Genomic DNA, 56,618 nt, shown 5'->3' on the forward strand with positions numbered 1-56,618 from the left:
AACTTGCACAACAAAATAATGTAAGCATCGATTATCAGGTTGGTGAATTGTCTGCTTTGGGCTATCAGGAACAACAATTTGATGTAATTGCGTTGATATATGCTCATTTTCCGGCGGACATCAAATCTTCAATTCATAAAATGCTGGATCAATACCTCCATAAAGGAGGGTTCATCATTTTTGAAGCTTTCAGTAAAAATCATCTTGAATATGTTACAAAAAATGAAAAAGTAGGCGGGCCTCGTGATATAGAATCTCTATTTTCTATTGAGGAAATCAAAACTGATTTTCCCGGTTACGACATTATAGAACTTAAAGAAACAGAGGTTGAACTTAAGGAAGGTTTATTCCATAACGGAACCGGCTCTGTTATTCGTTTTGTAGGACAAAAACAGTAATCCGAATGGAATAACATCTATAGTAAGGTCAGAGATATTAAACACTTCCGACCTTTTCAAATTCCTTTTTACTCAGTTTTTGTGTTTTTACGGAATAATATTTGGACTTTTATCTGAAACTATAGATTATGCCTGAAGGACCCTCCATCATTTTAATGAAAGAAAGCCTGCAGCTATTTGTTGGAAAACAAGTTACAGGAGCTTCAGGTAATGCCAAATTTGAAAAAGAGCCATTTATCGGGCAAACTCTGCTTGAAATCCGGACTTTCGGAAAGCAAACCTATCTAGTTTTTGATCAAGCTGCCATTCGTATTCATTTACTGATGTTTGGTTCATATAGTATTGACGAGCAAACCAAACCGGATCAAAGTCTGCGGCTATCACTTTTGTTTGCCAAAGGTGGGATGTATTTTTATACCTGCTCTGTAAAAGCCGTTGAAACCGAACACCTTTCCACGATCGACTGGGAAGCAGACATTATGAGCGATCAGTGGAATCCTAAAAAGGCTGAAAAGAAACTAAAAAAGAATGCTGAAATGATGGTTTGTGACGCTTTACTGGATCAGGATATTTTTTCCGGAGTTGGCAATATTATTAAAAATGAAGTTCTTTTCAGAATCGGAGTTCAGCCTGAAAGTCTGATCGGAAATCTTCCGAATAAAAAACTCAAAGAACTCATTACCCAAGCCAGAAATTACAGCTTTGATTTTCTGAAATGGAAAAGAGAATTTACCCTGAAAAAGCATTGGCTTGTTCATACAAAATCTGTATGCCCTCTTTGTGAGCAAAAACTAATTAAAAAACAAACAGGAAAGGGAAAAAGGAGAAGCTTTTATTGCAAAAAAGACCAAAGGCTTTATTGATAGAGAATGTTTTCCCGGAAATTCTTAGCAGATATGTTGCATAAAACAAGACAGATGTTTAGTAAAATTATCCATTACTACAGCTAATCATTATTCAAAAAGCCTCCTGCGTATTTAGTAAAAAACTCAGATTTATATACCTCTCCCAAAGGAATTTCGGCATCTTCAATGTATATATTGTGATTATCAAATGAATCAATAAAATTGACATTCACCAGGTATGATTTGCTGACCCGGATAAATATTTCCTCAGAGATTTTCTGATGGATGGTTTTCAGATTCATAGCAGTGATCAGCTTCTGTTGCCTTGTATGGATAACCACATAATCTTTTAATCCTTCAATAAACTTAATATCTGCAAAAGGAATTTTATAAAAACGGCGATCTGCTTTGATGAATAAAAAATCTGCAGTATTTGATTCAACGGTATTTTTCACGGTATCTTTAGACAAAAGTTCCGTATACAAAACGGCTTTATCAAGGGCCTTGCGCAACCGATGAGGATCAATAGGTTTCAACAAGTAATCAACAGCTTCCAGTTCATAGCTTTTTAAAGCATATTGAGAATATGCTGTGGTAAAGATAATCAGGGATTTTTTGGGAAGCATTTCCGCAAATTCCAGTCCTGTTACCATGGGCATTTCAATATCAAGGAAAATAAGATCTACAGCATTATCTTTAAGAAATTCCAGAGCAGAAGGAGCATTGGAAAATTCGCCAAGAATATCAATCTTTGAAATTTCATTGATCAGAGATCGCATCTCTCCTCTTGCTAAAGGTTCATCATCAACTATTATACAATTCATCAGACAGAAATTTTTAAAATAACGGTATATTCTTTACGTTCAGAAATCGTGTTCAGCTCAAACGCATCATTATAAAGGAGCTCAAGTCTTCTTTTAATATTGGCCAGCCCCAGTCCGCTGCTATTTTTATCGGCAACAGAGTAATCAGGATTCCTGGAATTAATGCAGATAAAACTTAAATGCCCTGCATTCACTTTTATTTCAACTTTCACATAAGATTCTTCACCATTCATATCCACACTATGTTTCACTGCATTTTCTACAAAAGTGGTAAACAGATTCGGGGGTATGAAAGTACTGCTTATTGTCCTTTTATCAGCTTCCGTCTTAATTTCAAAAGAAAAATTTTCCCGCCTTATTTTTTCAAGATTTAAAAAATTAGACAGAAAATCAATTTCTGAAGTCAGTAAAGTTTTTTCTTCACTGTTTTCGTAAAGCTGATATCTCAGAAATTCGGAAAGCTTTATAATAACCACAGAAGCTTTGTCCGGATCTGTTCGGATCAACGCTTTTACATTGTTCAGCATATTAAACAAAAAGTGAGGGTTGATCTGGTTTCTGAGCTCATTCAGTTCCATTTGCAATGTCAGATTATTCAGTTCATTGATTCTTTTACTATCATTGATCCATTTCTGCAAAAGCTTTACTGTTGTTGTGGTAAGAATAATAGGAATGCACATCAGAATACCTTCATATATACTCCCTCTTTCACCTTCTTTTCGGAGGTGTTCAATCCTGAAATCAGCAAAAAGAGATCTAAAACCACAACCTATGATATTAAGCCCTATCACTCCCATTAACACAAGTAATATGAGATAGGCTACATACTGTGTTTTGAAGAAAAGCCGGGGCACCAGAACATAAATATTAATATACACCATTGCTATCAGCACAGTATAGACGAATAACAAGACGTAATATCCGTAGTCTCCCGAATACCAATGCCAGAACCTTGCACTATATAACATGAAAAAAAAGAAAACGAGAAACAACAGATGTCTGTACAATTTGTACCGGCTCTCTATCAGAAAGTCCATTACAAAAGTATCTTTAAATTTCCAGGGGTTGTGTTTCATACTTTTCCTAATCATATATAATTAACAAAAATAGGCAATACCACAGGTAATATCTAAAATTTTATACCAAACCCAGATTTTATTATACGAATATTTCTCACCCGGTTTTGTATAAAATAGCGGTGTTTTTGTATAAAAAAAAATCCATGTCATCATATTCTGTTTTCCTTTGTCCTGTTTAATTAATGTATACGGAATATGGAACTAGCAATATTTAACGAATTAACCCAGGAAATAACTTCAGAATGTTTTTTTATGACAGCATCCCAGCAGGAAGAAAAAGTAATACAGCTCATTGACCTTCATCATTTTGTAGAATGTTATGATTCAACCCTGGAGATTCTCAATTATATTCAACATCCTGTTAATATTGTAAAATGTGGAGATCACAAGAAAGGAATTTTATTCTGGGACCTGAAGTCTTCCTCATTTCCGGATTGTAACGCTTCAGAAGAATTCAGAAAAGAACATGGGCTTACAGAATTATGGTTTGTATTTGTTGAAGAAGATGTTGTTGCTCATACAAGAACCCACACTGATTTCATCCTCGAAAATGGTCTGGATATATTCTTTGATAAAATTTTTATGTTCAATTTTTTCCAATCTGTCATTCATACCTTAAAATAATACTATGAAAACATTGAAAAGTGCTTTGATACCGTTGGCTATGATTCCTTTTAAAAATAGTGCCTATGCTCAAAAGAAAGACAGTATTCCACTGAAAGTGCGTGCTTTTTTTACAGATAAATTTCCACAGGCACGGAATTTTAATATTGACTATACCACAGCCACACCCTACTCATCTTCTTCATTCCTTGGAGACAACGCATTACCCAATAATAAAGTTAAAAATTTTCAGCAGATGAAGACCAGTGCCAATATCTACCTTGTTAAAAATAGAAAATGGCTTTTGAGTACCGCTCTACATTATCGGTATACTTCATTACAAACGGAAAATCCTGAAGTAGGAAATACCAAGGGGGATTTTCATTATCATTCTGAATCGATTCATCTTAGTTATTTTTCAAAACTGTTCAAAAAGACAGCAGTATATTCAGCCACTTTTTCTACTGATGGCAGTGATCAACACTTTGAACGTGTAAGAGGTATGGTTACGGCCTCTCTCATTTTAAAAGCAAATCCAAAAACAAAAATAATGCTGGGACTGGCGGCTGTGATTGACCCCAGTGCCCAAATTCCTGTATTACCCATTTTTACGTATGAAAATAAGTTTAATAATGGTTGGGTTATGGATATTCTGCTTCCTAAAAAAGTATTGATAAGAAAAGATATTTTTACTGACGGAAGAATCTCCTTAGGAACCGAACTGGATAATACATCATTTTATATCTATCGAAATAATGCCACTTATGAATTTCGCCAGACTGATCTTTACTCAGGAGCAACCTATGAGCATAATTTTGGTGGTAATTTTATCGGAACTTTTAAAACAGGTATCAGAACTACCCTTAACGCCAGGGTTTTCAATAAACAGGATTCTTTTAAAAATTATATCTGGAAATCTAATTACCAGCCTTCATTTTATTTCAACGCAGGTATTTCTTATAACTTCCGGAAATAAAAGACTATAAAATTTCCATAACAAGTCTATTTCCCTTCTTTACCTTAAAAAGAACCTAATAAAATTTTAACGATTAATCACTTTATGTTAATTTTTATTAACAATTTTCTAATGTTATTTTAATCTCTTTAATGATATTCTAATTTCATTCACAAAGACTTCTAATCTGGTCATTCTAGTTTTGTGCTATTGAAAAATTAAGACACAAAGAAAAAACTTTCTACTTAAAATAGTGTATCTCTAGTAAAATAGTAATCAAAATAAACAACTTACCATATATAGACTGTCATTACTCTTTCCATGAAAATCTATCAAAACATGAATCGTCCTTGAAAAAATTCAGGGATTCATTAATGATTGATATGATTAAAAACAATAGGATATGGCAATACCCAAACAAATATTTCAGACTTTTAAAACAAAGAAACTTCCTCTGCTGACAAGACTTCATATCTGGAATATGAAAAGGAAAAATCCGGAATACCTCTATTTCTTCTATGATGATGATGACATTGAGCAGTTCTTATCTGAAGAATTTCCACCACAATATATCAATTGCTATCATAGATTAACGATTGGTGCTGCAAAAGCTGACTTTTTCAGATATGCTATTCTGTATAAAAAAGGCGGAATATATCTGGATGTAGACAGTGCAATTACTAAACCCCTGAGAAAGCTGATACAGGAAAAAGACGAGGCCATAATCAGCGTTGAAAGGCATGAAAATCTATACGTTCAATGGGCACTTATTTTCAGTAAAAACCACCCTTTTTTAAAAAAAACATTAGAATTGATGCTTGATAATATAGAAAATCATAGCCATCCCAACGATGTGCACGCCACAACAGGGCCTACCGTTTTCACCAGGGGCATCAATCAGTCTTTAAAAGAACGACCCGACATCCCTTATACCTTATTTAATGGAATTGAATTTCGTGGTTATTTAAAATTCAAATACAAATTGGGAAAATTTTTTCTGTATAAAAGTAAATCACAACACTGGAAGCGACTTCAAACGAAACAAGACATTATTATTTAATGAGTTCCCATTTTTGAAAATACATTGATAATGATCACACCAAGCACAATCAATATAATTCCAATAATGGCAGGCAAATCCGGGACTTGCTTAAAAGCAATAACCCCTATCATGGTTATAAAAACAATTCCTACTCCCGACCAGATGGCATAGGTAATTCCTACAGGAATCTGACGCAAGGTGAGACTAAGACAGTAAAATGCACAGGCAGACCCTATTACTGTAACAATGGATGGCCAAAGCTTCGAGAACTCCTCTGACTTCTTTAAAAAAGTGGTGGCTATGATTTCAAATATAATTGCCAAAGCGAGAAAAATATAACTGCGTCCCATCATTTATTCTTTATACAAAAGTACTAAAATCTGATTGAGGGCGCCTAAAAGATAATAGTCATGCGATATAAATGGGTATAAAAACAAAATATTTTTTATTCATCACCACAACCAACTCAAATAAAGTATTTTAACTTTTAAAAGTATAATGATTTATTTTTTACAAAAGCATAATGCGTTCAAATAATCTGTTTTAACCTTATGCCCCTATTTTTTATATACCGTGACTAAAAAAGGCATATTTACATGTCATTAAAACTGACATCTGACAAAAACTCCGACTCAAAAATCATGGTAAAGAATAAATTTTATTAACATTAAAATCTATTTTACCTTAAAATGTTACACCTTTTAGCTTCTCTTTACACCAATATTATGCAGAGCATTGCTTATTATTTGTTTTATCAACTCCAATATATAAGCCACAAAACGATTAACACATTCATAAATTTTTATAAATAAAACAAATAATACATTAATAAACTTTAAATAATACATTAATTTTATTTAAACAAAAATTCACCAATTCATGAACAACTATACACGTAATACACTGATATACATCATGGTGATTTGTTTTGGCACGTGATTTGAAAGCTGTAATATTGCAATTGAAAGATTAATAAAAAAAAGTCAAATAATTAAAAATAATACAAAATGATAACTTATATCGGAATCGCAACGTGTGTAGTAGTATTCGCATCATATTTCATGACAGCAAGAAGAGAAAGAAACTAATTCTAAAACAAAATAGCCTATAGAATATCTATACTCATTATATTGTTTTATGTTTTTAGTCTGAGAAATCAGAATTGCTCTTTTACTCATTGGGGTAAAAGGGCCCAAAAACATAGCCAGAAGATCTTAGTTTCATAACAAGTTTTAATATCCAAATGAGTTAAGCCGGACTTTCGTCCGGCTTAACTTTTTATACCCAAAGGGCAACAATATTCTCAGGTATAGTCAATTTCTGGCCTACTCTTTTATTCTCATTCTGGATCTCATACTTAAGGTAAGAAAACTTTATCTTTGTCAGAGATTATTTAATTGTCATCATGAATCTTTACAACCTTATTATTCAAGATAAAGAACAGGTAAATCTCAACGAAGTATTTCTCAATAAGAGCAATCGGGATCAGCTTATACAACTGATTAAAGAGCATACTTATAGTAAGGAACTACAGGAATATGGCCTTCCCGTTAACAATAAAATTTTGCTGGAAGGAAGCTCAGGATGTGGAAAAACGATGACAGCAAAAGCAATTGCTAATGCTTTAGGCAAAAATATTATTATCCTGAATTTGAGTAATATTGTTTCATCCCGTATCGGTGAGACTTCCCAAAATATTAAGATGATCTTCGATAAGGCGGCAAGAGAAAGATCAGTGCTCTTCCTTGACGAGCTGGACCAAATCGGAAAAGCAAGAGGAAGTGATGATAAAGATGTGGGTGAAATGAGAAGACTGGTAAATACCCTTATTCAGCTTATTGATTATTATCCTGAAAATGCATTATTACTTTGTGCAACCAATCATTCGGAAATTATAGACACTGCTTTATTAAGACGTTTTCAGCTAAAAATAAAGTACGACATGCCTTCAGCTGAATTCTTGGATACCTTTTATGATCAACTCCTTGATCAATTCCCGGAAGATCTGAAGAATATTGAAAGAAAATATGCTATTTCTTTTGCAGAAGCAAAAGACCATGCTCTTACGTCTGTAAAAGCAGGTTTGATCAAAAAACTGGAAGCTAAAGAAAGAATTCAATCATGAACGAAGACATTCTCCACAACCTCGAACTTATCCGCAACAGGATTAAATATGCCTGCCAAGAATCAGGAAGAAATCCCAATGAAGTAAAATTATTACTTGCCACTAAAACTGTTAATACGGAACGTATCAAAATTGCTTTGGAAAACGGACAAACCCTAATTGCAGAGAATAAAGTTCAGGAATTGAAGGAGAAATATGATGCTTTAAAAGATATTTATCATGAAAATCATTTTATTGGTCATTTACAGACCAATAAAATAAAAGAGATTCTGAAATATGATGTTACCTGTATCCAATCTCTTGACCGGCTGGATCTGGCAGAAAAACTACATCAGAGACTTTTAACTGAACATAAAACCCTTGAGGTTCTCATTCAGGTAAATACTTCAAATGAAGAAAGCAAATTTGGGATTGAACCTGATGCCACCATTGATCTTATTAAAAAAATTTCCAAATTTTCTACCCTACAAATAAAAGGACTAATGACCATTGGTTTATTCAGTGCTGAAAAAGAACAGGTAAGATCATGCTTTAAAATTTTGAAAAATCTGCAACAGGAGATCATTCGTGAAAATATTTCCAATGTTGAAATGAAAGAACTTTCAATGGGGATGAGTGGAGATCTGGAAACCGCGATTGAAGAAGGAGCAACTATTGTAAGAGTTGGAACAGGTGTATTTGGAGCAAGAACGTATCCGGACAGCCATTATTGGAACGAAAAAACAACAGATAATAGAGACTAAAATTCTATTTTATCATTTAAAAGATAAATAACAACCTGGAAATCATTAAAAGATGCACCTGTTGCCATCACAATTATTACATTTTCTTGCTAGCTACCAGATTATAGAGCAGGCAGTTTCTGGTTTATTTTTTAGCCGCATGACCATTATCAGCCATTTTGAGCACCTGACACTTATTAATAAGATCTCTAAAGCTTTAAACACAGGCTAAAATACAAGCTTTTAACACAAACCAATATTAGTCTACAAAATCGGTATACTTTTTGATCACAAAACTATTAATAACCAAATAAATTCATTTATGATTAAAAAATTACTATCGAGCTGTCTACTATTGACAGTATTATTCTTTTTTTCATGTGAAAAAGAAAACACACAGATGAAAAGTGGAATTTCAATTGAAACCATTTCAATTATAACTGTCCTCTCAATGGGTGTAGCCATCTTAATTGCCTACACTTATAAAAGAAGATAATTACAAGTAAATTACATACACCTCTCAAAATTGAGAGGTGTATTTTTATATGAAATACGACACTATCCTGATACCGTATAGCTGAAATGTATTATAACTTCAAAAACACACCTACTTAAAATTAATCTGATAAAACAATTTCATGAAATTATTATTGATCTTTTTTAAAATGTAAATAAAACAATAATCATTTTAGAAATAAAATAACTCTAATTTCAAAAGTCAAAATTCCGGTATATTTTTTGATCATAAACAATTATAAACCAAATAAATACACAAATGATTGGAAAAATAACACAAGGATATTTACTCCTTATAACCTCATGTCTTCTTTCATGCTCTCCGTCCCATAACCCAGCAAACAAAAGCGGAATCTCCATGGAGACCATATCAGTGATCACATTTGCAATTGTGGGCATTGCTATTTTGGCGGTTTATTATACAACCAAGAAAAAATAGCCTAATCAATATATCTTATAAAAAACACCTCTACAAAATAGGGCGTGCCGTTATCTGATTGAGACAGGCTTATTTCTTTACTGTTTTGAGCGGTATTTTTCCTCAGAAGCTTATCTAATGGTGTATGAAAAATATAAAAATCCTTCTTGATATTGGCAGGAATTTGTTATATTCAACATTATAAAATGTTTTCTGATTGATGAAAAACAATATTATTTTTGAAAAATGCCTTCCTAATTTTGGGAAAGAACTGATCGCAGACATTGAAAAATCAGGAATCATCAAAACATTTTCAGACCATGAGTTTATTGTAAAGCAAGGGCAGCTGATCCACTATTTACCTATTGTTTTAGAAGGTCATGTAAAAGCGTATAGCGAAGAAGATGGAGTGCAGTTTTTGTTGTATTATATTCAACAGGGAGCTTCCTGCATTTTCAGTTTTGTTCATTTATTTAATCCAAATCCTATTGATTTTTCAGCGATTTCCGAAGGAAAATCTACCCTACTCCTTATTCCTGTTAATAAAGCGAAAGAATGGCTTATCCGGTTTCCATCCTTTAACAATCTTATCATCGTAGAATTCCAGAAGCATTATAGTGATCTGCTGCACACTACCAAACAGATTATCTGCTACAAACTTGAAGACAGGCTCTGGGATTATTTAAAAACAAAAGCAAAGATTTCCGGTACCTATGAACTCGCCATATCACATCAAAGCATTGCTGATGATCTTGGTACTACAAGAGAAGTAATTTCAAGACTTATGAAGAAGATTGAACTGGATAAAAAAATAATACAAAATAATAGAAAAATAAAGGTACTGATCAGTGACTTTTGATACTGATATTGAAAATAATGACTTCTATATTTGTGCCATAAAATAAAACAAAACATCAAAATTAAAAAACAATACAATGAGTGAACAAGTTGAATTAGTCCCAAACAATTCTTTATTAACTAAAACCCCCGAGGAAGGTCGGCAATTGGCCGTAAAAATGGCCAGATTAATAATTAAAGTGACACAGCCTGACGCTGCGGTTCGTGAAAAATTACGCCCCGTGTATGCAGATGACGCATCTATGTTAATTGCTATCGGACAGACTGTAGCTACCGAATTTGCAACTATTGCTGCTGCCAATCATTATTGGAGAGAAGCCCAAGAATAAGTAAAGAAATAATGCCTATTGAGCTTCGCCGAGTTTGCAATAATAAAAAAAATCCCTCTCATTACTGAAAGGGATTTATTATATCAAAAACTGAGATTACATATAAGCTTCAATCGGCTCACAAGTACATACTAAGTTTCTATCTCCGTAAGCTTCATCTACTCTTGATACGGAAGCAAAGAATTTGTGGTCTCTTACCCACTCTAATGGATAGGCTGCCTTCTCTCTGCTGTACGGTTTATCCCATGAATCAGAGATTACCAACTGTTCTGTATGAGGAGCATTTTTCAATACGTTGTTCGCTGCATCAGCTTCTCCGTTTGCAATTTCATCAATTTCTTTTTTAATAGAGATCAATGCTTCTGCAAAACGGTCGATTTCAGATTTGCTTTCTGATTCTGTAGGCTCAATCATCAATGTCCCTGCAACAGGGAAAGAAACGGTAGGAGCATGGAAACCATAATCCATCAATCTCTTCGCTACATCAGCCACCTCAATTCCTAAAGACTTGAACTGACGGAAATCCACGATACATTCGTGAGCTACTCTTCCGTTCTCATTTGAATACAAGATTGGGAAGTGTTCTGCTAAAATCTCTTTCAGGTAATTAGCATTCATGATTGCATGTCCTGTAGCCTTTTTCAGTCCATCTGTTCCTAACATTTTGATGTAAGCATAAGAAATATTAAGAATTAAACCTGAACCGTAAGGTGCAGCAGAAATACCATCAATAGCTTCTTTAGCTCCAACTTTGATATTTGCGTTGGAAGGAAGGAATGGTACCAGGTGTTTAGCAACACAGATTGGACCTACTCCAGGGCCTCCCCCTCCGTGAGGAATGGCAAAAGTTTTGTGAAGGTTTAAGTGGCAAACGTCTGCTCCGATATTTCCGGGACTTGTAAATCCAACCTGAGCGTTCATGTTTGCACCATCCATATATACCTGTCCTCCATGTTCATGGATAAGGTTTGTAATTTCTTTAATATTAGCATCAAAGAATCCGTAAGTAGACGGATAAGTAATCATCACAGCAGATAGATTCTCTGAATGCTGCTCTGTTTTTGCTTTAAGATCTTCGAAATCGATTTCTCCATTTTCAAGGTTTTTAACAACGACGATCTTCATTCCTGCCATTGCTGCAGAAGCTGGATTTGTCCCATGTGCAGATTGAGGGATCAATACTACATTTCTGTGGTGATCTCCTCTGGAAATATGATATTCTCTGATCACCATTAATCCTGCATATTCTCCCTGGGCTCCAGAATTGGGTTGTAATGATGTTCCTGCAAAACCAGTAATGGTTGCAAGATCTTTTTCAAGCTCAGCAATCATCTGCTGGTAACCCCCTGCCTGATCTACCGGCACAAATGGGTGAACACTTCCCCAATCCGCCCATGAAAGAGGTAACATCTGAGTAGCAGCGTTCAGTTTCATTGTACAAGATCCTAAAGAGATCATTGAGTGCGTCAATGATAAATCTTTTCTTTCAAGACGTTTGATGTAACGCATCAATTCTGTCTCCGTATGGTATTTGTTGAATACCGATTCTGTAAGAATTTCGTCTTTTCTTAAATTCTCGTCAGGGATGCTGTATCCTTCTTTAATTTCTAATTTGAAAGTCTGCTTGTCTTTAAACTGTGCGAAAGAAGCCATCAGATAGTTTAACTTTTCTAATGTTGTACTTTCATTGATCGCAATACTTACCACACCTTCTGTAAAGTAATTAAGGTTAAGCTTATGATCCTGCATCATTCTCATTAATCTTCCTTTCTCTTCTTCGGACATAATGATTTTCACGGTGTCGAAGATAGGTTCTTCTGCAGTTTCATATCCTAATGCCATAAGACCGTTCTTCAAAGCGTTTGCTTTAAAGTGAATCTGATCAGCGATATAGTTTAATCCTTTTGGACCATGGTATACAGCATACATTCCGGCCATCACCGCCAAAAGAACCTGAGCTGTACAGATGTTTGAAGTAGCTCTTTCTCTTTTGATGTGTTGCTCTCTTGTTTGTAAAGCCATTCTCAACGCACGTTTTCCGTACATATCCTGAGAAACCCCGATAATTCTACCCGGAATATCTCTTTTATAATCTTCTTTACAAGCAAAGAATGCTGCGTGAGGACCTCCATACCCTAATGGGATACCAAACCTCTGGGAAGTTCCTATGGCACAGTCAGCTCCCATTTCTGCAGGAGACTTAAGTTTCACCAATGCCATTGGATCACAAGCTACTGCTACCTGAAGATCTAATTTTTTATATTCTGCAATATTTTCAGTGTAATCCAAAACAATCCCATTTTTTCCAGGATATTGTAATAAAACACCATAGTAAGAACCATCAAACTGGTGAGTTTTGTGATCTCCGATCACCACTTCAATTCCTAATCCTTCTGCTTTTGTTTTCAATACAGAAACGGTTTGAGGCAATACAAGATCTGAAATGAAGAATTTGTTAGCGTCAGCTTTCTTCTGATCTTTTGTCCTGTTGTTGAAGAACATATGCATTGCTTCTGCTGCTGCAGTAGATTCATCCAACAGAGAAGCATTAGCTAATGCAAAACCTGTAAGGTCACATACAACAGTCTGGAAATTAAGAAGAGCTTCCAGTCTTCCCTGTGCAATTTCCGCCTGGTAAGGAGTATACGCCGTGTACCAGCTCGGGTTTTCAAAGATATTTCTCTGAATGGCTGAAGGTAACAATGTATTGTGGTATCCAAACCCGATATAACTCGTGTAATCAACATTCTTTGATGCCAATTCTTTTGAGTGGTTCAGCATTTCATATTCTGAAAGGGGCTCCGAGATCTCAAGATCTTTTTCTAAGCGGATAGAAGAAGGAATGGTCTGAGAAATTAACTCTTCAATACTAGAAACGCCAAGTTTTTCCAACATCGCCTGTTTATCGGCTTCATTAAGGGAAATGTGACGGCTCACAAACTGTTCTGTATTCATTTTTATTTATTAGATTTTGTTTGTAAAAAGATGGGTAAAATTACAATTTTTTGCACGATTGTACAACAGCTTACAATTGCTGGTTATTGAAAGAAAAATCGATAATAGCCTTTTAATAACAAGTGTTAAAATTCAATTCATTCTATTCAATAATTAAATTGATTTTATAAACTATAACAATTTATATTAAATATTTATTACTAATAAAACATTGAATATTTAGTTTAAAATATCATTTTTCATTCATTTAAATTAAAAATATTATAAAAAACGCATATAAAATAATTTTGTAGTTTCACTTCACCATTAAGAGAATAAAATAATTTACAATAAGAGACAATACATTATACTGTTTCACTTAAACCCCTTTTAATGCTATTGATAATCATCAATACTTAACTAAAAACTAATACGTAAAAAACCAATATATATGAGAAAATAAAATAAATAAGCTTGACAGAAGATCCACTCAACACATGAAGAAAAAAGCACATGGCAGTCTCATTGCCTTACTACTATCCGCCTTACTTCCTTACTCAAAAGTTTCCGCCCAAATAACTCTTACCACCATCAAATCAGAAGACCAAAACGAATGGGACCTATATGTACAGGGATTTATTCAGACTGACGTTATGTTCAATTTCCAGGAGATAAAGGTAAAGGATGGCTTCATTGCCCACTCTATAGAAATTCCCCAGCATAATGCGATAAGCAGTCATTTCAGTATAAAACAATCTCAGATTGGGATAGGAATACAACAAAAAAACACGAAAAATGGCCAACCTCTTTCTGCGTATGTTGAAATAGATTTCTATGGACCCAACGGGACTACCGCCCCGCGATTCAGACAAGGATATGTACAGTGGAATAAATGGCTCCTTGGACAAACATGGAGTAATTTCTCTGATCTTGATATCTTTCCGAATATTTTTGATTTTGTTCCTCCAAACGCTTTAATTTTTACCCGAAGAATACAACTTCGTTACACAACCCCCGTATCACAAAAAGGGAGTCTGTCTTTATCCCTGGAAGATCCCAATATCCCAAGCATCACCTTGCCGGCAGATTCATTGAACTGGAAAAAGAGAGCCATCATTCCTACTATAACAGCCCTATATCGATATGGGGATGAAAAAAACTACCTCAAGGCCGGAGCTATCCTCTCGCCCATAAGTTATGAGATGAAACAGTTGCCTGAGGATCCTTATCAAACCAAGACCCTATGGGGCTGGGGAGCAATGATTTCGGGAAAACTTCATCTCAACAAAGCTAATATCATCAGTCTTCAAAGCTCTTTTGGAAAAGGATTTTCAACCAATAACAGTAATTTAAATGAAGAAAAATATGATGCTGTTCCTGATCCTTCTCACGGAAATCTATTAAAAACATTGAGAATGTTTAATATTGTAGGTATTTATGAGCATTGGTGGAATGCCAAATGGAGTTCTGTAGCTTTTGCCAGTCATTCTAATATGGGAGAAGAAAGATTTATTCCAGAAAACATGACCAAAAGCTTTCAAAACTTAGGATTGAATATTGTTTTTCATCCCTATAAAAAAGTTAGAATGGGAATAGAAACCAATTATGGAAGAAGAGAAAATTTTGGTAATCAAAGTGCTTATGCGTGGAGAATTCAGGCTTCAACGTCAGTGAAATTCTAGGGTAAAATTACCGGCATATAGGGCATTTCAAATGCTATTCATCAGGTTTTAAGAAAATTATGAAATTTTATTAATTATATTTATTCTAAATTAATATATTTGCAGCATGAATATGATTGTCCCGTTTAAAGTACCGCCTTTGGCTCCTGTATACTCATTCAACAATGAAGATATGTTTTGCGAAAAGAAATCATGCTGCAAAAAATTCAAGAAAGGAAAAAGATGTAAAAAATGCCCGGGAAGAAAGAAAATGGCTTAGTTAAATGTTTTTATTAAAAAATAAATGGCAATTGCCAACACAATAATTCCCCAAAAAAGCATTACAATTTTAGGCTGACCGGTTCGGTTCACCACTGTCCTTGGCTGTGGCCTAAAAAGGTCCTCCACATTGTTTTTGAATTTTTCAGCATCATTCTCAAAAACTTCAGTAATGGTAATACCCTGTACTACGGTTTTGTGTAATAGAGAATTGGTCGCATGAAGCAAAAGCTGAAATTTTCCGTCTTTGAATTCAGTGATTTTAAATATTCTTTCTCCATAAGGTTTTTCCAGTCCAAAAGGTAAAACTTTTACCACGTCGGCATTACTTGTCTGCCAGGTGATAATAATCTCCTCCCCTTTTTTTGCATGAATCTTATTCGAAGTAAAGGTCTTGATAGCAGGTGGTATATTGTATCTGAAACTTCTCTGGTGACTTTCTAAATTCTGATCATAGGTATGTCTCTTCCCCGGATCACTCAATATTTCATAAGCCTCCTGAATCTCACGGAAACGGTCAGCAAAAAAATCATCATTTTCATTCTTGTCGGGATGATATTTTAAAGAAAGCTTACGATAAGCCTTTTTGATGTCTTCTTCTGAAGCATCCTGAGATATACCGAGAAAATAATAGTAATCTTTCATTGAGCAATACAAAAATAAGGAATTATTTTTCTTTTTACTTTGTATTCATTGTAAATAATAAGCTGCTCCTGCGTATCAATATATTATTTAATCTCATCTTCCTTAGTAAATAGGAGTGAAGCAAGATAATTCCAATGCATGAAAGGGGGTTATTTGCATAAATCCTATGTTCCTATATTGTTTAAAAATGTACAACACAGGGACATAGAAAAGACTTTTAAAAATCTATATTTTCAAACACAATACTTTTACTCGTGCATCCGTGGCAAAAATCACTTACGATTGATCCATTCTTTTGTCGGAAGGATCCAGGCATCAAGTGCTTTGAAAAGAAAACCATGATTTAAGCCTGTGTTAAGCTCTATTTCTTTGAAATCCTTAATATCAGATCTGGTAAACCTCTGTTCTTCTGATAACTGAACATGCCCATCATCCGATTTTTCTGTAATTGAAAGTATTCTTCCATAAAGTTTGAAATCCGGATCTTTTTCCAGGGAATCATCTTTAAAACTGGCTCCTATAAAAACAAATTTCAACTCCGGATTCTTTTGATAATAAGAAATATATTGTGCAATATAGCCGCCTTGAGATGTTCCGACTACTGTAATATTTTCAGCTTTAACACCTTTTTTCATCAGACGATCCATCTGTTTCTTTATTTTCCGAGCATATACTACGGGATCGGTGTTTGGTTTTCTCTTTTCAAAAAGAACAACATTACTGCTGTCCTTCAGCTGATGAAGGACTTTTTCATACTCCACAATACCATATTTGGGATGCGCTTCATCCGCGGAATGATCTTCCAGAAATTTATTATGCAGAAAAAAAATATACTGTTTGTTTTTAAGTTCTGATTTCTGCCCATATACAACTATGGAACAAAGAGCGAGTATGATGATGAAAATATGCTTCGGCGTCATGCTAGTACAATATGTAATAAAAAGAAAGACAAATTTAGTATTTAAATCAATAGATCTTATATTCATTCTTCTAAAAACCTTGGTATGTTTATAAAAAATTCCGGCTCGGGAAGCTTCGCTTCCCGAGCCGGAATTAAACAATTTCATTTAGTACTACTATTTCTTAAGCTTCGCAGATATTATCTTTTCTGCAGCATTTTGATGCAAATTCGTTTTTGAATTTTCCTTTCAGTTCCTGATACTCTTCATCATTCATTTCTCTGATTTTATCTGCCAGTCCGAAAGGTGATTTTTCTTTAATTCCATATTCATCAAAAATGCCTTTGATAAATCTTTTTCTTTGTGCTGCTTTTTTAGCAATCAAGGCTATGCCCACAACGGCTAGTGCTCCAAGAGCACCTTTTAATGCTGAATTTTTCATTTTTTCAAAATTTTAAATTTTACTGCTTCTTGTTTTTTATAGAGACGAATCAATTCTAATTTTACTTTACTACTTCTTGCAAATTTTTAAATTATTCGTTATTTCTGTTGAAGAATCCTCCTGAACATCTGTTTTTCCAGACTTCCTTAAATTTCTCTCTTTCTTCAGGAGACCAGGATCTCATTTTTTCTCTCATCTTTCTTTCCTTGAAATCTCTCATCCCTTTTCCGAAATGGAAACCTCCGAAAAGAATTTTACTTAAAATCAGGATTCCCATTGCCTGCCAGAATGTGATTGCCTTTACCCCTAAAATTTCAGGCAGAAGACAATTCCAAAGCGACATTACAATCCATGTAACGGCAGCTAAGATTAACGGTGGACACAACAATAAAAAAATCCAGCCTTTTTTGTATTTATGATTCATAATTTTTTTTTCTAACTTTTTAAATCTTCGTATAATTTTCTCAATCTGTTTCTCAAATGCTTCACAGCATAATTTTTCCTGCTGATAATGGTCTTGATATTTTCTCCCTGCTCATCAGCAATCTCCTGGAGGGTTTTGTCATTCAGTTCATTTTCTACGTAGACCAGCCTTTGTTTCTCGGGAAGTTCATCAAGTGCTTCAAACAATCTTTTCCAGATTTCATCCTGAAACATTTTCACCTCAGGTCCGGCACTATCATCCATCAATAAAATATCTTTAATGGAAAAACTTCCGTCTTCATCTTCATAGACAAAGTCTTCAAGATTTTCTGTTTTCTTTTTACGGTAACGGTCAGTAATTTTATTTGCCGTCACTCTGTATAACCAGCCTCCTACATTCACAATCTCAGAAAGATTGGTAAGACTGCTGAACTGATACCACACCTCCTGCAGAATATCTTCCGCATCCTCTGTGTTTTTCACTTTAGGACGAATATAGGACATCAGCTTCCCTCCGTAGTTGGAAACGGTTTGTGAGATGATACTTTCTTTCTCCTTTTGTGGCATTGTTATTTTTTCGACAACCTCCATATTGCTATGACGACTATCCTTTTGGTTTTACTTTAATAAATTTAAAATATTTTTCTTATAATTCAATTTTTCTTTTATCCATCGAGCTTTATTTCATCAATATATTACTCATTGCCTGTTGTCCATTATTTATTTTCAGGAGCTTTTTCCTGCTCCCCTCTCATACTCCTCAGGCCAAGGTGTCCCGGCGACCTCAGCCCTCCTGCTCTCTCAAGCATACTCCGCGGTAACCGCTCCTATCAGGGCTAAAATGGTAGACAGATAATGAGTTTTTTAAGTATTCTTACGCACCTATGGAAAAATTAAATTTCATCAAAACAAAATATTTGCATCTTAAAAACATATATTCTGTTGACAACATCGCGTCTTCCCATTTTCCAACAATTCTTCAACACCTATAGAGATTACTTCATAAACTACTTTCGAAAACCTTCAGTTTTTTCTCACAATGACAAAAAAGAAACGGAAGACATTTGAATATCTCCCGTTTCCATTATGATAAAAACTATCGGTTTATTTTTTATTAAAATTTTCTGCAAAGAATCCAAGCATAGACTTGTACAGCTCAATTCTGTTCGGCTCTTTTCCAAACCCATGTCCTTCATCATATTTTACCATATAAGGGACTTCAAATCCTTTCGCACGCATTGCTTTTACAATCTGATCAGATTCATTGATATTCACCCTTGGATCGTTCGCTCCCTGGACCACAAATAATGGTTTTTTAATCTTATCAATCTGGAAAACCGGAGAAACTTCTTTAGCAATTTTAGCTTCCGAAGGATTATCAAGGTCATACCAGATTTGTTTTACCATTTCTTTGTAAGGTTTCCAATATTCAGGGAAAGAATCAAAGAAAGTAAAGATGTTTGAAACCCCTACATAATCTACTCCGCATGCATATAAATCCGGAGTTTTAATTAACCCCATTAAAGTTGCATATCCACCGTGGCTTCCTCCGTAAATGGCAATTTTATCTTTATCTATCCAACCCTGGCTGATGGCGTATTTTACTCCGTCTTCCACGTCATCCATTGCTTTTCTTCCGATCTGCTTGTATCCTGATTTCTGGAATTCTTTTCCATACCCTCCTGAAATTCTGAAATTCACCTGAAGTGTAGCATATCCTCTGCTTGCAAACAATTGTGTTTCAGGATTGAACCCCCAATGGTCTCTGATCCCCTGTGGTCCGCCATGAGGATTAACGATCAAAGGAACCTTTTTTCCTTCGAGAGCAGCCTTTGGCAGAGTAATATACCCACGAATTGTTAACCCATCTCTGCTTTTGAATTCAATAGGTCTCATCTCCGCCATATCTTCCTCTTTAAGCTGTGGCATAAGATTGTAAAGAAGTTTCAGTTCCTTCTTTTTGGTGTCATATTCATAATAAGTTCCGTATAGTTTATCACTGGCAACCATTACCAAAAGCTTGTCATCATTATCATCCGAAGAAACAACCGCAAACTCTTTGCCTTTAAACTCAGATTTTAATTTGTCGTCAATCTCCTTATAAAATTTGCTTACAGGAACTGTTTCTCCTTTGATACCTTCATAGCTTACATAATCCAGTTCGTAATTTCTGTTCTTACCGGCTACACTTATAGAGCTTACATCATAAACAGGATTTGCATATATTTCTTTGATCGCCGCATTTTTCTTCAGATCATACAAAACAATTCTTGCTTTATCCCCATCTAAATTGGTTACCACATAAGCTTCATCCTTATTCTTAGAATTGTCATTGAATTTTATAATACTGAATGTATCAGACCAGTCTGCGGATTTAATGAGGTTAAACTTACCAGTTTGCAGATCTTTATAATAGGTTTTTGTAGTTAATCCATTTTCAAGAACGGTGTATCCTCTCAGATTTCCGTCTTTATCAAAAATATAGTCGTCAATCGGGCTTTTAACATCCTTATTTTCGTACAGTTGGGTAATCTCTCCTGTTACATGATTGATTTTATAAGGCTCAAAAATTTGTTTGTTATTCTTATTCATCGTCACAACAACAAAGTCTGTGTCTTTTACAGGCATTATCGTCCCCAACGTAATTCCTTCAAAAGGAGTTAAATCCTTAAGATTAGCTCCGTCAATATCGGCAGCATATAAGTGAATGTTTTCATTTCCTCCTTTATCCTGAGTATAATACAAACGGCTTTTGTTCAGCCAACCATAGGCCTTAATCAAATCATCTTTCTCAACAATAGCTTTGGTAATTTTACCTGTTGCCAGATCCTTTACAAAAACATGATTTTTTTTATCCTGATCCTTCTCTTTATAAGAAAGGTATTTTCCATCCGGAGATATTTTAAATACGGATGCTTTCGGTCTTGCAAAATAATCTTCAACTTTATATTTGAAGTTTCCTTTATCATAAGAAATAAGCTTCTCAATATTGGCTTTAGAAGAGGGCAATGTAGGATCACCCGGTAACTTTGCGGTTGTACTTTGTGCGTTGATCATCATAGAGGATAGCACGATATAGGTCGTGCCTAAAATTTTGTGATTCAGATTCATAATTTATTTCTTAAAGTTAAAACTATGTTCTGCATTTTAAATTTTTATTCAAAAAATAAATGCTTTATATCTATTAGACATACAAGAACTTAAAATGTTACAGCCAAATAACAAAAAAAAGACAGCATTTCTGCTGCCTCTATTTTTAAATTAAGTATATTCCAAAATACCAGGTCCATACAATGAGAATAATCTGCATCGGGATTCTTTGCCTGTAAAGGTATCCCATTCCCGGTCCTGTATGATCTGCTTTGAAAATGTTAATATTTTTTTTTGATGAATTGATATTGGCTATAAAGACCAATACGTAAAAGATAATAAGCAGGATAGCTGTAATTTCGCGGATTGAAGGAATCATCAAACCTATACCTGCGACAATTTCTAAAACTCCTGTGCCATATACCCAAAACATTTTCCCGGGAATAAAGTCGGGAATCATCATGGCCATTCCCTTCTGGAATTTAAAATGAGAAAATCCGGTAAATAATATAAAAACAGCCATTCCAAGATTTCCTGAAAATAAAAAATCCGGTTTTCCGTGAACTAAAGCTGTTCCCAGCAAAGCCAAAATAAATGTACCGAATAGGATTACTAATAATTTCATATTTTTTAATCAGATATGTGACGTTGTGATGTGAGCTTCGAAAATACTGTTAGCCATTAGCTAAATTAATACTTTTTACACAGAATCAAAACTCACTCCTTCTGCCAGGCTTTTCACCACTAATAATCCTTTGGTAAAACCCGTCTTCAAATGATCCTCCCATTGTTTATCTACCTGAACTTCGGTGTGGAGTTTTGTTTTCCCGTCAAAATCAATTAAGAAATACTTTTCAAAAGAGCCATTCCACTCCATCACTTCTTTGCTTTGAGTATCCTCATTACCCTCTTTATCTACCATTCCCAAATGTTTAAAAACGACCTGATTGGGTTCGTCAAGACTATCAATGGTTGAAACCATTCCTTCTCCTTCAGCATTTACAAAATATGTTTTTCCACCTACTTTCCAATCAGATTTCATGACGGATCCTGGTCCAAAATATTTGGTCCATTCACTATATGTTTCGGGATTCCAAAGGATGTCCCAGACTTTCTGCTTGGGAGCATCGATTATTGTTTCATACGATAAGGTTTCCATATTTTTATTTTTTGTGTTGATTTGGGTATTTTTGTATATCATAACTGATTTTCAGAAAGATGCTTTACAAGCAGTAATGCTTTCGGAAATTTTTCTTCGAAAAAGTCTTTAAATTCAGCCGGGGATTGAATGACCGTTTTCAGTAATGTTCCTTCATCATTTTCTTCCAGAAAGTACGATTCAGTAGATTCACCCCAATCCTGAGCGACCTCAATTCCTTCATAAATTTCACCTAAATGAAGAAATTTTATTTCTTGATTAGGGATTATTTTTTCGACCCTGCTATACATTCCATTATGTTTGGGATCAAGAAATTTGATGATATTTTTTTCTTCCAACGTTCCTTCATAGTAGGAACCCTCCATAAAAGCAGTTGTCCATTGCCTGTAGGTAATATCTCCCCACAGAACACTCCAGACTTTTTCAGGTTCTGCATTGATCTCTATTTCATATGATAATTGTTCCATATTTTTTAATTTTAAATGTTAAGCGCAAGGTTGCAGATAAATATTCAACTGGAGTTTCTGAATTTGTAACTTTCATTTATCCGCCTACAAAATCTCCTCCGTTGATATGAATGACTTCTCCTGTAATGTAACTTGCATCCTTAGAAGCCAGAAAGACATATGCAGGGGCTACTTCCGAAGGCTGACCCGCTCTTTTCAAAGGAGTATCTTTCCCAAATGTTGTAAGGTTATCAAACGCTTCTTTAACAAGTGGTGTCCAGATAGGTCCGGGAGCAATTCCGTTAACCAGTATTTTTTTTTCGGCAAGATTATCAGCTAATGACCGGATAAAAGACAAAACAGCTCCTTTAGTAGCAGCATAATCAATCAGGTGATCGCTACCACGATAGGCTGTGACAGATGTTGTACAAATGATCCGCCCTCCTTTTTTAATCAAAGGAAGAAAATTTCTGGTGAAAGAAATCATAGAAATGATATTGGTATCAAATGTTTCCTGAATTTGTTCATCAGAAATTTTTTCCAGACTGCTTTTTGAAGTATGAATTCCTGCATTATTAACAAGAATATCCAAGGTTTTCCACTCTGATTTAATCCTCTCCACGCACTTTGTTCTAAAAGCCTTTCTTTTAAGGTCTCCCTTGATGAGCAAGCACTTTTGTCCTTCTTTTTCAACCAGTTTTTGGGTTTCTTTGGCATCGTCATCACTTTCTTTATAAATGATGGCAACATCTGCTCCTTCTCTGGCAAAATGAACGGCTACTGCCTGCCCTATTCCACTATCTCCGCCAGAAATAACAGCTTTCTTTTCCTTTAATTTCTGACTTCCCCGATAATCATTCCGGATAATCTCCGGGAACAGACCTTCTTTAGGGACTTTTGATTTAGATTGTGATTTGTTCTGTGTTTTCATAAGCAAATCTTTTCTCTAAATCACATCAAACAATAAGCCGAAATAATTTTAAGAATTATAAGCGTCTTCCAGATCCTGTATGATAATTTTCTGCATTTTCATCATAGCCTGCACCACTTTGTATGCTTTTTCCTGATTAGAATCATTCATTAACTGAATCAATTTTTTAGGAACAATCTGCCAGCTCAATCCATATTTATCTTTCAACCACCCGCACATACTTTCTCTCCCGCCATCAGCTGTAAGGGTATTCCAGTATTGATCGGTCTGTTGCTGATCATCGGTCATTACCACCAGTGAAATTCCTTCATTAAAATCAAACTGATGATCGTAGGAATTATCCATACAATATAAATTATAGTGATCAATGATAAACTGGGCATGCTGAACACTTTCTGAAGGCTCCTGGATATCGTGGCCTTCACTTCCTTGTCCGTAGGTCAGAATGCTTCCTATCTTCGAATCAGGAAAAGTTTGAGTATAAAGCTCCATAGCTTCTTTGGCTTTGCCATTATTCTCATGAATAAACATCAAAGTAGGAACGATTTTTTGTTCACCTTCTTTTTCTCCAAAAAACAACTGCCACGTCACCCCATATTGGTCTTGTACCCATCCGTATTTTGTACTCCATGAATAGGAACCCAGCTCCATTAGAGCCATTCCTCCGTCTATCAGCTGATCCCAATACTTCTGAACCTCATCTTCTGTGTCACAAAGTACCGTAAAAGAAATAGAAGGATTTTTTTTGAATTGCGGTCCTCCGTTTAACAACATCAATCGTTGTCCAAAGACATCAATATTCATTACAACAGGGGTATCTGCAGTAATCTCACCCCCAAAAACTTTACAATAAAATTCTGCGGATTGTTTGGCGTCTCCGTCATACCAGAGACATGGAAAAATATCGTTATTCATAATGTTAAATTTTAGTTTGAGCTGATGTAATGATTTCCATCCTGGTGTTACATGGTAAAGAAGATAATAACCTACCGTATGCTTTTGTATTTTCTAACCATCATCACTATGAAAATTGTGTCCCATGACGAGAAAATGATATAGCAAAAGAAATCTTATGCCTTTACCCATAAAGAAATAATCTCCCTTTATTGGCAATGACATACAATTTCCTTGTTTTTCTGTTCTATGCTTCTTTAAAAAACACCTGATTCTCTTTCATATAATTCTTTAGTTTAACAATCGTATTTTTTCCGAAACCGTGAAGTTGCAAAATTTCCTCTTCAGAATATTCCGATAGTTTTTCCAGAGAATCTATTTTTTCTTTTCCCAAAGCTTTTCTTGCTGGTATTGCAATCACTCCGTGAAGAAATTCTTCTGTAGAATCATAATTAATAGCATAAATGGAATTCAAACTTTTTGACATGATAATTAAATTAATCATGGCTACAACAATTTTTTTAATGGTTTTCTACATACTTGTGAAAATTATTGAGTATGGCATACCAACCTTCTCTCTGCATTTCCACAGAATTTTGTTTTTCAGGATCAAAGATTTCAATAATTTTCGTTGTATTTTCGTCAACCTTTTCGAAAATCACTTCTACTTTTCTCCCATCTGCAATATGGTATTCTATTTTTTCGTGAGGACTCACTTCATCATATACTCCTTCAAAATCAAATCCGAAACTTTTATCTTTCGCTTCCATTCTGTTTTTGAACTTCCCTCCTACTTTCAGATCATTTTCAGAGCTGGGACATTGCCAGCTTTCATGGGCAAAATTCCATTTCATAATATGTTTAGGCTCATTGAAATAATTCCAAACCTTTTCTACCGGAGCTAAAATTGTAATGTCTATTTTAATTGGATCCATGGTTCTTTCTTTTTAAATGATTGAACTCATAGAAAGAGATACCCCAAAATGGGTACTCTTTCTAATAATGAGTTAAATATAAGATTATTTTCCGTATTCCTCATTGTAATTCACCATCCAATGAGTACCATATTTATCCTGAAAGCTACCAAAATAGTCTCCCCAAAACTGATCTTCAAGCGGCATTTCAACATTTCCCCCTTCTGATAGTCCTTTGAAAATTCTTTCTGCTTCTTCTCTTGAATCAGGAAAAACAGAAACATAATTGTTATTTCCTACTGTTAAGGTCTGCCCAAAACCCGGAACAATATCTGAGGCCATCAAAAGATCTCCTCCGATAGGTAAAGCAATATGCATAACTCTGTTTTTTTCTTCTTCAGAAAGATTTTCTGTACCGGGAGCATTCCCCATCTTATGGATACCTCCTACGAAGTCTCCTCCGAAAACAGACTGATAAAAAGTGAACGCTTCTTCAGCTGTTCCATCAAAATTTAAGTACGGATTCAATTTAGCCATGATTTTTAATTTTAAATGTTATTATTTTCTTGAATCACCAATAGTTTTATTGGTTTAATTGCTATTTGCGGTTTAATTCTTATGTAAAAATTTTTCTACTTCACGAGTGGTAAAATCAATCCTATTTTTGTCGACATATCCCTCGAAATCTGCCATCATATAAGCTCCATGCACTCCCGGAAGAATCATCAGTTGAGAGTCTTCCACCAAACGCCACATCGCTACTGTATGTTCCGGCTTCATAACGTCTTTATCTCCACTGATAAATAATGTGGGACATTGTATTGAAGCTAAGACCTCATCATCCCAGTCTTCAAAAGTCTGCATTCTCTTGCTGTCTTTTTCAAACAGGTTTTCCAGCTTGGAAAAATCCGGACTAAGATTTAAAAAATTGATTTTCAGTGGTTCAGGCATAGAATCCAAAGTGGCATTCTGCATAGATTCAAAGAACCCCTCCATCATCCCGCTTCTTTTATAGAATGCTGATGCCACCACCAGATTTTCTGCTACTTCAGGATAACGATAGGCGATCTGCATCACCGTATTACCTCCATTACTGAATCCCCAGAACGAAGCCCTGTCATTATTAAGTTCAGCTAAAAGAGCTACAACGTCATGGGCATCCTGTTCAAAAGTTTCAGGGATATCACGATGCCCGCTTCTCCCATGATTTTGAAGGTCTATTCCGATGAGTTGAAATTGATTGTGCATTCTTTCAATGACTTCCTTAAAATCGAATAAAATTGACGAACCTCCACCATGGATCAATACCAATGGTTTTCCGGATCCATAGATTTCATAATACATCTGGATCCCGTTCACCTGTTTATATCCTGTTTCAACTGGATTCATCGGTTAATAATTAATATTTTCATCGACATCATACTTCATTCCCGGATAGTCAAAAACCCTGCGCATTAAACCTATTTGACCGCTGAGATAATCTTCCCGACCAATACACATGCCGGCAAAATTGAGTTTAGTTTCTTTAATGAAAGGGATATTCATTCCTATTTCAAACATTTCATCAAGCTCTTCATCGGTTACTTCCAATAGTTTTTGATATACCTTTGGCGAAATTTCATGAAAGTTCTTTTTAAGCTCTGCTAAACTTGGATATTGGAGGCTTTCATCCAGCGTTTTCCCCATAAAAAACAGATCATTATTAGGATCCTGTTCCTGCAGCCCCAGCACTCCGCCCAATCCGTAACGCATATTGACAAAGTTTCCGGCCATCCATACAATGTGGTTGGTTTTATTTTCAATTCTTTTCAATCCATCTTCTTCCGAAATGCCATCCAAAACGTTGATAAAACTTTGGGTATGCATTCTATAAGCCGGAATGATGTTTTCTATTTTTGTTGATTTTGGTGTTTTCATTTTTTGATTTTTTATAGATTAGCACAAACTTTTAATTGCTGGGAAAATCTCCACGCGTAAAAATTTGCATAACTTTTCTGATCTGCGAAACGTTATAAATGTTTTCGCATCTTAAAAAACAGTAGCCTATTAGCGATTTTCGATGGGTTTATTTTATAGCTCCGGGTTTACCCAACATTCTTCGAATATAACCGAGCTGACCGCTGTGATAGTTTTCATGGAAACAAAGAATTGCAATGTCTTTGACGTTCTCTGAATTAAATTCGTCCAGAAGAGCCAATCTTGTATCAAGTTTATCCTGAGATTGTTTAAGATAAGACTTCAACTGTTCAAAATTTACAAATTCATTTTTCCGTTCCAAAGCAATAGCTCCTCTGTTGTAGCACGAAAAGATTTCAGCATCCCAAACCGATTGTTCTCCAAGCACATTCAAAAGTGCATTTCTGATATAGATCAGATGACCTAAAACCCAGTTCATACAATTGGCTTCGCCATCAGGAAAAACCATTGATTCATCATGCGTAATTCCTTCGATATTCATAAAAATAACCTGACAGTTAACATCAACCTGATTTTTCACAAATTCGATTTCGTTTGATTGTGTTTCCATGATATGATTAATTAAGTTATTCTGAAGGGAGTTGAGAAATATCACCGTACATTACCTCCCATTGATGACCATCGATATCTGCAAAAGCACTTTGGTACATCCATCCGTGATCCATTGGTTCACTGTATTTGGAGCCTCCGTTTTCAAGGGCTGTTTTTACCATATGATCCACTTCTTCACGACTATTTACCCCGATAGCAAGAAGCACTTGTGTTGTATCTCCTTTGGCATAAGGTCTGTTGGTAAATGTCTGGAAAAATTCTTCTTTCAGGAACATGCTGTAAATAAGATCTTCTTTCATTACTACACATATGGCTTTCTCATCTGAAAATTGCTCATTGATAGAAAAGCCTAGTTTTGTCCAGAATGCTCTGGTTTTTTGTACGTCTTTTATAGGTAAATTGACATAAATCTGATTGATTTTCATTTTGTAAATTTTTGGTGTTAAACTCTGAATCAAAGTTATCAAGAGAGGTTAAAATTCTACTTGTCTTAAGGCAAGATAATTTTTAATTGTGTTGAAATTTTGTTTTCAAAAGTGTTGATTGCTTCATCAGCTTATCTATTACTGTGCAGGCATTTGAGATGGATCAGCAAATATTATATTCCAACCATGTCCATCCGGATCCCAAAAAGAATTTTGATACATCCAGCCGAAATCTTCAGGTTCTTCATGTTGATAAGCACCATTTTCCAGCGCTGTATTTACCACCTGATCAACTTCTTCCCGACTGTTGAGACCTATAGAAACCAAAGACCGGGTGGTATTGACTGGGGCTATAGGTCTGTCTATAAAGGTCTGAAAATATTCTTCTACAAGGAACATCACGTAGATGCTGTCTTCATTCATCATCACACACACAGCTTTATCATCCGAAAATTGTTCGTTAATAGGAAAACCCAGCTTTGTCCAGAATTCTTTTGTTTTCTGAATATCTTTCACCGGAAAGTTCACGTAAATTTGATTCGCTTTCATTTTGTAATTTTTAGTGTTAAACTTTTATCCAAAATTACCAAGGTGTAATGAAAACCTACTTGTCCTAAGACAAGATTTAAATTTTCTTCGGATGCGAAACCAGTTCTTTTCGGATACGACTCAGGGAAGTATCAGTTACTCCAAGATAGGAGGCAATTTGCTTTAAAGGGGCAAACTGTATGACTTTAGATTTCTGCTCCAACAGATTAAGATATCTTCTGGTAGCAGAAAGGGTAAACATTTCTACAGACCGTTGTTTATAAGCAAACAACTCTTTAGACATCCATGCTCTTCCCCATTCTCTGAGGTTGGGGATTTTATGGAACAACTCCTCAAAAGTTTCAAAATCAAGCTTCCGGCATTCACAGTCTGTAATGCAAACGATATTCTCCTGGGACGGGATTCTTTGAAAGAGTGATAAAACTTCTATAATGATCTCATTATCTGCAAAAAAATGAGTGGTGACTTCATTTCCGTTAAAATCATTGACATATGAACGTGCAAGACCCTTTTCAAGAATATAATAGGCATTGGAGGTTTTCCCTTCCTCAAGAATAGTGTCCCCTTTCTGGAAAAACACTTTTTCATGAGCCTGAAATATTTCATCCAGTTCTTCTTTTAGGAAAAAGGGGAAATCATAACAGATTTCGAGGGCTTGGTTGGTCATTGTGTTGATGTTTTTTTAAGTTTTTAAAAATAAAATTTTTAATTGGATTAATAGTAAAAAAAATTAAACAAATTAAAATATAATATTGAAAAAACACTCATACCCCTCTGTAATTAAATACAATCAGTCACAAAACTTAATTTAAACACACCTCTTAAAATAATGATAACTGAATAGATTGTGGTGATTTGGGTTTCGGTGCATCTCCAAAAACGGTCTTGCCTCCAAACTGCCATGAATTTTGTCTTTCTTCTTCAATAACTTCCTGAATATCAAAATCAGGACTAAAGTTTTTCTCAGTAGCAGCAACAATCTGGTGAAGTTTGTTGAGCGTGTTCAACTTATCAGAATTTCCCAGTTTGGATTTTTCTATTCCTTTTCTGAGAATTGTTATGCTTTCATCATAAGTATTGACAGGCACCGGGAAAGGATGTCCATCTTTTCCCCCATGGGCAAAGGAAAACCTGGCAGGATCTCTAAACCTGGACGGAGCCCCATGAATCACTTCACTAACCAATGCCAGAGATTGCATTGTTCTTGGCCCTACCCCTTCCAGCATCAGTAAATCTTCAAAATTCTGAGGTTGCTGCTCACGGGTGACATACAAAAGAGCCCCTAAACGTTTCAAATCAACATCAGAAGCACGAACATCGTGATGATCAGGAAGGATAAGTCTTGAAAAATCACTCATAACCTCTGCTGAATCTGTATGAGAAATATCCAGAATTCCTTTTCGGTTTTCGGAAGCTTCAGCATCTGTAAGGTTAAGAATTTTCCCTCGTGAAAACCCGTTGATACCCGTATGAGGTTCTTCAACGAATGATTTTATATTTTCAGAATGCCAGTGATAACGTCTTGCCGTTCCGTCAGATTCATGCATCCCTTGCTGAATAACACTCCAGTTTCCGTTATCAGATAACACAAAATTGTGAAGATACAATTGATACCCATCCTGTATGGCTGTATTATCAACTTTTGCTGACAATTTACTGGCTCTCACGAGTTCTGTTCCATTCAAGCCTGTTTTATCGGCAATGCGAATCAACTCTGAAGGAGTTTCTCTGGAGAACTTTCCTTTTCCTCCACAGATATAAAGTCCCAGAGATTGTGAATTGGGATTAATGGAACGTTTTAAAGCCCCCATCACGGAAGTGGTAATCCCCGAAGAATGCCAGTCCATTCCCATTACTGCTCCAAAACTCTGAAACCAAAAGGGATCTGCTAACCTGCGGAGTACTTCATCTTTACCATAATCCATCAGGATTACTTCCACAATGGAAAGCCCAAGAACAGACATACGTTCATACAGCCAAGGGGGTACTTTGCCATAGTGAAGGGGTAAATCTGCTGTTCCTGAACGTTTCATTTCTGATGTAAAGGACAAAGTTAGTTTTAAAATTTTAAAGCATTCATGATTGGAGTCAACTTTAGTATTTAAACAAAAAAATCGTTGATAATCTATTTTCTTCTACTTTTGTCCTGAAATAATAACCGATTCTTACATAAATGAAAAATATAATTTACTCTATCCTTATTTCTTTCAGTCTTTTCTCATGTAATTCATTGGATAAGGATGAATATGAAATACTGAATTTAACAATCAACAGATGCGTTTTTAAACAAACAGACCCGGAGGAATTATCAAAAATTGCAGCCGAAAAAAAGATAAGTCTTGCCGATGCACTTGATTTTTTAGATGCAAAGAATATCAATACTCAATACACCTACAGCATATCTGATACCCTTTACGCAATAGACTTACCTACAGATATCCGAGAATCACTTCGTGATCACTATATTTATAATGAAGTCAAAAACAGATCAAATCAATCCATTCCTATAGATTTCAATAAGATCGAGTCTATTAAAGGAAAAAAAAGAATACCCTGTTGTGCAAAAGACAGCAATTATCTTGGTAATTTTAAATTTCACAGGGTTCTTTTTGATGCGGGTAGAAAAAGAGCCTACATCCAAGTGGAGTCTCCCAAAAACTATATATTCAATTCGTTTGGGCTAATGTTGGAGAAGGAGAATGGGGAATGGAAGTGTAAAATTGATTTTTGCTGTTTAGATTTTCTTACCTGATGAAATAGAACTCCGATTTTTATTTGTCTTTATTACATTTTTCCTGAAAATGACTTTATTCTTCAGAGATCAACAATTGTGAAAGAAATCAAATTAAAAAATGATTACTTTCACTCATTAGAGTAAAATTGTAAAACACTGTGTTTCTGTGCATCAAATTTTTCATTGAAGATAATTTTATTACCAAAAGGATCATGCACAGTGAAAGAGATGGCATCATAGAATGCTTTCTCAAGACCGGGGCGATTGTATTTGTATTTTTTATCAATAAGCTCTTTATGATACTCCGCAATTCCTTCTCCCCAGACAAAAACACTGCTTCCGGGACTTGCATCCCCGTGATGTTCACTTAGATGAAGAACAATATTATCTTTCTTTACTTCCATGTAAACGGGAGTATTTTCGTCAAAATGATGCTCCCAGGCGATTTCAAAACCTAGCCAGTCGATATAGAACTCAAGGGTTTTGTGATAATCGAAAATTCTGAGAACAGGAATAATTTGTTCTGCTTTCATTAGTCAAATCTATTTTTATTGATGAGAAAGTATGTTAATCAGTTTACCGAAAGGATCTTTCACAAAGAACCGGCGAACAGCCCACTCTTCGTCAGTGATATCATAAATAACTTCAAAATTTGCTTTTCTCATGCTTTCATACACCTCATCCACATTGTCAACTTCAATGGACAGATCCGGTACTTCAGTATTGTTACCACCTTGCGTAGCAAAGCTAATCTGAATTTTTGCTTCTTCATCACTTCCGAGAGTTTTAATCCATCCATGATCCATCAAAATATCAAGTCCTAAAATCTGATGATAAAAAAGATTGGCTTTTGAGAGATCATCGGTTTTTATGTTGGTTACGATTCTTTTAACCATTGTATAAAAGTTTATATCATTAAAAAACCTTGTGAAATTACACAAAATTTCACAAGGCCTGATCAATATTTATACATTTCTGAGAATTAAAGAGAAGATGCCGCTTCCAGAATAAGTTCTGTAACTTCTTTTGGATGTGAGGCCAATGAAGCATGCCCTGCATTTAAAGTAATTATTTTCTTAGGCTGAAGCCGTTCTGCCATTTCTTTTTCTGTTTCCGCAGGAATCATTCGGTCCTGAGATGAAATCTGGTACCAGCTAGGTTTTGTCTTCCATGCCGGCTCGCCTGCTTCATCTCCGAAACATTGCCCATGAATAGGCTTTTGCGAGAGTGCCATGACCAATGCTTTTTCGTCATCCAGATCCTGACAAAAAGCAGATTGAAACTCATCGTATTTGATCCATAGAAACCCTTTGCTATCCGGATAAATACTAGCTCCACCCGGAGACTCTCTTCTTCCTAAGAGTGCTCCTAAACTATCTCCTGCGTCGGGAGCAAAAGCTGCTATATAAACCAACCCGACTACTTTATCATGATTCCCGGCTCCGGAAATAACAGCCCCTCCATAGGAATGCCCTACTAAAAGGACTTTTCCATCCTGAGCATCAATGAGATCTTTAGTTTTATTAATATCGTCCTGTAACGAAGTCAAAGGATTTTGAACACTTCGTACTTTATATCCCGCTTTTACAAGAGAGGGAATAACATATTGCCAGTGAGAGCCATCGCCCCATGCTCCGTGTACCAAAATAATGGTTACATCTTTTTGTTCCATAATGATAAGTATTAAAATTTGATGATAGTAAATTTACGATCTTAAATACCTGTGTACGTTAACTTAAGTTAATTAAAAAGATTGTGATCGAAAATTTGTGGTATCTCTCTCTCTTAAAACGTAATCACCGTAGATTTAATTCACAACTCTGCTTCTTATTCGGCTTAAGGACTGTTCTGTTACTCCAAGATAACTTGCTATATGTTTTTGTGCAATCTTCTGAAAAAGAAGAGGTTCTTTTTGTAAAAGCTTGAGATATCTATTTTCAGGGGAAAGACACAATAGATCATCTATTCTTTTTTTGGCATCCAGGTAGATTTTTTCACTCATGACCCTTCCAAACTTTTGCCAATAAGCTTCTTTTTTATAAAGGGCCTGCAAATGATCTTTATTCAACAATAAAATTTCACAATTTTCAAGAGCCTGAATATTCATATTGGACAGGGTATCACAAAGTATACTCTCATAATCCGTAAAAAATTCATTTTCAAAATAGAATCCGAAATTAATTTCCCGTCCCTGATCATTAATGTAAAAGCATCTGATAGTTCCTTTTTTAATGAATGCCAGATATTTGCATTTTTCTCCCTGTCTTAAAAAAAAATCAGATTTCAAAAGTTCTGTATCTTTCAGTAAAGCATAAAATTCATCAAAATGCTCGTGATCTACCTGAAACAAATCTCCAAACTTACTATAATTATCAACCATAATTTTTTATTTGTGTTCTATAAAAATAAAAAAAGCCTTGCAAAAAATTACTTTTCGCAAGGCTTTTTTAACAAAAATTATTTTATTTATTTCAATGCTGCGAGAGCTGCATTGTAGTTAGGTTCATCAGCGATTTCCGAAACCTGCTCCGTATAGACTACTTTATTATTTTCGTCTGTAACGATTACTGCACGGCTTAATAAGCCTTTCAACGGAGAGTCAGTAATGGTTACTTCATAGTCATCCCCAAAGCTGCTTCTGAAATCCGAAAGAGTCTCTACGTTATTTAATCCTTCTGCTGCACAGAATCTTCCTAATGCAAACGGAAGATCTTTTGAAACATTGATCACTACTGTGTTATTAAGATTAGAAGCCTCTTCATTGAATTTTCTGCTGGAAGCCGCACAAGTAGGAGTATCAATACTTGGGAAAATATTGAATACTTTTTTCTTTCCTTCAAAGTTCTCTAATGTTTTTACATTCAGACCTGAATCTACCAAAGCAAAATCTTTGATTGTTGTTCCTACTGATGGTAATGCTCCTATAGTGTGTACTTCGTTTCCTTTTAAAGTGATTGTCGTTGACATAATATTTATTTTTTTAGTTTTTCAAATGTACTCAAAAAACAAAATTTTTCCGCTCAATTAAAGGTTAAATTAATCTTAAAGTAAAAGCTCGTCTGACAGGTATTACTATTGATGCAATATATATTATCATTTCCTGCTGAACAATCACCTTTAAGCATAATTTAATGGAACCTGAACCTGTAGCATTAGGTAAATATAAAAGTAAAGATGAAAATACTTCTTTTTTTATGGAAATATCCAAATAAAACAATGATATTTAGTAAATTTGTGGGACTTAAAATTTCAAATAAAAAAACAACAGTATAATGTCAGACAAATCAAAAATCTATTACACACTTACTGATGAAGCTCCAATGTTAGCTACTCATTCGTTTTTACCTATTGTAAAAGCTTTCACCAAATCAGCAAACATCGAGATTGCCGTTCCGGATATTTCTTTAGCAGGAAGAATTTTAGCTAATTTTCCTGAATTTTTAAAAGATGATCAAAAAATCGGTGATGCTTTATCAGAACTAGGTCAACTGGCTACTCAACCTGACGCTAATATTATCAAATTACCAAATATTTCAGCTTCTGTACCACAATTGGATGCAGCTATTGCAGAATTACAAGCTAAAGGTTTTGCAGTTCCAAATTACCCTGCAGAGCCTAAGAACGATGATGAGAAGGCAATTAAGGCTAAATATGCTAAAGTATTGGGAAGTGCTGTAAACCCTGTGTTGAGAGAAGGGAACTCTGACAGACGTGCTCCAAAAGCTGTTAAAAACTATGCAAAAGCAAACCCTCACAGAATGGGTGACTGGGCATCTGACAGCAAAACTGACGTAGCTCACATGAGTAATGGTGATTTCTACGGTACAGAAAACTCTACCACACTGGAAAATGCTACAAAATATAAAATCGTATTCAAAGGAAATGACGGATCTGAAACTTTATTGAAAGATTTCGCGGGTCTGCAGGCGGGAGAAGTAATCGACTCTTCTGTAATGAACTTAAATGCATTGAAAGTATTTGTTCAGGAGGCTATTGAGGAAGCTAAGAAAAGAAATGTACTTCTTTCTGCTCACCTTAAAGCTACAATGATGAAAATCTCTGATCCTATTATTTTCGGAGCTATCGTTGAAACTTTCTTCAAAGATGTATTTGCTAAATATGCTGAGACTTTCAAGTCTTTAGACATTAATCCTAATAATGGTCTTGCTGATCTTTTTGATAAAATCAAAGGAAATGCTCAGGAAGCTGATATCAAAGCTGATATTGAAAAAGCTCTTGCTGAGGGACCAAGAGTGGCTATGGTAAATTCTGACAAAGGAATTACAAACTTCCACGTACCTTCTGATATCATCGTTGACGCATCTATGGCTGCTCTTGTAAGAGGCGGAGGTAAAATGTGGAACAAGGACGGAAATGAAGAAGATACGGTTTGTATCATCCCGGATCGTTCTTATGCAGGTTTCTATCAGTCGGTAATCGACGATATGAAAGCGCACGGGAAATTAGATCCTACCACTATGGGATCTGTTCCAAACGTTGGATTAATGGCTCAAAAGGCTGAAGAATATGGTTCTCACGATAAAACTTTCCAGTTATCAGCTAACGGAACTGTAGAAGTTCAGGATGAAGCAGGAAATGTTCTTCTTTCTCAAAAAGTAGAAAAAGATGACATCTTCAGAATGTGTCAGACTAAAGATGCTCCTATCCAGGACTGGGTAAAACTGGCGGTAAACAGATCAAGATTGTCTGATACTCCGGCTATTTTCTGGTTAGACAAAGGAAGAGCTCACGATAGAGAAATCATCAAAAAAGTTGAAAAATATCTTGCTGATCACGATACAACAGGTCTTGACATCAGAATTCTTGATGTAAAAGATGCAATGACTGAAACATTAAGAAGAGCAAGAGAGGGTAAAGATACCATCTCTGTTTCAGGAAATGTATTGAGAGATTATTTAACTGACCTTTTCCCTATCCTTGAGCTAGGTACTTCTGCTAAAATGCTTTCTATTGTTCCATTAATGAACGGTGGTGGTTTATTTGAAACAGGTGCCGGAGGTTCCGCGCCAAAACACGTTGAACAATTCCTGGAAGAAGGATATTTAAGATGGGACTCTTTAGGAGAATTCTTAGCACTTCAGGCTTCTTTAGAACATTTGGCACAAACTCAGAACAATACAAAATCTCAGGTATTGGCTGATGCATTAGATGAAGCTAACGCTAAATTCTTAGCTACTGATAAATCTCCTGCAAGAAAAGTAGGACAAATAGATAACAGAGGTTCTCACTTCTATTTAGCGATGTACTGGGCTGAAGCTCTGGCTAACCAAACTGCTGATGCTGAATTAGCTGCTCAATTTGCTCCGATTGCACAGGCAATGAAGGAAAACGAGGAAGTAATCAACGCTGAACTAATTGGTGCTCAAGGTAAACCTCAGAACATTGACGGTTACTACAAAACTGATACTTACAAAACATATGAGGCGATGAGACCAAGTACTGTTTTAAATGAAATTATTGACGGAATTTAATTTCCGATCTGATATATAACAAAAAAAGCTCCTTTTTACAAGGGGCTTTTTTCTTGATCTACTGGTTATAACCGCCCCGTCAAATCTACGATTTGCCCCCTCCGGAGGAGGGGACTGTTAATCACATATTTATTATTCAGGTCAACGGCTTATAAGTCGCTTATCTATTTTCCACTATTACTCTTCTGTGTTCTCTTCCCCAATTAATCATTTCAGAGATGATCTTTCCAAATGTTCTGCAATATTCGGTGGGCTCATATTCAATGAGAACAGGAGTATCAGGATAAACGGTTCTTTTGACAAGTTTATTCAATTCCATATCTTTCAATTCTTTGGAAAGCATTCTGGTTGTAATTCCCGGTATACTTCTCTCTATCTCACGAAAACGTCTGTTCCCGTTACAAATCGAATTAATAACAGGAATTCGCCATTTACCTCCGATGAAATAAAGCGTGTCCTGTAACGCTCTTAGCTCTTCTGTCTGATCTCTTTCCATAGTTGCAAAGTTAAATGATATCACGGATGATACTGGTATACTCTGTGATACTGATAACAAAAGTATACCAAATTGAAATAACTTTGTCAAAAATTTAAAAGAAATGAAAAAATTCAATAACAAACTCGCCATTGTAACGGGCGGAAACAGCGGTATTGGCTATGCGGCAGCCAAAGAACTCATTGCACAAGGTGCTAACGTGATCATTACCGGAAGAAGAAAAGAAGCTGTTGAAAAAGCGGCAGCAGAACTTGGAGCTATTCCGTTTATTGCAGACCAGTCTAGTCTCGAGGATATTGAACTCTTAAAAAGTGAAGTTGAAAGACAATTTGGAAAAATTGACATTCTGTTTATTAATGCCGGGGTTACCGGAAGCATAATGCCAATTGAGAATATGGATGTTGAAAACTTTGATCAGGTAATGAACATTAATTTCCGCGGGGCTTATTTTACTTTAAGCAAACTAACCCCATTATTATATGAAGGCTCTTCTGTAATCTTCCTTTCCTCTATTGTGGCATCTACTTATAAACCCAACAGTTCTGTTTATCAGGCGAGCAAAGCTGCTTTGAATTCCATTGCTAAAACAGCTGCAGCGGAACTGGCTCCAAAAAAAATCAGAGTTAATATGATCAGCCCCGGACCTATACAAACGGAAATCATGAGTAAAGCCGGACTTGATAAAGAGACCTTAAAAAACCTCAACAATAATCTCACCGCACAAATCCCATTGAAAAAGATGGGAACTGCAGAAGAAGTTGCACAATTGGTCACCTACCTGGCTGACAACAGTATTTCCGGGTTTATTACCGGAACAGAAATCGTTATTGATGGTGGTATTACTTTATAAACACCCCCTTTTCAATATATACCGAAAATCAGTTACCGGTATTTTTTTGTCCTGAATTTTCGCCGGACGAAATTCCAGGTTGAGCTTATGATTTGTCCGGTTTACCCTTCTTTACATTTCATCAGAGGTTTGTACAGTCTACTTTTGAGCAAGAAAATAAAAACAATACTCATTATGGATACTGCAAAGAAAAAAAGAAATCCTATCGCCGTAGTCTTTCTGGCTATTTTGGGAATCTTCGGAGGATTACAATTATTCAGCAAGCCTCTGGAAGGAAAACCTGTTACCGGAAAAATAGAAGCTCCCCGGGAAGTTATTTCCATTCTTGAAAACTCATGTTTCAATTGTCATTCCAATCAGCAGAATTTGAGTTGGTATGATCAGCTAGCTCCTGTTTCATGGGCAGTTAACAAAGATGTCAAAAGAGCGAGAGAAATCCTCAACTTTTCGGAATGGGACAAGCTTTCTCCGGCTGAGCATAAGGGAAAAATGTATGCCATCCTAAATATGATGCAAAGTGGAAAAATGCCACTCCATGAATACACGATTCTGCATCCTTCTTCCAAAATAACAGCCAAAGATGTGGAAATTATAAAAAAATATACGCTGTCACTGGCGGGTGCTCCGTCAACAAAACCTAAAAGTACAGCTGATCAAGCCATTGCAAATCTACCTGTAACTCAACATTCAAAATTTCCTGTTTCACCCAATGGAGTAAAATACACAGATGATTTTAAAAACTGGAAAGTGATCAGCATGAGTACATTGTTTGACAATTCCATCAGGGTTATTTATGGTAATGATATTGCCGTAAAGGCTGTTGAGACAGAAAATTTCCACCCGTGGCCGGACGGAAGTATTGTGGTAAAATCGGTCTGGAAACAACAGGAGCTTCCTGACGGAGAAATCAGAGCCGGAGAATTTATTAACGCCCAGTTTATGGTTAAAGATTCAAAAAAATATACCGATACGGAAGGCTGGGGATTCGCTAAATTTTCAGGAAATGATCTCCATCCAACAGGAAAGTCAGCTTCATTTGCCAAAGAATCATGTATTGCCTGCCACAGGCAATTGTCAGAGAAAACAGGTTATCTGTTTGATGTTCCCATGAAAGTAAATACCCAAAGATTAATCCAAAACCTACAGAAAAAATGAAAAGTATCCTATTAATCCTGTTGGCAAGTTGTATTTCGCTTGTCTCGTGCAGTAAAGAAAATAATAATGACAACGGTCTGGTGAGAGTTGTCTTTGATCCTGGGAATTTGAAATTTATTTCTACATCCCTAAATCCCAGGAAAGAAACAATGTCTGCCCTCTATGGAAATCAGGAAGCATTGAAATCTCTGTCAACACAAGATACGAAGCCCCAAAACGGAAGTATTATGAAATTGGTTACCTGGCGTTATCATGACAACCCTCAATATTTCGGAGGAAAAATAACGGGTGAGCTGGTAAGTGTGGAAACTATTCTGGCAGATAATGAGGGAAATATTTCTTATGATATTAAAAATAATGAAGCAGCGGAAAGTAAGCAACATCGTCCGGAAGAGCGGGTTCAATATTTCATGAGTTATCAACCTGTCAAGAGACCTTAATCAAAAGAGCCGCAAGGTTCTTTTTTCGTAGATAGGATGACCAGAATCAGATAAACACATGATAACAGGGAGTAAACAGACAAGTGTAGTGAATTAATCATTTCCTATTTATCATAATATGCTATTTATTATTTCAACAAAAACATTAATTTAACCTCTTCAAATCAATAGTTTTAATGCAACAGCAAAAAATAAAAATCTCGCAAGCTGTCATCTGGATAAGTTCTGTTTTCCTCGGAATCTTATCGTCGGTACCTCAACTTGCCTCCCATGAATTCAACTGGAAAGAAGCCATTGTAAATTCAGCACTCACCGCGGCATTCTCCGTAATCATGTGGTACATTAATATTTATATGCTGAATAAAACTGCTGGAAAACGTAATCAGCATATTTCCTATTCAAAGCTTATGATCATTCTGGCTTTTGGGATGGTGATTATGTTTGGGCTGGCGTGGATTCAGCAACTGATTCTGTCACATATCAATTTTGGTCCTATAATGTTGATGGTAGAAGTGAGAGGAATCCTGATCAATCTGGTATGTTATATGTTTTTGACCTTATTGCAAAACAATTATACAGGTCAGCAGGTACAACTGGAATTGGAAAAGGTAAAAAGCGATAATCTGGGAGCGCAATATGAACTTCTGAAACAACAAATCAATCCTCATTTTCTTTTCAACAGTCTGAACACCTTAAAACTAATGGCTGAAACAAATGATCCGGAAACTGTTGATTTTGTTGTAAAGCTTTCAGACTTTTACCGGTTTACACTAGAAAGCAGGAAGCTTGATCTTATCAGCGTGCGGGAAGAAATGAAAATCGTAGACGCTTATCTTTTCCTTCAAAAAGCACGTTTTGGGGACGGCATTATTTTTACCAATGAACTGGATTCAAAAACAGACTCCACTCTTATCCCTCCTTTTACCCTTCAGCTTCTGGTCGAAAATTGCATCAAGCACAATATAGTTTCTCAAAGCAAACCTTTATATATCAGAATATACAATACCAGCGATGTTCTTATTATTGAAAACCTTATTCAGCGAAAAATGGCCATTGAAGACTCTTTAGGAGTAGGTCTCGATAATATTAAAATGCGCTACAAACATTTATTAGAACAGGATATCAGTATTCATTCAGACGAAAAAATTTTTCAGATAAAACTTCCATTAATTCATGAATATCATCATCATTGAAGACGAATTCCGAGCTGCAAAATCACTTCAGAATTTAGTTTTAGATTTAAGACCTGACTCCCGGATTCTGGGAGTATGTGACAGTATTGAAGCAAGCATTGACGCTTTATCAAAGGATATAAAGCCTGATCTTATTTTTATGGACATCCATCTCTCCGACGGGCTTTCATTTGAGATTTTCAAGGCCATAGAGATCACCTGCCCCGTTGTTTTCTGTACTGCATTTGATCAATATATGCTGGATGCCTTTAAAAGCAAAGGGGTCGATTATGTTTTAAAGCCTTTTTCACGGGAGGATATTGCCGAAGCTTTAAAAAAAGTGGATGAACTCAAAAAATTCTTCCAAAAAAACGAACTCCCCGATCTGGAATCATTGCTACAAAAAATTAATCAACCGGAAGGTAAAAGCAACTTTCTTGTATTTAAAAATCAGAAATACTCAACTATTCCTACAGAAAACATAGCTTATTTTTATATCCATAACGAAATAACTCATCTTGTTACTTTTTCCAAGGAACAATTTCAGCTTACGCAATCTTTGGGTCAGATTGCCGAACAGGTTTCGGATAAACAGTTCTTCAGAGTCAACAGGCAATACCTTGTTAATTTTAAAGCCATCAAGGAAATGGAACATTATTTCCAGCGTAAAATCCTTGTGAAACTCGTTATTGAAACACCTGAAAAACTATTGATCAATAAAGAGAAAACCCATAGCTTCTTTACCTGGCTGGAGGAGAGATAGTAGTAAAATAATTGATAATTGATAATTGATAATTGATAATTGATAATTGATAATTGATTAAATAAATTTTGCAAGGAGGTTTATTTCAGTGAAGAAATTGATCAACTCAAAGTTATCAATTTTTACGACTTATATTTTCAGGGTTTAGCCTTTCATTTGTCCGGTTAAACCCTTTTTCTATTCTTTTGGCTGTGCAGAGTATCTACTTTTGAATCAAATTAAAAGACATGATACTAAAAAACTTAATCACAGTCGGGGGGTTCACCTCATTACTATTTGCTGCTTTTGCATTTGTCCATACAGAAAATAGCCCCCAAAAGCATTCTGATCCAGGCACAGGAGCTCATGGTTTTGCTGTTCTTGAATTGTTTACCTCGGAAGGTTGTTCCAGTTGCCCAACGGCAGATAATCTGATGGGACAAATTGAAAAAGAATACAGTAACGAACCTGTTTATATCCTCTCCTACCATGTTGATTACTGGAACCGTCTGGGATGGAAAGATAGATTCAGCTCTGCCGGAAACTCACAAAGACAGCAGCAATACAGCAGAATATTAAAATCACAGACGTATACACCTCAACTGGTTGTAAACGGGCAAACTGAATTGGTGGGTTCTGACCGTAATGCAATTAAAACCGCTATTGAAAAAGTCTTGTTTACCTCAAAAAATACAGACATAGGTCTAAGCACTAAAATTTCGGGCCATCAGGCTACCATCCAATATTCAGCTCCTTCAGCAGATCCTAACAATATACTTCTTGTCAATTTAGTGGAAAAACAATCTTCCACTCATGTTGGTAAAGGTGAAAATGAGGGTCGTTATTTACAACACTGGCAAATCGTTCACCACCAGAACTCCATTTCATTGAATACACAACATAAAGGAACGACCACCTTCAAACTTCCCGATAATTTTTCGCCTGATCAGTGGGAAATCATAGCCTTTATTCAAAATCCAAAAACCGGAGAGATTTTCGGATCTGCAAAAACTAAATTCAATTAACCCTATTCAACATTCAATTATAACACCCTAAATACTACAACAATGAAAACAAAAACAACAAAAATCATTTACTGGTCAGGAGCTATTTTTATGTCATTATGGTTTGGAGCAAGTGGATTCTTTGAACTTACAAAAAATCCAGTAGTATGGGATATTACCCAACAATTGGGCTATCCTCCACATTTCATTTACATCCTGGGCGTCTTTAAAATAGCTGGTGTTCTGGCTCTGCTTCTTCCCAACAGATTATTAAGATTGAAAGAATGGGTATTTGCAGGAATGTTCTTCGATATCCTCTTTGCTTTCTTCTCAAAAATAGCAGTCCTTGGTTTTCCGTCTACGATAGATGCAATAATTGCTTTTACTGTACTTACAATAACTTACTCTATGTTTAGGAAATTATATTCCCAGGAACTGATATTTGGAGAAATATCCTTGTCGAGGTTTAAACCTTGACAAGGATGAATGAATCGAAGGAATTCATAAAAGATAAAGATGATTTTATAATAAAAGCGGACTAAAGTCCGCTCTTATTCATTATTTCAAATGATGATCTTCTAATTCATGAAGCTTTCCGGAATCCATTCAAAGGCTTTATCTTTCTTCTTTGTGAAGCCTAATCCCGGCCATGACAAGTGAGAAGCAAATGCTCTGGTTCTTGTATTTGCCAATTCTGTAAGGAATTTCAGTCTTGAAGCGGTTGCAATGTCCAGATCTGTATCTCCGGAGAATCCCCAGTCGGGATGTGGAAATAAAATAACATCAGAGTGGATCAGGTCAGCAATATAGATAAGCTTTTCGTTTCCTGAAGTAATTGTAGTCACCGTTAAACCCGGAGTATGTCCCGGAGCCAGCTGAAAACTAAAATGATTATATAATGTGTTGTTCAAATCATAAAACCGGACTTTAGGTTGAATGGTTTTCAATATTTTCTGAAGAGCCGGAATAATCTGATTAAGCATTTCCGGTTTTGCTTTCAGGGCACTGTTATTAAAGTCTTCCAAAGAAGCCTTCATCCAGAAATCATATTCTGTTTTTGAGATGAAAACAGTAGCATTAGGAAACGTAAGATGATTCTGCTTATCCACAATACCTCCGATGTGATCCGGGTGCGCATGGGAGATAAAAACATCAGTGATATCTTTAGGAGAGAACCCTGCTTTCTCAAGACTTTTCGATAGAAATCCAGTTCTTTCATCTGCAAAAATCCCCATCCCGACATCCAGTAAAATCAGTTTGTTTTTGGTTTTTACCAATAATACATTTACTGCCATATCAATATAATCTTCAGGTCTGAAATTCTCTTTAAGAATTTCTTTCAGCTGAGAAACATTTCCTCTTGGTGCAAATGAATTGATATCCGTTTCATGGATATACCCGTCTGTAAGAATAAACAAGTCAAGCTCACCAAGTTTAATTCTCTTAACTCCCGAAAGATCATTTTCTTCTTTTTTTCCTGTTGTTTTTGTGCCCGCCCAAACACTCGAAAGAGTGATCACACTTAATGTTCCAGCTAATAAACTATTTTTTAATAATTCTCGCCTGTTCATAATCAAATGGTTATTTTCTGATTAATACACTGAGTTCCCGAAGATGATTCCGGAAACTCAGTGTATTATATAATCTTTAGTTGTTGACTAATTTCATGGAACCTTCATTATATCTTTCTCCTACATTCGGATATTTTTTAAGAATAGCATCGATGGTATCAAGATCTGATTGAGAGAGGTTAACATTAACAGCAGCAATATTCTCTTCCAGGTATTTGATTCGTTTTGTTCCCGGAATAGGAATAATGTCTTCTCCTTGATTCAGCACCCATGCTAAAGCCAACTGAGTCCCTTTTATCCCCTTAGAGGCAGCAAATTCATTGATTTCTTTTGCCAGTTTTGTATTATTATCCAGATATTCCTGCTGATAGCGTGGTAATGATTTTCTAAAATCGTCGTCGCCAAGATTCTGTACTTCAGTAATGTTGGCAAAGAGACCTCTTGCCAGTGGAGAATAAGGAACCAATGAAATTCCCAGTTCTCTGATGGTTGGCAAAATTTCATTTTCAACATCTTTGGTTAAAATAGAATATTCTGACTGTAATGCTGTAATAGGATGAATTTTATTTGCTTTTCTGATGGATTCTGCAGAAGCCTCAGATAGTCCGATGTATTTTACTTTCCCTGCTTTTACCAGTTCTGCCATTGCGCCAACGGTTTCTTCTACAGGAATATCCGGATCTACTCTATGAGCATAATATAAGTCGATCGTATCAATTTTTAATCTCTGGAGACTTAGATCCACCGCTTGTCTGATCCATTCCGGTGAACCATCAAAATAGGTACCCGGTGCCCCACTATGACTTGCTTTACCATCTTTAAATCTGAATCCGAATTTCGTCGCAATAAAAATCTTATCTCTATTGGGAACCAAAACTTTAGAAATCAGTTTTTCATTTTCTCCATTGGCATACATATCTGCTGTATCCCAAAAGTTGACTCCCAGATCCAATGCCCTGTGCAGGGTATTAATACTTTCCTGTTCGTCTGTAGGGCCATAAGCAAAACTCATTCCCATGCATCCTAAACCAATAGCAGATAACTGCTCTCCCGTGTTTCCTAATTTTCTAAATTTCATAATGAATGTTGATTTGATTTTATATGACAAAATTATGCTATGGAAGATTCAGTAACGATATAGAATTCAAACTAAGAATTATAAAATTCAAACAAGATTCATTCGTAAGGCATTGGGGGTAATTCCTGTTTGTTTTTTGAAATAGTTGGTAAAATAAGCAGGTTCTTCAAATCCAAGACCGTAAGCAATTTCAGCAATATTCCAATCCGTATGGGTTAATAAAGCATTGGCTTCCTGAATGATTCTGGCGGTGATATGCTGACTGGTTGTTCTTCCTGTCATCTCTTTTACGGATCGGTTTAAGGAATTGACATGAATAGAAAGGTTTTGAGCGTAATCGTTCGGTGTTTTTAATTTCAGAAAAGCTTTAGGACTGTCGATGGGAAACTGCCTCTCCAGCAGCTCCATAAATAAAGAAGCTACTCTTTGAGATGCATTCTGATAAGGCTCAAAGCTTTCTGCCGGATGCATTCTTATGGTTTCATGAATCATCAGATAGAGATAAGCTCTCAGCATATCATATTTGTGAATATAATCTGAATTGATTTCGGCCATCATCTTTGTGTACATTTCAGATAGAATCTTCTGTTGATCTTCTTCAACGAAGAAAACCGGAGTACCCCCAATTTTAAAAAGAGGAGAATCCTGAAGATTTCCCAGCCGGCTTCCATTCTGTAAAAATTGTTCTGTAAAAAGACAAAACCAGCCCTTCTGATCATCATCCTCAGCTTCCCAGGAATAAGGAATGATAGGGTTTGAAAACAATAATGCAGGGCGATCAACATAGATCCATTTGTCTGCATAGTGAAGTTTTCCTTTTCCAATGATGAGTGAAATTTTATAATAATCTCTTCTGCTATAGGGGGTCAACGGCGAGCAATACTCCCGTGAAAACACATTGAAATGCCCCATACTGGTGGGATCCAGACATGGTGGCCCCAGATGGGATCCGTTACGGTCGTAAAAACCTTTTAAAGATTCGTTTGATTGCATAGATCAAAGTTATAAAATTCAAACACATTAATGAATAAAATTATTTTATTTGATTCTTTCTTTATCAACCTCTCCCATTTCATAACAAAAAAATGACCGACAAAAGCTGCCGGCCACTTAAAAATTGAATATATATAGTTGATAATGGTCTAATCCCAGTCACCATCATGGCCATGGCCATGATTTTTATATCTTTTTTTATAGTATTTTTCCTGATTTTTATAATACTTATCTTGCTGTTTGCGGTATTTTTTATAATCCTTCTTACTTACATTGTAAACGATAACAGGGTTTTGGCCTCTGTAATATCTTTTCTTGAACTGTATATATTTTTCCCGTCCAAGTATTCTTTCCAGCTCTGAATACCGATCATTTCTCCATCTTCCCGGATCCACTACATATACTCTGTTCCATGTGTCATAATCACGATATCTGCTGTTTAGATTATTAATCTGATTGGCTTGTGTTGTAGAGAGCAAAAGATCAGCAATCACAGTTTGCCAGTTAACATCAGAGATACTTCTTCGATATTCATTATAATAATTTGACTGAGCATAGCTTAGGCTGAATGTTCCAATCAACAATGCGGTTAATAATAACTTTTTCATTTCATTCCACTTTAAATTAAACACCATGGCATAGACAATTAGAGTGCCAATTATTGATCTGAATTACTAATATCTGTTAAAAAAAATCATAAACCATTGATTATCTTTAAAATATTTTCTATATTTTAACACAATCAACAGATTTTAATTACGGAAAGAATTTGAGTTATTAGCCTGTTTATTTTATTAAACACTTTTTTAGGATGAAAAGAATACCAAGGTGTATCTAACAAAGTTTATCTTTTATCTTTTATCTTTTATCTTTTATCTTTTATCTTTTATTATTATAAAATTCGTTAAGATTCTTAAAAACTATTATTTCATATCATTAAAATTTGTAATTTTAAGAGAAAGAATGTTTTTAGAAAACTCTTTACACTTTTTTAATCAACCAAATCTCAATAATTATGGAAAATATAAAATTTAAAGTATCTCCATATCAGGACGAATTGCAGTTACTTATCGATGGGGAAAAAGCAGGCTACATGTCCATAGAGGTTGACGGAAGGCTGCTGATCGTGTATTACACAAAACTTGACGAAGAGCGTGAAGGTAAAGGCTATGCTAAATTGCTGCTGGATGAATTGGTTCGTTATGCAGAGGAAAAAGATTTGCTTGTAGATCCGGAATGTGATTTTGTCCGACAACAATTTGAAAATCATCCCAGAAGATATAAAGATATCTGGCATGCCTGATCAATCTTCCCACCAGATGTCAAACTGCTGATCCGAGTGGTTGAGATTCACGACCTGTCCAATCATAGGAGTAAGAATATGCAGGCCTCTTTTTTTCCCGAGACTTGTCACCTTTTGTAAGGGCTCATTCCATGGATGGAGTGCCAGTGCAAATTTGGAAGAATGAACCGGAAGAACTGTTTTAGCTTTAAGATCTACACTTGCCTGAATAACATCTTCCGGCAACGTATGAATATATCTCCATGCCTCTCCATATTGCCCGTTCTCAAGAATCGCGTAATCAAAGGGGCCATATTCATCCCCGATCATTTTAAAATGTGAATCATAACCACTGTCTCCACCCAAAAACATTTTTTTTGTGGGGGTCTCCAGTACATAAGATGTCCATAGTGTATCATTTTGTTTCAATCGTCGGCCTGAAAAATGCCTTGCCGGAGTAAAAGTAATGTTTATCTGATTTTTTAATTCAATATTTGCCCCCCATTCTTCTTCAATAAGTTGATCTTCACTATATCCCCATCTTTCAAAATGTGCACCTACTCCAAGTGGAACGATCACTTTTCCGGTTCGGTTTTTAATGGATTTTACGGTGGGATAATCCAAATGGTCAAAATGATCATGAGTGATAATCAGATAATCCAGATCCGGAAGATCTTCAGGTTTAAAAATATCTGAACCTTCAAAAGCCTTATTAAAATATTTAAAAGGTGAGCCATATGAGCTCAGCACAGGATCAATCAGAAATGAGACACCATCAGTCTGCAAATAGTACGATGAATGTCCCAGCCAGATAAAAACATCTGTATTTTTATCTATACTTTTTAAATGGGTATGCATGGAAGGAATTGCTTTCAAAGGCTTTAACAAGGGATCCTTTTTACCTAAAAAGAAATCATAGGTAACTTTTGACATTTTATATCCTTCGGCAATCGATGGAGTATGACTGATATTCTGAAACTTTTTATCTCTATACAGTTTAGACTGCCGGATACGATTCAATCTTTTTCCTTTGGGTGTTGCCCCAAACACCTTCATATTGATCACCATAAAGAAAGTAACCGTCAAAACAACAAGCGTTGTCATAATCCAATAAACCATTTTGTCATAAAATAAGCATCAAATGTATTGACTTTTGCTTTTAAATGAAAATAAGAAGTCATTGACCGCAATTTTTTAACTAAATTTATTATGTTTTTCAGAAAATTTATCACTCATTTAAGTGGTGATTAACTTTAAACTCTTTATTTTAGCAGCTTAAAAAAACTCAAAAGTACATTGAAAAATTATTCGGTTATATTTCTTCTTGCTATGCTTTCATCGTGTGCATCCATTAGAAAACATAATGAACAGCGGGCTTCATGTATTCCCCCGGAACAACTTAAAGAGGATATAGACTATGCATATTTAAAACTAAAACAAATGCATCCGCAACTGTATTGGTATATTCCCAAGCAGGAATTGGAACGTAAGTTTGACAGTCTTAAGCAGACGATCAATGAACCTCTTACCCCTCTTCAGTTTTATTTCAAATTACAACCTGTCATTGCAGGGATTCGTGAAGGGCATCTTTCTTTAAGAATTCCACGAAAAAGATTTACCAAAAAGGAAATAAAAAAATTAGAACATAAGACGGGATTGTTTAGCCGTTTTGAATATTATATAGCTGATAATCGTATGTATATTATTCAAAACAGAGATTCTATTGAAAATATTCAACCCGGGACTGAAATTTTATCCATTAACAGTACTCCGGTTTCGGATTATATAAAAAAATACAAGAACCTGATCAGCAGTGATGGATATAACACAACCTTCCAACCTTATTTTTTGAAGGATCTGTTTTTTAATTATTATACAGCGGAACATGGTCTTTCAGATAAGGCAACTATAGAAACTCTTTATAACGGTGAAAAGAAAACATTAACTCTAAGAAGAGAGATCAAATCAGATACCGACCTTGAAAAGGACAAGGAAATGAAGAAAAGGACGCCTGAAAAGAAAATGAACGATTATGTAGCAGCCAGTAATTCTTACAACCGAAGTTTTAAGTTTTTGGATAAAGACAGTACTATTGCCTATATAAAGGTGAAAAGTTTTTCCCGTGAATACTCTGATGAGTTTTATAAAAAGTCATTTTCAAAAATTAAAGACGCTAAATCAAGCTACCTGATTATAGATGTTCGGAATAACTATGGAGGTTCTCTTTATGAAATCAACAATCTTTATTCTTACCTTGCCAATGAACCTTTTACCCTGATAAAACCATCTCAGGTTACTTCCAGGGATATTCCTTTGCGAACCAACTACTTCAGAAAAAGCAGCGCTTTAGAATTTGCGTTTAAAAGTATTGCCTACCCAAGCTATTTTTTTGCTCAGGCTTTCAGTACCTACAAAAAGGATGGCAAAGTCTTCTATAAAATGAAGGCAGACAAACCTACAAAACCTAATAAAGAAGCATTCCAGGGACGGGTTTTTGTTCTGATCAACGGGGGAAGTTTCTCTGCATCATCGATCATTACAGCAAAGCTTAAAAATGATAAGAGAGCAACACTGGTTGGTGAAGAAACAGGAGGAGCCAATGATGGAACAGTAGCAGGATTTTATTCTTATCAAAAGCTTCCCAATTCTGAAATAAAATTTCCGATCGGCTTGCTACTCGTACAACCTAACATTAATTTCTCGGATTCAAAGAAGGGAGTTGTCCCGGATGTGGTTGTTAAAGAAAGTATACAGGATATTATTGAAAGAAAAGATCCACAGCTGGATTGGATCAGGAACGAAATTGCAAAAGAAAAAGAACATAAAGATCAATAATATAAGGTTTCGGCGGGCTTTCAGCCCGCCGAAACTATTGTAACGTCAGATTTCCGATTTACGGAAGAGAGAAATCATGGAAGGCCTAAAGAACAACTTTTCATCTGTTTTTCATCTATCTTAAATAAAATCAATTGTGTAACTGACCATCAGTAATTAGAACTGATAATAACTTTCAGCCCTTCTCTTATGGCTTCCAGCCTGTTATGCTTAACTCTCTTACCCCGAACTCAGGTTATTTTTTATATGATATACACTTATTTACAAACTATATGAAGGCAGATTTACTCCGAGAGAAAATAAAAAACCCGGCAGAAAAATACTGCCAGGCTTTCATCGTGTTTTTTAAGTGGTGTTCAATGACTATTTTCCTAGGATAGTTATTGTCTGAAATAATTTCATTTGTGGTTTTACCTTTAATCAATTAAGAAAAATTGATATTATTCTCAGTTAGTAGAAAAAAAGTAAAAATGTTACATATTTTTATAAAAAAACAGACAGAATAATTTCTATCGGTTTTCTTTCTGTTATTTCGGAAGACCTTTTTCAATTGAATATCCAAAATAATACAGATAATATGGGTGTGAACTCGTCTGTACATTAATTAGTCTTATGCTAATCATACAGTTAGTATTGAAAGTAGAGAAATGTTACCTATTGATGATCATTTTAATCAATTATTATTCAAATGGCTGATGTATTGAAAATAATGTCTGCCTAAGATCATATTAATTTAATCTTTCTAAAGCCCTCTGTAAGGTAACAATATTGATAAAATCCAGTTTAGCACCAATAATGATAATGATGAGCAAAATCACTGTTAGGAAAAGGATAATAAAAATGTACATGGAAATAAACCATATAACAGTATTCAGAATATTTCCTTTAATTCCCAATTTATTCATGAAAAATTTTTGAGAACGTTCAAACCATGTTTTTTTCCTTATTGCTTTTGGTCGTATTTCAATCCCATTAAGTTCATCTACCAGTTCCACTATATCATCTATATATCTTCCGTACATATAATAAATCCAATATTTTATGACGAAGCAGACCAGCAAAAGAGTAATCAAAAGACTGATTCCAAAAATAGCCAGATTATATTCCATATCAAAATGAAAATTAATCTTAATAAGACATAACAGGAAAGCAAGAGGAATATAGGAAATATAGTATGAAATATAAATTTCTTTTGATATTAAGAGCTGTGTCTTAAGATTAAACAAATCGTAATTGGTGTTGATACTATTTTTTCTAAGCAACTTATAGAGCTTTAGAAAACGAGAGTAAAAATAGACGACGAAAGCTAGTGTTAAAATGGTGACAAATGTCGATATAATCTTAATATTGGCATCCGGAGATGCAAATGGGAAACCGGTTAAAAGCAATGGCAATGTAACAATCATGAGCCAAAATTCCGTTTCCATATTGATTTTTAACATCTGTAACGGAGAATGTATCTCTCGTTGTTTATCTAAAGAAATTTCAGGGGGATCCTGCCCTGCATCTTTATTCCAAAGTTCTTTAAAATTTTCTAAGTTCATCATTAATGTTTAATTTGAATCTGTTCTCTGTTTTGCAATGATCTCTTTAAGCTTAGCTTTTGCCCTTTTCAATTTTACTCTGGCATTGACTTCAGAAATTCCCAGCTGACGGGCAATTTCTTTTCCCGGAAAATCTTCGAGGAAAAAGAAAATCAGAGCTTTGTCAATAGGGCTCAATTGATGAATGGCTTCATACATAAGCTTCATATTTACATCATCAGTATCATTGTAGGGTTCTTGCTGGGAACTCAACCCGTCAATATTCTGATTTTGTATAAAACTACGCTTTTTTTCACTTCGCAAAAAAACAATTGCTGTATTGAGCGCAGTTCTGTATAACCATGTTGAGAAATCACTCCTCTTTTGGAAACCATCATATGATTTCCAGGACTGATAAATAATCTCCTGGTAGAGATCATTCTGATCGTCTTTATTATCCATATACATTTTAGAGATCTTGAAAATAACACCTTTATGTTTTTCAATTTTCTCTAAAAATTCTTTTTCGGGTGAAGACATGGGCTTATACACTAATCCTTTAGTAATATTTTCATGAAAATACTACTATACAATACAAAAACTAAAATTCCAGCCTTCAAGTTAAAAAATCCTTAAAAAACAAAGAAGTTTATTAAGGATTTTTATTTTATGTTAAGTTCAGTTTAAGATTAAGACTAAAAAATATAGTCGGTGCTTAAAAAGTTAGAATCATGCTCTCGGACGATGGTATTTAATAATTTAGTGTTCGAATCGGTAAGTTTTGCGGCTACCAGAGATCTGATAGAAAATGAACGGAGGGCATCAAAAACAGAAAGTGTTCCTTCTGCACTATCCTTTCTTCCTGTAAATGGAAATACATCAGGCCCACGTTGTGCCTGACAGTTGATATTGACACGGCTGACAAGGTTCACAAACGGATCTATCAATCTGGAAACTTCCAACGGATCTTCACTAAAGATACTTACCTGCATCCCATGCGAGGCATTCACCTGATATTCAATGGGTTCTTCAATATCCTCAAACGGAACTACGGGAATCACCGGACCAAACTGTTCTTCATGATACAGTTTCATATCACTGTTCACCGGATACACCACTGCAGGAAAAACAAAAGACTCTTCTGTAAAGCCCCCATCTCTGTTTAAAACTGCTGCTCCCTTGCTCGTGGCATCATCAATACATTCTTTTAAATAAGGAGGTTTATTTACTTCCGGAAGTGGAGTTACCTTTACATCTTTCTCCCATGGTAATCCAGCCTTCAGAGCAGAAACAGCTTCACTTAATTTAGCGGTAAATTCTGCTGCAATTTCCTTTTGAACAAAAATCAGCTTTAATGCAGTACAACGCTGCCCGTTAAAGGAAAGTGCTCCCAAAATACATTCACTCACGGCCACATCCAAATTGGCATTTTTGGTTACAATGGCAGCATTCTTGGCATCCAGACTTAAGATCGCTCTCAGACGATTCACTTTGGGATGTAGTTTTTTCAACCCATTGGCCACTTTGCTTGAACCGATAAATGCCAAAACATTTACTTTTCCACTTTCCATAATCGGGGTGATAATTTCTGAACCTTTTCCATACAAAGTATTGACAGTTCCTTTTGGAAAAGCTTCTTTGAATGCTGCCAATAAGGGATAATGCGCCAATACCCCATGTTTTGGCAATTTAAATAAAATCGTATTTCCCATGATCAATGCAGGAATCAATGTGGTAAAGATTTCGTTTAATGGATAATTGAATGGTCCCATGCTCAGAACGACTCCCAGCGGAGCTCTTCTGATCTGTGCAATAGTTCCTTCTGCCTGCTGGAATCGGGAAGATTCCCTATCCAGATCCTTCAGGGCATCTATCGTCTGGTTGATATAGTCTACAGTACGGTCAAATTCCTTGGTAGAATCAGCCAGTGTTTTTCCAATTTCCCACATCAGCAATTTAATAATCAGATCGCGCTGCTGGATCATCAGATATACAAACTTCTGCATGCATTGTATCCTGCCTTCTACCGACATCGTTGGCCATTCACCAAGACCGTTGTCATATGCTTTTACACAAGCTTCCAGAACATCCATTGCTTCTTCAGGACCAATATTCGGAATGCTTCCCAGAAGTTTTCTTTCCAATCCGTTTTCTGTGCGAATGCAAACGGGAGAATAGATATTTTGTGTTTCTCCTCTCCACTCTACCAGCTCACCATTCAGGAGGTAGACTTTCTGATGGATTTCGGGAATTCTATATTCTTCGGGGATATCATTTTCACTTTTAAAAATATCATGAAGTGAAAAGTTGTTTACTGAACTCATAAGTATATCTTTTAATAATTTGAATATGTTTTGAAGAATAAAGTTAGACGTAAAAATTGAGTTTAAGAATAGTGATTCAATAGATTCGCTCTATTTACAAGCTATTTGAATGAAATTTAATTCAGGTAACTGAAAAAAAGAATAATTTTGTTAAAAATAAAATTTCAATGTTTTCAAAAATAATTTTCAGTACACTGTTTCTGGTGTCGGCATTAGGCTTTGCCCAAAATACTAAGGCAACTCCTAACACGGTTCTAATGAGAGGAGAAACTGTACGTACGTATTCAAAACTACCGGCACTTAATAAACCGGCTCCCAAGTTTACCCTGACAGATGTTAATATGAATGATCAGACCCTTGAATCTTACAAAGGGAGATATGTTATTCTCAATATCTTTCCAAGTGTCGATACGGGTGTTTGCTCGGCATCTGTTCATCATTTTAATGAAGATGCAGCTAATCTTCCCAATACGGTAGTGCTTTGCATTTCCAAGGACCTGCCATTTGCTCAAAAAAGATTTTGTGGTGCTGAAGGGATCAAAAATGTTGTAATGCTTTCAGATTTCCGTTCTGACTTTGGATGGAATTATGGAGTGGAAATGATTGATTCTTCAATGAAAGGTCTTCTCAGCAGGGCTGTTGTAGTGATTGATCCTTCAGGAAAAATCATCTACGAAGAGCAGGTACCTGACATCTCACAGGAACCGAATTATGAGGCAGCTATTGCAGCAGTGAAAATGTAAGTTTTAGCGTAACATACAAAGTCTCCGGCGATCGAAGATCGCCGGAGACTTTAATAATAAAAGGTGATCAAAATGATTACACTGAGCCTATGCCATCAATGGGTTAGTTCAATAGATTTTTCATTTGATTCCTTTAAATAAGTTGCCACAAATTTTGCTGAATTATTTGCATCCACATTCTCAAAACACAGAATTTTTCGATCTTTTGGCTCATAAAAAACATCACCTGCATTTAAAATTTCAGCATCTTCCCCATCCATTTGAAATAGAATTTTGCCAGAAATAACGATACCCACTACCGGACAAGGATGATAATGTACAGGCGCTCCCTGATTGGCATCTAAAATGATTTCCTGCATTTCCACTTTATGCAAATAACCATCGATTATGATATTTTGCAAATCCTTTCTTTTTATATTGACTTCTTGCGCCTTACAACCTGAAAAAAATATACCTACGAATACAACAACGGCTGTTATAATTTTGGGGGTTCTCATTATTCTTCATTAATAAATGGTACGAAATGTCTATCGCCCTGACTATGGCTTTTGGGTGCACTCGCTAAAATCTGAAGTACTCCGGTTCCTGTATTGGTAATCTGATGTACAATATAGGGTTCTATCGAAAAAGTATCTCCGGTTTCAACATTCTGGACACAGTGATCCATAATTTTTCCATTCTCAAATTGGGCTGTTAACATTTTTGCCTTGCCTTTCAGAATGTAATATATCTCAATTTTTTCTTTATGATAATGGGCCGGTAATGTTCTACCTTTCTTTAATTCTACCATAAAAAAAGCATTTTGCTCATCCCCTGTAAGGAAAATCACTTTTTGATTCATCATTTGGTCTTCTGCATTATTTTCCAACACTTGTTCTGCATTTACAATTTCTACCATACTATATATGATTAAAGGTTTGGATCTCACCATTGCCAAATGACCAGTTTTCTTTTGAGTTCTCCAGTAAAGTAATGATTATATTTTGTGGATCTATTCCGGTGGATGTGGAGATTTTTAAAACTATATTCTTATAAAGGTTCTGTTTTTGCTCCTTGCTTCTGCCCATCACTGCAATAATTTGAATAAACAAAATTCCCTGATCATGTTTTATTCCCAGATATTGGCTGGGGAAAAATAGCTGCGAGGGATTCACTCTCTCCATGATGTGAAAATAATCATCATCAGGAATATTAAAATCTTCTATTAATGCTGAATGAACAGCCCGGGAAATTTGATTACATTCTTCCCC

64 protein-coding genes (2 of these 64 cut by a window edge) are annotated in these 56,618 nt (G+C 35.5%); 22 read left to right on the top strand and 42 right to left on the bottom strand.

The genetic code is table 11. The features are described from left to right. Together C1631_RS04975 and C1631_RS04980 are read left to right on the top strand one after the other, a co-directional pair. Positions 1-398 carry the 3' portion of a class I SAM-dependent methyltransferase gene (locus tag C1631_RS04975; RefSeq protein ID WP_109710858.1) on the top strand. It extends 229 nt beyond the left edge of the window, so the window shows 398 of its 627 coding nt (coding positions 230-627); its start codon lies beyond the left edge, outside the window; it ends in the stop codon at positions 396-398. Between the two features lie 128 nt (positions 399-526). Continuing rightward, positions 527-1,261, top strand: a complete 735-nt coding sequence (locus C1631_RS04980; RefSeq protein WP_109710860.1) for a DNA-formamidopyrimidine glycosylase family protein — start codon at positions 527-529, stop codon at positions 1,259-1,261. A gap of 83 nt (positions 1,262-1,344) precedes the next feature. On the opposite strand, the gene C1631_RS04985 is transcribed toward C1631_RS04980, so the two are convergent. Both C1631_RS04985 and C1631_RS04990 read right to left on the bottom strand, forming a co-directional pair. After that, positions 1,345-2,067 carry a LytR/AlgR family response regulator transcription factor gene (locus tag C1631_RS04985; RefSeq protein WP_103249712.1) on the bottom strand — a complete coding sequence of 241 codons (723 nt, stop codon included), beginning with the start codon at positions 2,065-2,067 and terminating at the stop codon, positions 1,345-1,347. Beyond that, the gene (locus C1631_RS04990; RefSeq protein ID WP_109710862.1) at positions 2,067-3,143 is read right to left on the bottom strand and encodes a sensor histidine kinase; all 1,077 of its coding nucleotides are present in this window, start codon (positions 3,141-3,143) and stop codon (positions 2,067-2,069) included. Before C1631_RS04990 ends, C1631_RS04985 begins: the two co-directional genes overlap by 1 nt. 198 nt (positions 3,144-3,341) lie before the next feature. Between C1631_RS04990 and C1631_RS04995 the strand changes: the two genes are divergently transcribed. From C1631_RS04995 to C1631_RS05005, 3 genes are all read left to right on the top strand, one after another. Further along, the gene (locus C1631_RS04995; RefSeq protein ID WP_103250112.1) at positions 3,342-3,770 is read left to right on the top strand and encodes a hypothetical protein; all 429 of its coding nucleotides are present in this window, start codon (positions 3,342-3,344) and stop codon (positions 3,768-3,770) included. A gap of 4 nt (positions 3,771-3,774) precedes the next feature. Further along, a complete protein-coding gene (locus tag C1631_RS05000) occupies positions 3,775-4,725 on the top strand; it encodes a hypothetical protein (protein ID WP_109710864.1) in 951 nt (316 codons plus the stop codon). Between the two features lie 382 nt (positions 4,726-5,107). Beyond that, positions 5,108-5,764 carry a glycosyltransferase family 32 protein gene (locus tag C1631_RS05005; RefSeq protein WP_103249999.1) on the top strand — a complete coding sequence of 219 codons (657 nt, stop codon included), beginning with the start codon at positions 5,108-5,110 and terminating at the stop codon, positions 5,762-5,764. Here the strand turns inward: C1631_RS05005 and C1631_RS05010 are convergent. Next, positions 5,761-6,096 carry a DMT family transporter gene (locus C1631_RS05010; protein ID WP_103250000.1) on the bottom strand — a complete coding sequence of 112 codons (336 nt, stop codon included), beginning with the start codon at positions 6,094-6,096 and terminating at the stop codon, positions 5,761-5,763. The two genes, C1631_RS05005 and C1631_RS05010, sit on opposite strands and share 4 nt — an antisense overlap. A 1,055-nt stretch (positions 6,097-7,151) precedes the next feature. Here C1631_RS05010 and C1631_RS05015 point away from each other — a divergent pair. The 4 genes from C1631_RS05015 (at position 7,152) to C1631_RS05035 (ending at position 10,714) form a co-directional block, all read left to right on the top strand. Further along, positions 7,152-7,871 carry an AAA family ATPase gene (locus tag C1631_RS05015; RefSeq protein ID WP_103249646.1) on the top strand — a complete coding sequence of 240 codons (720 nt, stop codon included), beginning with the start codon at positions 7,152-7,154 and terminating at the stop codon, positions 7,869-7,871. Further along, positions 7,868-8,614, top strand: coding sequence for a YggS family pyridoxal phosphate-dependent enzyme (locus tag C1631_RS05020; protein ID WP_109710866.1), 747 nt, complete (start codon positions 7,868-7,870; stop codon positions 8,612-8,614). Before C1631_RS05015 ends, C1631_RS05020 begins: the two co-directional genes overlap by 4 nt. A 1,133-nt stretch (positions 8,615-9,747) precedes the next feature. Further along, the gene (locus tag C1631_RS05030; RefSeq protein WP_109710868.1) at positions 9,748-10,386 is read left to right on the top strand and encodes a Crp/Fnr family transcriptional regulator; all 639 of its coding nucleotides are present in this window, start codon (positions 9,748-9,750) and stop codon (positions 10,384-10,386) included. A gap of 76 nt (positions 10,387-10,462) precedes the next feature. After that, the gene (locus tag C1631_RS05035; protein WP_109710870.1) at positions 10,463-10,714 is read left to right on the top strand and encodes a hexameric tyrosine-coordinated heme protein; all 252 of its coding nucleotides are present in this window, start codon (positions 10,463-10,465) and stop codon (positions 10,712-10,714) included. A gap of 96 nt (positions 10,715-10,810) precedes the next feature. On the opposite strand, the gene gcvP is transcribed toward C1631_RS05035, so the two are convergent. Further along, on the bottom strand, positions 10,811-13,669 hold the full coding sequence (gcvP, locus tag C1631_RS05040; protein WP_109710872.1) for an aminomethyl-transferring glycine dehydrogenase: 2,859 nt from the start codon (positions 13,667-13,669) through the stop codon (positions 10,811-10,813). A gap of 476 nt (positions 13,670-14,145) precedes the next feature. On the opposite strand from gcvP, the gene C1631_RS05045 reads away from it, so the two are divergent. Continuing rightward, entirely contained in the window at positions 14,146-15,330 is a 1,185-nt protein-coding gene (locus C1631_RS05045; protein ID WP_103248926.1) for a DcaP family trimeric outer membrane transporter, read from the top strand. A 255-nt stretch (positions 15,331-15,585) separates the two neighbouring features. Here C1631_RS05045 and C1631_RS05050 read toward each other — a convergent pair whose 3' ends face one another. From C1631_RS05050 to C1631_RS05150, 21 genes are all read right to left on the bottom strand, one after another. Then, complete coding sequence (locus C1631_RS05050) at positions 15,586-16,233, bottom strand: J domain-containing protein (RefSeq protein ID WP_109710874.1); 648 nt, start codon at positions 16,231-16,233, stop codon at positions 15,586-15,588. Positions 16,234-16,505: 272 nt separating this feature from the next. Continuing rightward, positions 16,506-17,153, bottom strand: a complete 648-nt coding sequence (locus tag C1631_RS05055; protein WP_123966594.1) for an alpha/beta hydrolase — start codon at positions 17,151-17,153, stop codon at positions 16,506-16,508. Positions 17,154-17,316: 163 nt separating this feature from the next. Then, positions 17,317-17,574 (bottom strand): hypothetical protein, encoded by a 258-nt coding sequence (locus tag C1631_RS05060; RefSeq protein WP_103250120.1) that lies wholly within the window; start codon positions 17,572-17,574, stop codon positions 17,317-17,319. Between the two features lie 91 nt (positions 17,575-17,665). Then, on the bottom strand, positions 17,666-17,998 hold the full coding sequence (locus C1631_RS05065; protein WP_109710876.1) for a hypothetical protein: 333 nt from the start codon (positions 17,996-17,998) through the stop codon (positions 17,666-17,668). An 11-nt stretch (positions 17,999-18,009) separates the two neighbouring features. Next, complete coding sequence (locus C1631_RS05070) at positions 18,010-18,564, bottom strand: RNA polymerase sigma factor (protein WP_185144646.1); 555 nt, start codon at positions 18,562-18,564, stop codon at positions 18,010-18,012. A gap of 537 nt (positions 18,565-19,101) precedes the next feature. Continuing rightward, positions 19,102-21,108, bottom strand: coding sequence for a S9 family peptidase (locus tag C1631_RS05075; RefSeq protein ID WP_109710880.1), 2,007 nt, complete (start codon positions 21,106-21,108; stop codon positions 19,102-19,104). A 145-nt stretch (positions 21,109-21,253) separates the two neighbouring features. Further along, positions 21,254-21,712, bottom strand: a complete 459-nt coding sequence (locus C1631_RS05080; protein ID WP_103248780.1) for a DoxX family protein — start codon at positions 21,710-21,712, stop codon at positions 21,254-21,256. A gap of 75 nt (positions 21,713-21,787) precedes the next feature. Next, entirely contained in the window at positions 21,788-22,246 is a 459-nt protein-coding gene (locus C1631_RS05085; RefSeq protein WP_103248783.1) for an SRPBCC family protein, read from the bottom strand. Positions 22,247-22,284: 38 nt separating this feature from the next. Then, on the bottom strand, positions 22,285-22,713 hold the full coding sequence (locus C1631_RS05090; RefSeq protein WP_103248779.1) for an SRPBCC family protein: 429 nt from the start codon (positions 22,711-22,713) through the stop codon (positions 22,285-22,287). Positions 22,714-22,789: 76 nt separating this feature from the next. After that, positions 22,790-23,623: an SDR family oxidoreductase gene (locus tag C1631_RS05095; RefSeq protein WP_103248778.1), complete on the bottom strand. Its 834-nt coding sequence runs from the start codon at positions 23,621-23,623 to the stop codon at positions 22,790-22,792. A 48-nt stretch (positions 23,624-23,671) separates the two neighbouring features. Next, positions 23,672-24,538 carry a VOC family protein gene (locus tag C1631_RS05100; protein ID WP_109710882.1) on the bottom strand — a complete coding sequence of 289 codons (867 nt, stop codon included), beginning with the start codon at positions 24,536-24,538 and terminating at the stop codon, positions 23,672-23,674. 226 nt (positions 24,539-24,764) lie between these two features. Further along, entirely contained in the window at positions 24,765-25,022 is a 258-nt protein-coding gene (locus tag C1631_RS05105) for a helix-hairpin-helix domain-containing protein (RefSeq protein WP_228441027.1), read from the bottom strand. A 16-nt stretch (positions 25,023-25,038) separates the two neighbouring features. After that, positions 25,039-25,452, bottom strand: coding sequence for an SRPBCC family protein (locus C1631_RS05110; RefSeq protein ID WP_103248356.1), 414 nt, complete (start codon positions 25,450-25,452; stop codon positions 25,039-25,041). An 84-nt stretch (positions 25,453-25,536) separates the two neighbouring features. Beyond that, entirely contained in the window at positions 25,537-25,968 is a 432-nt protein-coding gene (locus C1631_RS05115) for a VOC family protein (protein ID WP_103248355.1), read from the bottom strand. A gap of 72 nt (positions 25,969-26,040) precedes the next feature. Then, complete coding sequence (locus C1631_RS05120; RefSeq protein ID WP_103248354.1) at positions 26,041-26,820, bottom strand: alpha/beta fold hydrolase; 780 nt, start codon at positions 26,818-26,820, stop codon at positions 26,041-26,043. 3 nt (positions 26,821-26,823) lie between these two features. Then, on the bottom strand, positions 26,824-27,348 hold the full coding sequence (locus C1631_RS05125; protein WP_109710884.1) for a DinB family protein: 525 nt from the start codon (positions 27,346-27,348) through the stop codon (positions 26,824-26,826). A gap of 148 nt (positions 27,349-27,496) precedes the next feature. Further along, the gene (locus C1631_RS05130) at positions 27,497-27,958 is read right to left on the bottom strand and encodes a DinB family protein (protein ID WP_103248353.1); all 462 of its coding nucleotides are present in this window, start codon (positions 27,956-27,958) and stop codon (positions 27,497-27,499) included. 16 nt (positions 27,959-27,974) lie between these two features. Beyond that, positions 27,975-28,385 (bottom strand): VOC family protein, encoded by a 411-nt coding sequence (locus C1631_RS05135; protein ID WP_103248352.1) that lies wholly within the window; start codon positions 28,383-28,385, stop codon positions 27,975-27,977. Positions 28,386-28,523: 138 nt separating this feature from the next. Further along, on the bottom strand, positions 28,524-28,934 hold the full coding sequence (locus tag C1631_RS05140; protein WP_103248351.1) for a VOC family protein: 411 nt from the start codon (positions 28,932-28,934) through the stop codon (positions 28,524-28,526). A 76-nt stretch (positions 28,935-29,010) separates the two neighbouring features. Continuing rightward, positions 29,011-29,601, bottom strand: coding sequence for a Crp/Fnr family transcriptional regulator (locus C1631_RS05145; RefSeq protein ID WP_103248350.1), 591 nt, complete (start codon positions 29,599-29,601; stop codon positions 29,011-29,013). Between the two features lie 154 nt (positions 29,602-29,755). Further along, positions 29,756-30,967 carry a DUF763 domain-containing protein gene (locus tag C1631_RS05150; RefSeq protein ID WP_109710886.1) on the bottom strand — a complete coding sequence of 404 codons (1,212 nt, stop codon included), beginning with the start codon at positions 30,965-30,967 and terminating at the stop codon, positions 29,756-29,758. A 140-nt stretch (positions 30,968-31,107) separates the two neighbouring features. Here C1631_RS05150 and C1631_RS05155 point away from each other — a divergent pair, with 140 nt between their 5' ends. After that, positions 31,108-31,686, top strand: coding sequence for a hypothetical protein (locus C1631_RS05155; RefSeq protein WP_103248349.1), 579 nt, complete (start codon positions 31,108-31,110; stop codon positions 31,684-31,686). Positions 31,687-31,796: 110 nt separating this feature from the next. Here C1631_RS05155 and C1631_RS05160 read toward each other — a convergent pair whose 3' ends face one another. The 5 genes from C1631_RS05160 to tpx (C1631_RS05180) all read right to left on the bottom strand — a co-directional run bounded on the left by C1631_RS05160 (position 31,797) and on the right by tpx (C1631_RS05180) (position 34,635). Beyond that, positions 31,797-32,201 carry a glyoxalase superfamily protein gene (locus C1631_RS05160; RefSeq protein ID WP_103248348.1) on the bottom strand — a complete coding sequence of 135 codons (405 nt, stop codon included), beginning with the start codon at positions 32,199-32,201 and terminating at the stop codon, positions 31,797-31,799. Positions 32,202-32,216: 15 nt separating this feature from the next. Further along, entirely contained in the window at positions 32,217-32,564 is a 348-nt protein-coding gene (locus C1631_RS05165) for a VOC family protein (RefSeq protein ID WP_109710888.1), read from the bottom strand. An 86-nt stretch (positions 32,565-32,650) separates the two neighbouring features. Continuing rightward, positions 32,651-33,340, bottom strand: a complete 690-nt coding sequence (locus tag C1631_RS05170; protein ID WP_109710890.1) for an alpha/beta hydrolase — start codon at positions 33,338-33,340, stop codon at positions 32,651-32,653. A 135-nt stretch (positions 33,341-33,475) separates the two neighbouring features. Then, positions 33,476-34,048, bottom strand: coding sequence for a Crp/Fnr family transcriptional regulator (locus tag C1631_RS05175; protein ID WP_103248614.1), 573 nt, complete (start codon positions 34,046-34,048; stop codon positions 33,476-33,478). Positions 34,049-34,134: 86 nt separating this feature from the next. Further along, entirely contained in the window at positions 34,135-34,635 is a 501-nt protein-coding gene (gene tpx, locus C1631_RS05180) for a thiol peroxidase (RefSeq protein ID WP_103248613.1), read from the bottom strand. Between the two features lie 305 nt (positions 34,636-34,940). Here tpx (C1631_RS05180) and C1631_RS05185 point away from each other — a divergent pair, with 305 nt between their 5' ends. Then, positions 34,941-37,160, top strand: coding sequence for an NADP-dependent isocitrate dehydrogenase (locus C1631_RS05185; protein WP_103248612.1), 2,220 nt, complete (start codon positions 34,941-34,943; stop codon positions 37,158-37,160). A 160-nt stretch (positions 37,161-37,320) separates the two neighbouring features. Here the strand turns inward: C1631_RS05185 and C1631_RS05190 are convergent, their stop codons facing one another. Continuing rightward, positions 37,321-37,656: a winged helix-turn-helix transcriptional regulator gene (locus C1631_RS05190; RefSeq protein WP_103248611.1), complete on the bottom strand. Its 336-nt coding sequence runs from the start codon at positions 37,654-37,656 to the stop codon at positions 37,321-37,323. 103 nt (positions 37,657-37,759) lie between these two features. On the opposite strand from C1631_RS05190, the gene C1631_RS05195 reads away from it, so the two are divergent. The 7 genes from C1631_RS05195 (at position 37,760) to C1631_RS05225 (ending at position 43,496) form a co-directional block, all read left to right on the top strand. Further along, a complete protein-coding gene (locus C1631_RS05195) occupies positions 37,760-38,506 on the top strand; it encodes an SDR family oxidoreductase (protein ID WP_165828234.1) in 747 nt (248 codons plus the stop codon). Positions 38,507-38,680: 174 nt separating this feature from the next. Continuing rightward, positions 38,681-39,661, top strand: coding sequence for a heme-binding domain-containing protein (locus tag C1631_RS05200; RefSeq protein WP_109710892.1), 981 nt, complete (start codon positions 38,681-38,683; stop codon positions 39,659-39,661). Continuing rightward, positions 39,658-40,101, top strand: coding sequence for a hypothetical protein (locus tag C1631_RS05205; protein WP_109710894.1), 444 nt, complete (start codon positions 39,658-39,660; stop codon positions 40,099-40,101). Before C1631_RS05200 ends, C1631_RS05205 begins: the two co-directional genes overlap by 4 nt. Before the next feature lie 176 nt (positions 40,102-40,277). Beyond that, positions 40,278-41,294 (top strand): sensor histidine kinase, encoded by a 1,017-nt coding sequence (locus C1631_RS05210; protein ID WP_109710896.1) that lies wholly within the window; start codon positions 40,278-40,280, stop codon positions 41,292-41,294. Next, positions 41,275-42,036 carry a LytR/AlgR family response regulator transcription factor gene (locus C1631_RS05215; RefSeq protein WP_109710898.1) on the top strand — a complete coding sequence of 254 codons (762 nt, stop codon included), beginning with the start codon at positions 41,275-41,277 and terminating at the stop codon, positions 42,034-42,036. The genes C1631_RS05210 and C1631_RS05215 overlap by 20 nt, the downstream gene beginning before the upstream one ends. A gap of 227 nt (positions 42,037-42,263) precedes the next feature. Beyond that, complete coding sequence (locus C1631_RS05220) at positions 42,264-43,040, top strand: DUF1223 domain-containing protein (protein WP_109710900.1); 777 nt, start codon at positions 42,264-42,266, stop codon at positions 43,038-43,040. Between the two features lie 42 nt (positions 43,041-43,082). After that, the gene (locus C1631_RS05225; protein WP_109710902.1) at positions 43,083-43,496 is read left to right on the top strand and encodes a DoxX family protein; all 414 of its coding nucleotides are present in this window, start codon (positions 43,083-43,085) and stop codon (positions 43,494-43,496) included. Between the two features lie 101 nt (positions 43,497-43,597). Here the strand turns inward: C1631_RS05225 and C1631_RS05230 are convergent, their stop codons facing one another. The 4 genes from C1631_RS05230 to C1631_RS05245 form a co-directional block, all read right to left on the bottom strand. Then, a complete protein-coding gene (locus tag C1631_RS05230; protein ID WP_109710904.1) occupies positions 43,598-44,590 on the bottom strand; it encodes an MBL fold metallo-hydrolase in 993 nt (330 codons plus the stop codon). A gap of 76 nt (positions 44,591-44,666) precedes the next feature. After that, positions 44,667-45,668 carry an aldo/keto reductase gene (locus tag C1631_RS05235; protein ID WP_109710906.1) on the bottom strand — a complete coding sequence of 334 codons (1,002 nt, stop codon included), beginning with the start codon at positions 45,666-45,668 and terminating at the stop codon, positions 44,667-44,669. An 87-nt stretch (positions 45,669-45,755) separates the two neighbouring features. After that, the gene (locus C1631_RS05240; RefSeq protein WP_109710908.1) at positions 45,756-46,661 is read right to left on the bottom strand and encodes a helix-turn-helix domain-containing protein; all 906 of its coding nucleotides are present in this window, start codon (positions 46,659-46,661) and stop codon (positions 45,756-45,758) included. Positions 46,662-46,810: 149 nt separating this feature from the next. Further along, entirely contained in the window at positions 46,811-47,269 is a 459-nt protein-coding gene (locus tag C1631_RS05245; protein ID WP_103250251.1) for a hypothetical protein, read from the bottom strand. Between the two features lie 407 nt (positions 47,270-47,676). Between C1631_RS05245 and C1631_RS05250 the strand changes: the two genes are divergently transcribed. After that, entirely contained in the window at positions 47,677-47,964 is a 288-nt protein-coding gene (locus C1631_RS05250) for a GNAT family N-acetyltransferase (protein ID WP_109710910.1), read from the top strand. Here the strand turns inward: C1631_RS05250 and C1631_RS05255 are convergent, their stop codons facing one another. Then, a complete protein-coding gene (locus C1631_RS05255) occupies positions 47,965-49,047 on the bottom strand; it encodes an MBL fold metallo-hydrolase (RefSeq protein WP_228441030.1) in 1,083 nt (360 codons plus the stop codon). It abuts the gene before it with no gap. Between the two features lie 192 nt (positions 49,048-49,239). Here C1631_RS05255 and C1631_RS05260 point away from each other — a divergent pair, with 192 nt between their 5' ends. Then, positions 49,240-50,778 (top strand): S41 family peptidase, encoded by a 1,539-nt coding sequence (locus C1631_RS05260; RefSeq protein WP_109710914.1) that lies wholly within the window; start codon positions 49,240-49,242, stop codon positions 50,776-50,778. Positions 50,779-51,506: 728 nt separating this feature from the next. Here the strand turns inward: C1631_RS05260 and C1631_RS05265 are convergent. From C1631_RS05265 to C1631_RS05275, 3 genes are all read right to left on the bottom strand, one after another. Further along, positions 51,507-52,325, bottom strand: coding sequence for a hypothetical protein (locus C1631_RS05265; protein WP_228441035.1), 819 nt, complete (start codon positions 52,323-52,325; stop codon positions 51,507-51,509). Between the two features lie 6 nt (positions 52,326-52,331). After that, on the bottom strand, positions 52,332-52,841 hold the full coding sequence (locus C1631_RS05270; RefSeq protein ID WP_109710916.1) for an RNA polymerase sigma factor: 510 nt from the start codon (positions 52,839-52,841) through the stop codon (positions 52,332-52,334). Positions 52,842-52,996: 155 nt separating this feature from the next. Further along, positions 52,997-54,625 (bottom strand): NADP-dependent glyceraldehyde-3-phosphate dehydrogenase, encoded by a 1,629-nt coding sequence (locus tag C1631_RS05275; protein WP_103248605.1) that lies wholly within the window; start codon positions 54,623-54,625, stop codon positions 52,997-52,999. A 167-nt stretch (positions 54,626-54,792) separates the two neighbouring features. Between C1631_RS05275 and tpx (C1631_RS05280) the strand changes: the two genes are divergently transcribed. After that, positions 54,793-55,368, top strand: a complete 576-nt coding sequence (tpx, locus tag C1631_RS05280; RefSeq protein ID WP_103248606.1) for a thiol peroxidase — start codon at positions 54,793-54,795, stop codon at positions 55,366-55,368. Between the two features lie 95 nt (positions 55,369-55,463). On the opposite strand, the gene C1631_RS05285 is transcribed toward tpx (C1631_RS05280), so the two are convergent. The 3 genes in view from C1631_RS05285 to C1631_RS05295 are tightly spaced (at most 1 nt apart) and all read right to left on the bottom strand, a layout consistent with a single transcriptional unit that may run on beyond the window. Then, on the bottom strand, positions 55,464-55,865 hold the full coding sequence (locus C1631_RS05285) for a cupin domain-containing protein (RefSeq protein ID WP_109710918.1): 402 nt from the start codon (positions 55,863-55,865) through the stop codon (positions 55,464-55,466). Next, a complete protein-coding gene (locus tag C1631_RS05290) occupies positions 55,865-56,266 on the bottom strand; it encodes a cupin domain-containing protein (protein WP_165828235.1) in 402 nt (133 codons plus the stop codon). The genes C1631_RS05285 and C1631_RS05290 overlap by 1 nt, the downstream gene beginning before the upstream one ends. Position 56,267: 1 nt before the next feature. After that, on the bottom strand, positions 56,268-56,618 hold the 3' portion of the coding sequence (locus C1631_RS05295) for a tautomerase family protein (protein WP_109710922.1). It continues 39 nt past the right edge of the window; only the last 351 of its 390 coding nucleotides appear in the window; the start codon falls outside the window, past its right edge — the gene reads right to left on this strand; its stop codon occupies positions 56,268-56,270.

It is taken from the genome of Chryseobacterium phosphatilyticum (genome assembly GCF_002899825.2).
Taxonomy (GTDB): Bacteria; Bacteroidota; Bacteroidia; order Flavobacteriales; family Weeksellaceae; genus Chryseobacterium; species Chryseobacterium phosphatilyticum.

What these genes read in the sequence shown, in the direction of transcription:
- C1631_RS04980 (WP_109710860.1), top strand. Translation starts at nt 527, where the DNA reads ATGCCTGAAGGACCCTCCATCATTTTAATGAAAGAAAGCCTGCAGCTA.
- C1631_RS04985 (WP_103249712.1), bottom strand. Translation starts at nt 2,067, where the DNA reads ATGAATTGTATAATAGTTGATGATGAACCTTTAGCAAGAGGAGAGATG.
- C1631_RS04990 (WP_109710862.1), bottom strand. Translation starts at nt 3,143, where the DNA reads ATGAAACACAACCCCTGGAAATTTAAAGATACTTTTGTAATGGACTTT.
- C1631_RS04995 (WP_103250112.1), top strand. Translation starts at nt 3,342, where the DNA reads ATGGAACTAGCAATATTTAACGAATTAACCCAGGAAATAACTTCAGAA.
- C1631_RS05000 (WP_109710864.1), top strand. Translation starts at nt 3,775, where the DNA reads ATGAAAACATTGAAAAGTGCTTTGATACCGTTGGCTATGATTCCTTTT.
- C1631_RS05005 (WP_103249999.1), top strand. Translation starts at nt 5,108, where the DNA reads ATGGCAATACCCAAACAAATATTTCAGACTTTTAAAACAAAGAAACTT.
- C1631_RS05010 (WP_103250000.1), bottom strand. Translation starts at nt 6,096, where the DNA reads ATGGGACGCAGTTATATTTTTCTCGCTTTGGCAATTATATTTGAAATC.
- C1631_RS05015 (WP_103249646.1), top strand. Translation starts at nt 7,152, where the DNA reads ATGAATCTTTACAACCTTATTATTCAAGATAAAGAACAGGTAAATCTC.
- C1631_RS05020 (WP_109710866.1), top strand. Translation starts at nt 7,868, where the DNA reads ATGAACGAAGACATTCTCCACAACCTCGAACTTATCCGCAACAGGATT.
- C1631_RS05030 (WP_109710868.1), top strand. Translation starts at nt 9,748, where the DNA reads ATGAAAAACAATATTATTTTTGAAAAATGCCTTCCTAATTTTGGGAAA.
- C1631_RS05035 (WP_109710870.1), top strand. Translation starts at nt 10,463, where the DNA reads ATGAGTGAACAAGTTGAATTAGTCCCAAACAATTCTTTATTAACTAAA.
- gcvP (WP_109710872.1), bottom strand. Translation starts at nt 13,669, where the DNA reads ATGAATACAGAACAGTTTGTGAGCCGTCACATTTCCCTTAATGAAGCC.
- C1631_RS05045 (WP_103248926.1), top strand. Translation starts at nt 14,146, where the DNA reads ATGAAGAAAAAAGCACATGGCAGTCTCATTGCCTTACTACTATCCGCC.
- C1631_RS05050 (WP_109710874.1), bottom strand. Translation starts at nt 16,233, where the DNA reads ATGAAAGATTACTATTATTTTCTCGGTATATCTCAGGATGCTTCAGAA.
- C1631_RS05055 (WP_123966594.1), bottom strand. Translation starts at nt 17,153, where the DNA reads ATGACGCCGAAGCATATTTTCATCATCATACTCGCTCTTTGTTCCATA.
- C1631_RS05060 (WP_103250120.1), bottom strand. Translation starts at nt 17,574, where the DNA reads ATGAAAAATTCAGCATTAAAAGGTGCTCTTGGAGCACTAGCCGTTGTG.
- C1631_RS05065 (WP_109710876.1), bottom strand. Translation starts at nt 17,998, where the DNA reads ATGAATCATAAATACAAAAAAGGCTGGATTTTTTTATTGTTGTGTCCA.
- C1631_RS05070 (WP_185144646.1), bottom strand. Translation starts at nt 18,564, where the DNA reads ATGCCACAAAAGGAGAAAGAAAGTATCATCTCACAAACCGTTTCCAAC.
- C1631_RS05075 (WP_109710880.1), bottom strand. Translation starts at nt 21,108, where the DNA reads ATGAATCTGAATCACAAAATTTTAGGCACGACCTATATCGTGCTATCC.
- C1631_RS05080 (WP_103248780.1), bottom strand. Translation starts at nt 21,712, where the DNA reads ATGAAATTATTAGTAATCCTATTCGGTACATTTATTTTGGCTTTGCTG.
- C1631_RS05085 (WP_103248783.1), bottom strand. Translation starts at nt 22,246, where the DNA reads ATGGAAACCTTATCGTATGAAACAATAATCGATGCTCCCAAGCAGAAA.
- C1631_RS05090 (WP_103248779.1), bottom strand. Translation starts at nt 22,713, where the DNA reads ATGGAACAATTATCATATGAAATAGAGATCAATGCAGAACCTGAAAAA.
- C1631_RS05095 (WP_103248778.1), bottom strand. Translation starts at nt 23,623, where the DNA reads ATGAAAACACAGAACAAATCACAATCTAAATCAAAAGTCCCTAAAGAA.
- C1631_RS05100 (WP_109710882.1), bottom strand. Translation starts at nt 24,538, where the DNA reads ATGAATAACGATATTTTTCCATGTCTCTGGTATGACGGAGACGCCAAA.
- C1631_RS05105 (WP_228441027.1), bottom strand. Translation starts at nt 25,022, where the DNA reads ATGATTAATTTAATTATCATGTCAAAAAGTTTGAATTCCATTTATGCT.
- C1631_RS05110 (WP_103248356.1), bottom strand. Translation starts at nt 25,452, where the DNA reads ATGGATCCAATTAAAATAGACATTACAATTTTAGCTCCGGTAGAAAAG.
- C1631_RS05115 (WP_103248355.1), bottom strand. Translation starts at nt 25,968, where the DNA reads ATGGCTAAATTGAATCCGTACTTAAATTTTGATGGAACAGCTGAAGAA.
- C1631_RS05120 (WP_103248354.1), bottom strand. Translation starts at nt 26,820, where the DNA reads ATGAATCCAGTTGAAACAGGATATAAACAGGTGAACGGGATCCAGATG.
- C1631_RS05125 (WP_109710884.1), bottom strand. Translation starts at nt 27,348, where the DNA reads ATGAAAACACCAAAATCAACAAAAATAGAAAACATCATTCCGGCTTAT.
- C1631_RS05130 (WP_103248353.1), bottom strand. Translation starts at nt 27,958, where the DNA reads ATGGAAACACAATCAAACGAAATCGAATTTGTGAAAAATCAGGTTGAT.
- C1631_RS05135 (WP_103248352.1), bottom strand. Translation starts at nt 28,385, where the DNA reads ATGAAAATCAATCAGATTTATGTCAATTTACCTATAAAAGACGTACAA.
- C1631_RS05140 (WP_103248351.1), bottom strand. Translation starts at nt 28,934, where the DNA reads ATGAAAGCGAATCAAATTTACGTGAACTTTCCGGTGAAAGATATTCAG.
- C1631_RS05145 (WP_103248350.1), bottom strand. Translation starts at nt 29,601, where the DNA reads ATGACCAACCAAGCCCTCGAAATCTGTTATGATTTCCCCTTTTTCCTA.
- C1631_RS05150 (WP_109710886.1), bottom strand. Translation starts at nt 30,967, where the DNA reads ATGAAACGTTCAGGAACAGCAGATTTACCCCTTCACTATGGCAAAGTA.
- C1631_RS05155 (WP_103248349.1), top strand. Translation starts at nt 31,108, where the DNA reads ATGAAAAATATAATTTACTCTATCCTTATTTCTTTCAGTCTTTTCTCA.
- C1631_RS05160 (WP_103248348.1), bottom strand. Translation starts at nt 32,201, where the DNA reads ATGAAAGCAGAACAAATTATTCCTGTTCTCAGAATTTTCGATTATCAC.
- C1631_RS05165 (WP_109710888.1), bottom strand. Translation starts at nt 32,564, where the DNA reads ATGGTTAAAAGAATCGTAACCAACATAAAAACCGATGATCTCTCAAAA.
- C1631_RS05170 (WP_109710890.1), bottom strand. Translation starts at nt 33,340, where the DNA reads ATGGAACAAAAAGATGTAACCATTATTTTGGTACACGGAGCATGGGGC.
- C1631_RS05175 (WP_103248614.1), bottom strand. Translation starts at nt 34,048, where the DNA reads ATGGTTGATAATTATAGTAAGTTTGGAGATTTGTTTCAGGTAGATCAC.
- tpx (WP_103248613.1), bottom strand. Translation starts at nt 34,635, where the DNA reads ATGTCAACGACAATCACTTTAAAAGGAAACGAAGTACACACTATAGGA.
- C1631_RS05185 (WP_103248612.1), top strand. Translation starts at nt 34,941, where the DNA reads ATGTCAGACAAATCAAAAATCTATTACACACTTACTGATGAAGCTCCA.
- C1631_RS05190 (WP_103248611.1), bottom strand. Translation starts at nt 37,656, where the DNA reads ATGGAAAGAGATCAGACAGAAGAGCTAAGAGCGTTACAGGACACGCTT.
- C1631_RS05195 (WP_165828234.1), top strand. Translation starts at nt 37,760, where the DNA reads ATGAAAAAATTCAATAACAAACTCGCCATTGTAACGGGCGGAAACAGC.
- C1631_RS05200 (WP_109710892.1), top strand. Translation starts at nt 38,681, where the DNA reads ATGGATACTGCAAAGAAAAAAAGAAATCCTATCGCCGTAGTCTTTCTG.
- C1631_RS05205 (WP_109710894.1), top strand. Translation starts at nt 39,658, where the DNA reads ATGAAAAGTATCCTATTAATCCTGTTGGCAAGTTGTATTTCGCTTGTC.
- C1631_RS05210 (WP_109710896.1), top strand. Translation starts at nt 40,278, where the DNA reads ATGCAACAGCAAAAAATAAAAATCTCGCAAGCTGTCATCTGGATAAGT.
- C1631_RS05215 (WP_109710898.1), top strand. Translation starts at nt 41,275, where the DNA reads ATGAATATCATCATCATTGAAGACGAATTCCGAGCTGCAAAATCACTT.
- C1631_RS05220 (WP_109710900.1), top strand. Translation starts at nt 42,264, where the DNA reads ATGATACTAAAAAACTTAATCACAGTCGGGGGGTTCACCTCATTACTA.
- C1631_RS05225 (WP_109710902.1), top strand. Translation starts at nt 43,083, where the DNA reads ATGAAAACAAAAACAACAAAAATCATTTACTGGTCAGGAGCTATTTTT.
- C1631_RS05230 (WP_109710904.1), bottom strand. Translation starts at nt 44,590, where the DNA reads ATGAACAGGCGAGAATTATTAAAAAATAGTTTATTAGCTGGAACATTA.
- C1631_RS05235 (WP_109710906.1), bottom strand. Translation starts at nt 45,668, where the DNA reads ATGAAATTTAGAAAATTAGGAAACACGGGAGAGCAGTTATCTGCTATT.
- C1631_RS05240 (WP_109710908.1), bottom strand. Translation starts at nt 46,661, where the DNA reads ATGCAATCAAACGAATCTTTAAAAGGTTTTTACGACCGTAACGGATCC.
- C1631_RS05245 (WP_103250251.1), bottom strand. Translation starts at nt 47,269, where the DNA reads ATGAAAAAGTTATTATTAACCGCATTGTTGATTGGAACATTCAGCCTA.
- C1631_RS05250 (WP_109710910.1), top strand. Translation starts at nt 47,677, where the DNA reads ATGGAAAATATAAAATTTAAAGTATCTCCATATCAGGACGAATTGCAG.
- C1631_RS05255 (WP_228441030.1), bottom strand. Translation starts at nt 49,047, where the DNA reads ATGACAACGCTTGTTGTTTTGACGGTTACTTTCTTTATGGTGATCAAT.
- C1631_RS05265 (WP_228441035.1), bottom strand. Translation starts at nt 52,325, where the DNA reads ATGATGAACTTAGAAAATTTTAAAGAACTTTGGAATAAAGATGCAGGG.
- C1631_RS05270 (WP_109710916.1), bottom strand. Translation starts at nt 52,841, where the DNA reads ATGTCTTCACCCGAAAAAGAATTTTTAGAGAAAATTGAAAAACATAAA.
- C1631_RS05275 (WP_103248605.1), bottom strand. Translation starts at nt 54,625, where the DNA reads ATGAGTTCAGTAAACAACTTTTCACTTCATGATATTTTTAAAAGTGAA.
- tpx (WP_103248606.1), top strand. Translation starts at nt 54,793, where the DNA reads ATGTTTTCAAAAATAATTTTCAGTACACTGTTTCTGGTGTCGGCATTA.
- C1631_RS05285 (WP_109710918.1), bottom strand. Translation starts at nt 55,865, where the DNA reads ATGAGAACCCCCAAAATTATAACAGCCGTTGTTGTATTCGTAGGTATA.
- C1631_RS05290 (WP_165828235.1), bottom strand. Translation starts at nt 56,266, where the DNA reads ATGGTAGAAATTGTAAATGCAGAACAAGTGTTGGAAAATAATGCAGAA.